The sequence below is a fragment of the Rhizobium sp. NZLR8 genome, from assembly GCF_019685025.1.
GTDB lineage: Bacteria > Pseudomonadota > Alphaproteobacteria > Rhizobiales > Rhizobiaceae > Rhizobium.
This window is the reverse complement of the sequence record NZ_JABDVY010000002.1, coordinates 1-57,671: the sequence shown is the minus strand read 5'-3', so window position 1 is coordinate 57,671 and position 57,671 is coordinate 1. Positions and strand designations below refer to the sequence as shown.

The 57,671-nt window shown below is 60.6% G+C and carries 48 protein-coding genes and 4 pseudogenes (1 of these 52 running past the window's edge); 25 read left to right on the top strand and 27 right to left on the bottom strand.

What is annotated here, in order from left to right:
- The 9 genes and pseudogenes from HJB89_RS04320 to HJB89_RS04280 form a co-directional block, all read left to right on the top strand.
- Positions 1–5,319, top strand: the 3' portion of a protein-coding gene (locus HJB89_RS04320) for a DUF4082 domain-containing protein (protein ID WP_221149055.1). It extends 30 nt beyond the left edge of the window; the window shows 5,319 of its 5,349 coding nt (coding positions 31–5,349); its start codon lies beyond the left edge, outside the window; it ends in the stop codon at positions 5,317–5,319.
- Positions 5,320–5,368: 49 nt separating this feature from the next.
- A complete protein-coding gene (locus HJB89_RS04315) occupies positions 5,369–6,601 on the top strand; it encodes a GTP-binding protein (protein ID WP_207584411.1) in 1,233 nt (410 codons plus the stop codon).
- Between the two features lie 68 nt (positions 6,602–6,669).
- Positions 6,670–6,978: a hypothetical protein gene (locus HJB89_RS04310; protein WP_207584412.1), complete on the top strand. Its 309-nt coding sequence runs from the start codon at positions 6,670–6,672 to the stop codon at positions 6,976–6,978.
- Positions 6,979–7,021: 43 nt separating this feature from the next.
- Positions 7,022–9,166, top strand: coding sequence for a peptidase domain-containing ABC transporter (locus tag HJB89_RS04305; RefSeq protein ID WP_221117634.1), 2,145 nt, complete (start codon positions 7,022–7,024; stop codon positions 9,164–9,166).
- Entirely contained in the window at positions 9,163–10,620 is a 1,458-nt protein-coding gene (locus HJB89_RS04300; protein ID WP_221117635.1) for an HlyD family type I secretion periplasmic adaptor subunit, read from the top strand. Before HJB89_RS04305 ends, HJB89_RS04300 begins: the two co-directional genes overlap by 4 nt.
- A 429-nt stretch (positions 10,621–11,049) precedes the next feature.
- On the top strand, positions 11,050–11,316 hold the full coding sequence (locus HJB89_RS04295; protein WP_207585179.1) for a PepSY domain-containing protein: 267 nt from the start codon (positions 11,050–11,052) through the stop codon (positions 11,314–11,316).
- 2 nt (positions 11,317–11,318) lie between these two features.
- Positions 11,319–11,884: pseudogene (locus HJB89_RS04290) on the top strand (cytochrome b/b6 domain-containing protein).
- Entirely contained in the window at positions 11,881–12,558 is a 678-nt protein-coding gene (locus HJB89_RS04285; RefSeq protein ID WP_207584415.1) for a response regulator transcription factor, read from the top strand. Before HJB89_RS04290 ends, HJB89_RS04285 begins: the two are co-directional and overlap by 4 nt.
- Complete coding sequence (locus tag HJB89_RS04280; protein WP_221149054.1) at positions 12,555–13,871, top strand: HAMP domain-containing sensor histidine kinase; 1,317 nt, start codon at positions 12,555–12,557, stop codon at positions 13,869–13,871. Before HJB89_RS04285 ends, HJB89_RS04280 begins: the two co-directional genes overlap by 4 nt.
- 391 nt (positions 13,872–14,262) lie before the next feature.
- Here the strand turns inward: HJB89_RS04280 and HJB89_RS04275 are convergent, their stop codons facing one another.
- Entirely contained in the window at positions 14,263–15,084 is an 822-nt protein-coding gene (locus HJB89_RS04275) for a universal stress protein (protein WP_221149047.1), read from the bottom strand.
- Between the two features lie 214 nt (positions 15,085–15,298).
- On the opposite strand from HJB89_RS04275, the gene HJB89_RS33090 reads away from it, so the two are divergent.
- From HJB89_RS33090 to HJB89_RS04265, 3 genes are all read left to right on the top strand, one after another.
- Positions 15,299–15,892 carry an MgtC/SapB family protein gene (locus HJB89_RS33090; protein ID WP_259671981.1) on the top strand — a complete coding sequence of 198 codons (594 nt, stop codon included), beginning with the start codon at positions 15,299–15,301 and terminating at the stop codon, positions 15,890–15,892.
- Positions 15,893–15,904: 12 nt separating this feature from the next.
- Complete coding sequence (locus HJB89_RS33085) at positions 15,905–16,540, top strand: DUF4010 domain-containing protein (RefSeq protein ID WP_259671974.1); 636 nt, start codon at positions 15,905–15,907, stop codon at positions 16,538–16,540.
- Between the two features lie 551 nt (positions 16,541–17,091).
- Entirely contained in the window at positions 17,092–17,952 is an 861-nt protein-coding gene (locus HJB89_RS04265; protein ID WP_405049008.1) for a DUF6030 family protein, read from the top strand.
- A 253-nt stretch (positions 17,953–18,205) separates the two neighbouring features.
- Here the strand turns inward: HJB89_RS04265 and HJB89_RS04260 are convergent, their stop codons facing one another.
- Positions 18,206–19,513: a DUF3604 domain-containing protein gene (locus tag HJB89_RS04260; RefSeq protein WP_259671588.1), complete on the bottom strand. Its 1,308-nt coding sequence runs from the start codon at positions 19,511–19,513 to the stop codon at positions 18,206–18,208.
- Between the two features lie 25 nt (positions 19,514–19,538).
- On the opposite strand from HJB89_RS04260, the gene HJB89_RS04255 reads away from it, so the two are divergent.
- Positions 19,539–19,976, top strand: a complete 438-nt coding sequence (locus HJB89_RS04255) for a UTRA domain-containing protein (protein WP_311044367.1) — start codon at positions 19,539–19,541, stop codon at positions 19,974–19,976.
- A 177-nt stretch (positions 19,977–20,153) separates the two neighbouring features.
- On the opposite strand, the gene HJB89_RS04250 is transcribed toward HJB89_RS04255, so the two are convergent.
- The gene (locus tag HJB89_RS04250) at positions 20,154–22,100 is read right to left on the bottom strand and encodes a bifunctional diguanylate cyclase/phosphodiesterase (RefSeq protein ID WP_221149046.1); all 1,947 of its coding nucleotides are present in this window, start codon (positions 22,098–22,100) and stop codon (positions 20,154–20,156) included.
- A 230-nt stretch (positions 22,101–22,330) separates the two neighbouring features.
- Between HJB89_RS04250 and HJB89_RS04245 the strand changes: the two genes are divergently transcribed.
- Positions 22,331–23,368 (top strand): class I SAM-dependent methyltransferase, encoded by a 1,038-nt coding sequence (locus HJB89_RS04245; RefSeq protein ID WP_221149045.1) that lies wholly within the window; start codon positions 22,331–22,333, stop codon positions 23,366–23,368.
- A gap of 12 nt (positions 23,369–23,380) precedes the next feature.
- On the opposite strand, the gene HJB89_RS04240 is transcribed toward HJB89_RS04245, so the two are convergent.
- Complete coding sequence (locus HJB89_RS04240) at positions 23,381–23,569, bottom strand: hypothetical protein (protein WP_207584419.1); 189 nt, start codon at positions 23,567–23,569, stop codon at positions 23,381–23,383.
- Positions 23,570–23,735: 166 nt separating this feature from the next.
- Here HJB89_RS04240 and HJB89_RS04235 point away from each other — a divergent pair, with 166 nt between their 5' ends.
- Positions 23,736–25,163, top strand: a complete 1,428-nt coding sequence (locus HJB89_RS04235; protein WP_221131302.1) for an ISNCY family transposase — start codon at positions 23,736–23,738, stop codon at positions 25,161–25,163.
- Between the two features lie 218 nt (positions 25,164–25,381).
- Here the strand turns inward: HJB89_RS04235 and rsgA are convergent.
- Positions 25,382–26,164, bottom strand: a pseudogene (gene rsgA / locus HJB89_RS04230) (ribosome small subunit-dependent GTPase A); the annotation flags it as partial.
- 206 nt (positions 26,165–26,370) lie between these two features.
- On the bottom strand, positions 26,371–27,237 hold the full coding sequence (locus HJB89_RS04225; RefSeq protein WP_221117640.1) for an AraC family transcriptional regulator: 867 nt from the start codon (positions 27,235–27,237) through the stop codon (positions 26,371–26,373).
- Positions 27,238–27,428: 191 nt separating this feature from the next.
- Here HJB89_RS04225 and HJB89_RS04220 point away from each other — a divergent pair, with 191 nt between their 5' ends.
- The 5 genes from HJB89_RS04220 to hpaR all read left to right on the top strand — a co-directional run bounded on the left by HJB89_RS04220 (position 27,429) and on the right by hpaR (position 33,335).
- Complete coding sequence (locus HJB89_RS04220) at positions 27,429–28,598, top strand: substrate-binding domain-containing protein (protein ID WP_207584421.1); 1,170 nt, start codon at positions 27,429–27,431, stop codon at positions 28,596–28,598.
- Between the two features lie 29 nt (positions 28,599–28,627).
- Positions 28,628–30,190, top strand: coding sequence for a sugar ABC transporter ATP-binding protein (locus tag HJB89_RS04215; protein WP_259671973.1), 1,563 nt, complete (start codon positions 28,628–28,630; stop codon positions 30,188–30,190).
- Positions 30,187–31,191 carry an ABC transporter permease gene (locus HJB89_RS04210; protein ID WP_221149042.1) on the top strand — a complete coding sequence of 335 codons (1,005 nt, stop codon included), beginning with the start codon at positions 30,187–30,189 and terminating at the stop codon, positions 31,189–31,191. Before HJB89_RS04215 ends, HJB89_RS04210 begins: the two co-directional genes overlap by 4 nt.
- Before the next feature lie 31 nt (positions 31,192–31,222).
- Positions 31,223–32,650, top strand: a complete 1,428-nt coding sequence (locus HJB89_RS04205) for an arabinose isomerase (protein ID WP_207584424.1) — start codon at positions 31,223–31,225, stop codon at positions 32,648–32,650.
- A gap of 175 nt (positions 32,651–32,825) precedes the next feature.
- Positions 32,826–33,335 (top strand): homoprotocatechuate degradation operon regulator HpaR, encoded by a 510-nt coding sequence (hpaR, locus tag HJB89_RS04200; RefSeq protein ID WP_207584425.1) that lies wholly within the window; start codon positions 32,826–32,828, stop codon positions 33,333–33,335.
- A 116-nt stretch (positions 33,336–33,451) separates the two neighbouring features.
- Here hpaR and HJB89_RS33685 read toward each other — a convergent pair.
- The 15 genes and pseudogenes from HJB89_RS33685 to HJB89_RS04125 all read right to left on the bottom strand — a co-directional run.
- A pseudogene (locus HJB89_RS33685) lies at positions 33,452–33,616 on the bottom strand (IS5/IS1182 family transposase); the annotation flags it as partial.
- Positions 33,600–33,932, bottom strand: a pseudogene (locus HJB89_RS04190) (SDR family NAD(P)-dependent oxidoreductase); the annotation flags it as partial. The pseudogenes HJB89_RS04190 and HJB89_RS33685, both read right to left, overlap by 17 nt.
- Before the next feature lie 127 nt (positions 33,933–34,059).
- Positions 34,060–34,866 (bottom strand): 4-hydroxy-2-oxoheptanedioate aldolase, encoded by an 807-nt coding sequence (hpaI, locus tag HJB89_RS04185; protein WP_221131299.1) that lies wholly within the window; start codon positions 34,864–34,866, stop codon positions 34,060–34,062.
- An 11-nt stretch (positions 34,867–34,877) separates the two neighbouring features.
- Positions 34,878–35,681, bottom strand: coding sequence for a 2-oxo-hept-4-ene-1,7-dioate hydratase (hpaH, locus tag HJB89_RS04180; RefSeq protein ID WP_207584427.1), 804 nt, complete (start codon positions 35,679–35,681; stop codon positions 34,878–34,880).
- A gap of 1 nt (position 35,682) precedes the next feature.
- Positions 35,683–36,552 (bottom strand): fumarylacetoacetate hydrolase family protein, encoded by an 870-nt coding sequence (locus HJB89_RS04175; RefSeq protein ID WP_207584428.1) that lies wholly within the window; start codon positions 36,550–36,552, stop codon positions 35,683–35,685.
- 27 nt (positions 36,553–36,579) lie between these two features.
- Positions 36,580–38,034: an NADP-dependent succinate-semialdehyde dehydrogenase gene (gabD, locus tag HJB89_RS04170; protein ID WP_221149040.1), complete on the bottom strand. Its 1,455-nt coding sequence runs from the start codon at positions 38,032–38,034 to the stop codon at positions 36,580–36,582.
- A gap of 70 nt (positions 38,035–38,104) precedes the next feature.
- Positions 38,105–39,085 carry a 3,4-dihydroxyphenylacetate 2,3-dioxygenase gene (gene hpaD, locus HJB89_RS04165; RefSeq protein ID WP_221117645.1) on the bottom strand — a complete coding sequence of 327 codons (981 nt, stop codon included), beginning with the start codon at positions 39,083–39,085 and terminating at the stop codon, positions 38,105–38,107.
- A gap of 34 nt (positions 39,086–39,119) precedes the next feature.
- The gene (gene hpaE, locus HJB89_RS04160) at positions 39,120–40,637 is read right to left on the bottom strand and encodes a 5-carboxymethyl-2-hydroxymuconate semialdehyde dehydrogenase (protein WP_221117646.1); all 1,518 of its coding nucleotides are present in this window, start codon (positions 40,635–40,637) and stop codon (positions 39,120–39,122) included.
- A gap of 44 nt (positions 40,638–40,681) precedes the next feature.
- On the bottom strand, positions 40,682–41,068 hold the full coding sequence (locus HJB89_RS04155) for a 5-carboxymethyl-2-hydroxymuconate Delta-isomerase (protein ID WP_221149038.1): 387 nt from the start codon (positions 41,066–41,068) through the stop codon (positions 40,682–40,684).
- Positions 41,069–41,121: 53 nt separating this feature from the next.
- Positions 41,122–42,141, bottom strand: a complete 1,020-nt coding sequence (locus tag HJB89_RS04150; protein ID WP_207584433.1) for a homoserine kinase — start codon at positions 42,139–42,141, stop codon at positions 41,122–41,124.
- A 7-nt stretch (positions 42,142–42,148) separates the two neighbouring features.
- Positions 42,149–43,432: an aspartate aminotransferase family protein gene (locus HJB89_RS04145; protein ID WP_221131296.1), complete on the bottom strand. Its 1,284-nt coding sequence runs from the start codon at positions 43,430–43,432 to the stop codon at positions 42,149–42,151.
- Between the two features lie 2 nt (positions 43,433–43,434).
- Entirely contained in the window at positions 43,435–44,790 is a 1,356-nt protein-coding gene (locus tag HJB89_RS04140) for an aspartate aminotransferase family protein (protein ID WP_221117650.1), read from the bottom strand.
- A gap of 16 nt (positions 44,791–44,806) precedes the next feature.
- Positions 44,807–45,457, bottom strand: coding sequence for an HAD family hydrolase (locus HJB89_RS04135; protein WP_221149036.1), 651 nt, complete (start codon positions 45,455–45,457; stop codon positions 44,807–44,809).
- Positions 45,454–46,707, bottom strand: a complete 1,254-nt coding sequence (locus tag HJB89_RS04130; protein WP_221131293.1) for a Tm-1-like ATP-binding domain-containing protein — start codon at positions 46,705–46,707, stop codon at positions 45,454–45,456. The genes HJB89_RS04135 and HJB89_RS04130 overlap by 4 nt, the downstream gene beginning before the upstream one ends.
- Complete coding sequence (locus HJB89_RS04125) at positions 46,704–47,492, bottom strand: IclR family transcriptional regulator (RefSeq protein WP_221117653.1); 789 nt, start codon at positions 47,490–47,492, stop codon at positions 46,704–46,706. Before HJB89_RS04125 ends, HJB89_RS04130 begins: the two co-directional genes overlap by 4 nt.
- Positions 47,493–47,811: 319 nt before the next feature.
- On the opposite strand from HJB89_RS04125, the gene HJB89_RS04120 reads away from it, so the two are divergent.
- The 3 genes from HJB89_RS04120 to HJB89_RS04110 all read left to right on the top strand — a co-directional run bounded on the left by HJB89_RS04120 (position 47,812) and on the right by HJB89_RS04110 (position 51,506).
- Complete coding sequence (locus HJB89_RS04120) at positions 47,812–49,263, top strand: APC family permease (RefSeq protein ID WP_221117654.1); 1,452 nt, start codon at positions 47,812–47,814, stop codon at positions 49,261–49,263.
- 105 nt (positions 49,264–49,368) lie between these two features.
- Positions 49,369–50,847, top strand: a complete 1,479-nt coding sequence (locus tag HJB89_RS04115) for an aldehyde dehydrogenase (RefSeq protein ID WP_221149035.1) — start codon at positions 49,369–49,371, stop codon at positions 50,845–50,847.
- Between the two features lie 38 nt (positions 50,848–50,885).
- Positions 50,886–51,506: a cytochrome P450 gene (locus HJB89_RS04110; RefSeq protein WP_221149032.1), complete on the top strand. Its 621-nt coding sequence runs from the start codon at positions 50,886–50,888 to the stop codon at positions 51,504–51,506.
- Between the two features lie 65 nt (positions 51,507–51,571).
- Here HJB89_RS04110 and HJB89_RS04105 read toward each other — a convergent pair whose 3' ends face one another.
- Together HJB89_RS04105 and HJB89_RS04100 are read right to left on the bottom strand one after the other, a co-directional pair.
- Positions 51,572–52,084, bottom strand: a complete 513-nt coding sequence (locus HJB89_RS04105; protein ID WP_207584442.1) for a flavin reductase — start codon at positions 52,082–52,084, stop codon at positions 51,572–51,574.
- Positions 52,085–52,094: 10 nt separating this feature from the next.
- Positions 52,095–53,657: a 4-hydroxyphenylacetate 3-hydroxylase family protein gene (locus tag HJB89_RS04100; RefSeq protein ID WP_221149031.1), complete on the bottom strand. Its 1,563-nt coding sequence runs from the start codon at positions 53,655–53,657 to the stop codon at positions 52,095–52,097.
- 95 nt (positions 53,658–53,752) lie between these two features.
- Between HJB89_RS04100 and HJB89_RS04095 the strand changes: the two genes are divergently transcribed.
- The gene (locus HJB89_RS04095; protein ID WP_207584444.1) at positions 53,753–54,640 is read left to right on the top strand and encodes a helix-turn-helix domain-containing protein; all 888 of its coding nucleotides are present in this window, start codon (positions 53,753–53,755) and stop codon (positions 54,638–54,640) included.
- Between the two features lie 177 nt (positions 54,641–54,817).
- Here HJB89_RS04095 and HJB89_RS04090 read toward each other — a convergent pair whose 3' ends face one another.
- The 3 genes from HJB89_RS04090 to HJB89_RS04080 form a co-directional block, all read right to left on the bottom strand.
- Positions 54,818–55,216, bottom strand: a complete 399-nt coding sequence (locus HJB89_RS04090; RefSeq protein ID WP_221166554.1) for an NmrA family NAD(P)-binding protein — start codon at positions 55,214–55,216, stop codon at positions 54,818–54,820.
- Positions 55,213–55,416, bottom strand: coding sequence for an NmrA family NAD(P)-binding protein (locus tag HJB89_RS04085; protein WP_207584446.1), 204 nt, complete (start codon positions 55,414–55,416; stop codon positions 55,213–55,215). The genes HJB89_RS04090 and HJB89_RS04085 overlap by 4 nt, the downstream gene beginning before the upstream one ends.
- Before the next feature lie 107 nt (positions 55,417–55,523).
- Complete coding sequence (locus HJB89_RS04080; protein ID WP_259671972.1) at positions 55,524–56,396, bottom strand: SDR family oxidoreductase; 873 nt, start codon at positions 56,394–56,396, stop codon at positions 55,524–55,526.
- Between the two features lie 259 nt (positions 56,397–56,655).
- Here HJB89_RS04080 and HJB89_RS04075 point away from each other — a divergent pair, with 259 nt between their 5' ends.
- The gene (locus HJB89_RS04075; RefSeq protein WP_221132988.1) at positions 56,656–57,339 is read left to right on the top strand and encodes an IS6 family transposase; all 684 of its coding nucleotides are present in this window, start codon (positions 56,656–56,658) and stop codon (positions 57,337–57,339) included.
- Here HJB89_RS04075 and HJB89_RS04070 read toward each other — a convergent pair.
- A partial coding sequence (locus HJB89_RS04070) for a transposase (RefSeq protein WP_259671971.1) occupies positions 57,312–57,671 on the bottom strand: 360 nt, incomplete at its 5' end. The genes HJB89_RS04075 and HJB89_RS04070 overlap by 28 nt on opposite strands.

The window sequence follows — 57,671 nt, the reverse complement described above, 5'->3', positions numbered from 1 at the left end:
CGGCCGATGCGGAAGGGGACGCCGCTGATGCGGAGAATTCATGTGAGTAATCGTGAGTACCTGAGTACATTTGGTGGAGCGTTGAGTATCTTTCGTGCATCCTCCGCCTGGAGCGCAGTACTTGCATCCGCGACGGTCGTATCGTCGAGAAGTACCGATGGCTCCCTAAGCTTTGCCAATCAGGGCAGCGCAACCGTCCAATCCTCCTTCACCGGCACGGTCACATCTTTCCTGATATCATCAGGCGACATGCAATCGTCCCCTGCGTCGTCGACGGCGATGCCTGCGCCTGCTGCCGATGGCGGCGCGCAGGATACGTCCACGAAGACGGCGTCGGCTGCGACGGTCTTCCAGACGCCTTCCTCGACATTGCAACGCACTGTGCTTGGCCCGGATCCGGCCGAGGAGGCTGCGACACTGCCTGCTGCTCCCGCGCTTACGGGTGTTACCAGCGATGCCGATACCGGCAGCGCCAAAACGGCGGCGCCGGTCAGTTCTTCCAGCAGTCTCGGCACGGCTTCGTTGCGCCTTCAGGCCTCGATAGCATCCATCTCGGTGGAGCCGAGCCAGGACGTTTCTGCTGAGACGACCGCGGCCCCGACGGCACTGATGGCATCGATACCGGCAGCTTCGGCTGCGGCGACGCCCAACAAGATCGCGCTCGAAAACCTGAAGCAGGGCAACCCGATCAGCGAGTGGGGTCTGGAGGGTGACGGCGGCGGCACCATTCAGGGCTTCGCCACCGAAATCAGCACGAATATCGGCCAGACGGTCGATTTCAAGATCGCCACCGATTCCACCCATTACCGCATCGATATCTACCGCATGGGCTATTATGGCGGGGCCGGGGCGCGCAAGGTCGACTCGATCGAGCAATCGCTGACCACGGCGCAGATCCAGCCGCATCCGATCGTCGATATGTCACTCGGCCTCATCGACTGCGGCAACTGGTCGGTCTCGGCGAGCTGGCAGATTCCGACGGACGCGGTCTCCGGCGTCTATTTCGCCAAGCTGGTGCGCGAGGACGGCACCGCAGACGCCAGCATCATTCCTTTCGTTGTGCGCGACGACGCCTCCACCAGCAATATCGTCTTCCAGACGTCCGACACGACATGGCAGGCCTATAATGCCTGGGGCGGCGCCAGCCTCTACTATGGCGAAGTGCCCGTCGATCCCGCAAGCATGATCGGCTACCTGCCACCGAACTGCAGCTGCGGCCTGCAGGCCATCGGCCGGGCCTCGGCGGTCAGCTATAACAGACCGATCATTACCAATACGAGCCCGATCGGCGGTTCGCACGACTACATCTTCGGCGCCGAATCCTCTGCCATCTCGTGGCTGGAGCAGAACGGCTATGACGTATCTTATATTTCGGGCGTCGATGCAGCGCGTAGCGGCAGCCTGCTGCTCAACCACGACGCCTATCTCTCCGTCGGGCATGACGAATACTGGTCTGCCGAACAGCGCGCCAATGTCGAGGCGGCGCGCGATGCCGGCGTCAACCTCGCCTTCTGGAGCGGCAACGAGTGCTACTGGAAGGTCCGCTGGGAAAGCAGCATCGACGGCAGCGGCCAGGCCTACCGCACCATGGTCTGCTACAAGGAAACCTGGGGCACGAGCACGGATCCGAGCAATGTCGGCACCGGCACCTGGCGCGATCCGCGTTATGCCGATGCGGGACAGGAGCCGGAGAATTCGCTGACGGGCACGATGTTCCAGGTGGACAGCTACCGCTCCGATACGATCTCCATTCCCTACGACTATTCGAACCTGCGCTTCTGGCGCAACACCGATGTTGCTGAGCTGCAGCAGGGCGAGAGCTACAATCTCGTGCAGAACCTGCTCGGCTACGAATGGGATTCCGATGTCGAGAACGGCTTCCGTCCGGATGGGCTGATCGACCTGTCACTCTCCTCGGTCTCGGTAAGCACCTATCTGCGCGATTACGGCACGACGGTCGGCGATGCGGTGGCGACCCACAGCCTGACCATGTATCGGGCGGCAAGCGGCGCGCTGGTCTTCGGCGCCGGCACAGTCTTCTGGTCCTGGGGGCTGAGTGACAACCATCAGGGCGCGGCGACGTCAACCGATCGCAATGTGCAACAGGCGATGGTCAACATGTTCGCGGACATGGGCATTCAGCCGACGACGCTGGATGCGAGCCTGATCCTTGCGACACAATCGACCGACACGCTGAAGCCCACCTCGTCGGTCACGTCGCCGATCGTCGGCGCAAGCTTCCTCGAAGGGCAACATGTGACGATCACGGGCACGGCGCAGGATTTCGGCGGCGGCATCATTGCCGGCGTGGAAGTCTCGACCGATGGCGGCCAGCACTGGTTCAAGGCCACCGGCCGCGAGAGCTGGAGCTATAACTGGGTCGTCCAGGCGAGCGGAACCTACACGATCATGTCACGGGCCGTCGACGACAGCGTCAATATGGAGGCGTCATCGGCCGGCAAGCAGGTCACCGTCACCTTGCCGGGAACGACAGGCCTCTGGACGCTTGCGGAAAAGCCGGCGGTCGAAGTGGCGATCGATCGCGATTCCGTCGAGCTCGGCCTGCGCTTCCAGACGACGACAGCAGGCTCCGTGGAGGGCATCCGCTTCTACAAGGGCTTCTCCAATATCGGCGACCATGTCGTCAGCCTCTGGAGCGCCAACGGAACGCTGCTGGCATCAGGCGTGTCCGTCGACGAACCGCTCTCCGGCTGGCAGACGGTGATGTTCTCTTCGCCGATCCAGATTGCCGCCGGCACGACCTACGTGGCCTCCTATCACAGCGGCGGTTTCTTCTCGCTGACAAACAATTATTTCACCGGCGGCACCTATGCCAGCGGCGCGGTGAAGGCCGTCGATGGCGGCGGCGTCTTCGCCTACGGCACCACTGCCGGCACGTTCCCCGGCCAAAGCCCCGGCACCGGCACCAATTACTGGGTCGACGTAGTCTTCGATGCCGGGCCCAACAGCGCCCCGGTTGTGACCGACGATACGGGGCTGACCATCACCCGCAACGACAGCGTCGTCATCTCGATCGCCTCGCTCATCGGAAACGATACGGATCCGAATGGCGATGCGATGACGATTTCGGCCGTCGGCAATGCCGTCAACGGCACGGTGACGCTCAACAAGCAGAACGGCGCCGTCATCTTCACGCCGACCAACAATTATTCGGGGCCTGCAAGCTTCACCTATACGCTGTCGGACGGGCGCGGCGGCACGGATCAGGGCAACGTCAGCCTCACCGTAAACCAGGGCCCTGCCGGGGAAGCACTGTTTACCTCAAGCGAAGGGCCGACGGGCGCAAGCTTCAACGACGGTCAGTCGCTGGAACTCGGGATGAGGTTCGTCGCTTCGTCCAGCGGCATGATTTCCGGCATCCGCTACTACAAGGCGGCCGGCGATACCGGCGCCCATACCGGCTCCCTCTGGACGGCCGACGGCACGCTGGTCGCGACCGTCACTTTCGCCGACAGCGGATCGGTGAGCGGCTGGCAGACCGCGACATTCACCAAGCCGGTGCATATCGCAGCCGGCACAACCTATGTCGCCTCCTACCACACGACAGGCTCCTATGTGGCGACATCAGACTATTTCACCTCAGCGCATACCAACGGCGCGCTGACGGCGCTTGCCGGCAGTAACGGCGTCTTCGGCAATGGCACGGATTTCCCGACTTCCAGCTACCAGTCGTCGAACTACTGGGTGGATGTCGTCTTCAACCAGACAACCAATGCGGTGCCGGTCGCCGCCAATGACAATGGCTACACGACCTATTCCAACACCGCACTTTCGATTGCCGCAGCCAGCCTGCTTGCAAACGACCATGACGCCGATGGCGATCCGCTTAGCATCACCGGCGCGAATGGTGCGGTCAACGGAACCGTGTCGTTCAACAGCCAGACCAAAACGGTGATCTTCACGCCGAACTCTGGCTATACGGGTTCAGCAAGCTTCTCCTATTCGATCTCGGATGGATATGGCGGCACGTCGTCGGCCACTGTGAGCCTCGCGGTCAATTCGCAGCCTGGCGGCGGCACGACCGCAAGCCTGTTCACCGGCGCCGACACGTCGGGCGTTACCGCTGCCAATGACGCCAACTCGGTCGAACTCGGCGTCAAGTTCATCGCTTCCGCCAGCGGCCAGATCACCGGGCTCACCTATTACAGGAGCGCCCAGGATACCGGCACGCATGCCGGCTCGCTCTGGACAGCGAGCGGCCAGCTTCTGGCTCAGGCGACCTTCATCAACGAGACGGCGAGCGGCTGGCAGACGGTTTCCTTCATCCAGCCGATCAATGTGACGGCCGGCGCCACCTATGTGGCGAGCTACCATTCGAACGGCTTCTATTCCGCAACGGCGAACTACTTCACGACGGATCATACGAACGGTGCGCTGACGGCGCCGTCGAGTGCGGCGAGCGGCGGCAACGGCCTTTATGCCTATGGCTCGGGCAACCTGTTCCCGACCGCTTCCTACAATGCCAGCAATTATTGGGTCGACGTGCTCTATCAGCAGGGCGGCGCGCAGAATGCGGTTCCGGTCGCCGCCAATGACAGCGGCTTCTCGACCAATACCGGCACGCCGATCACCATCCAGGCCTCCGTGCTCCTGGCAAACGACGCCGATGCCGATGGCGATCCGCTTGTCATCACCGGCGTCAGCGGCGGGGTCAACGGCTCGGTCGCCTACGATGCCCAGGCCCAGACGGTGACCTTCACGCCGACGGCAGGCTATTCGGGACCGGCAAGCTTCAGCTACGCGATAGCAGACGGCAAGGGCGGCACGGCGTCGGCGCAGGTTGCCCTCACCATCAACGGCGGCCAGACGGGAGGGCCGGAGCAGAACCTCTTTGCCGCCGGTGCCACGCCGTCGATCGTCTCCATCAACGACAACCAGCAAATCAATCTCGGCATGAAATTCCAGGCCGATACGTCAGGCTGGATCACCGGCGTCCGCTTCTACAAGGGGGCCGACAACACCGGCCCGCATAGCGGCTATCTCTGGACCGCCTCGGGCACGCTGCTCGGCAGCGTCACCTTCAACAACGAGACGGCCAGCGGCTGGCAGACTGCGCAGCTCACCCAGCAGATCGCGGTCCAGGCGGATACGAGCTATGTCGTTTCTTATTCGAGCAACGGCAATTACTCGGCGACCGGCAATTACTTTGCCAGCGATGTGACGAACGGCGATCTCAAGGCGCCCGGCGGCAGCAACGGCGTCTATGCCTACGGGGCGGGCGGGTTGTTCCCGACAGCCAGCTACAACAGCACGAACTACTATGTGGATGTAGCGTTCAAACCGCAGCTCGCGGCGTAAAGCCCGCGAGGATGCAAGGCCAAGCATGCTGTAAAGAGTGAGAGTTTCGATGATGAGTGCAGACAACAGATTGCCCGTAACGGTTCTCGCCGGGTTTCTCGGCGCCGGCAAGACGACTGTGCTCAATCATGTCCTGAGTAATCGGGAGGGTCGCCGGGTTGCTGTCATCGTCAACGATATGAGCGAGGTCAATATCGATGCGGATCTCGTGCGCGAGGGCGGTGCAGACCTCTCGCGCACCGACGAGACGCTGGTAGAGCTTACCAACGGGTGCATCTGCTGCACCCTGCGCGACGATCTTCTGAGCGAAGTGCGCCGGCTCGCAGCCGCCGGCCGTTTCGACTATCTGCTGATCGAGGGAACCGGCATTGCCGAGCCGCTGCCGGTCGCAGCCACCTTCTCCTTCCGCGACGAGAGCGGGGCTGCCCTCTGCGACGTGGCGCGTCTCGACGCGATGGTCTGCGTCGTCGATGCGGTCAATCTTCTCACCGATTACCAGAGCGCCGAATTCCTTGCCGATCGCGGCGAAAGGCGTGACGGGGACGATGAGCGCAAGCTCGTGGACCTGCTCGTCGAGCAGATCGAATTTTCCGATGTCGTCATCATCAACAAAGCAGGCGATGTGCCGTGCGCCGACCTTGCCGAGGTTCGCCGGGTCGTCGCGGCGCTCAATCCGGATGCCCAGGTCGTCGAGGCGGTTTTTGGCCAGGTGCCGCTTGGCGCGATCCTGGATACCGGCCTCTTCAGCGAAGCGAAGGCCGCCCGCCATCCGCTCTGGCACAAGGAACTTTTCGGTTGGGGCGATCATGTGCCGGAGACCGAGGAATACGGCATAACAAGCTTCGTCTATCGCAGTCGCCGGCCCTTCGATCCCCTGAGGCTCAAGGATTTCCTCGACCGGAAATGGGCGGGCCTCATCCGCGCAAAGGGCCATTTCTGGCTGGCGACGAGGCCGGACGAGATCGGCCTTCTGTCAATTGCCGGCACCCAGTGCCGCATCGAGACCAGGGGGTACTGGTGGGCCTCGGTGCCGCGGGTGCAATGGCCGCGCTTTCCGCAGTTCCGCCAGCTCATCGACCGGCATTGGGACGATGTCTGGGGCGATCGCCGCCAGGAGCTCGTCTTCATCGGTTCCGGCTTCGACGAGGAAGCGATCCGTGCTGCGCTCGGCGATTGCCTGACCGGCGAGGAGACGGGTTTCGATCCGCAAACCGCCGTCGGCCTCCGCGATCCGTTTCCGGCATGGCAGCACGGACATATCCTCGCACATTCAAATAGTTAGAAGTGTCATGATGGGCGTAAGACGGCCTAGTGTGAAGACGTTTTGATTACCAACCAGAGGAGAGAACAATGAGTGACGAACTTTATGCAGATGGCATCGGCGAAATCACCATTACCGGAACGATCGTGCGCATCGACCTGATGTCGCTTTCGGCAACCGATCGTGACGCCAACAACAACCCGAAGCCGGTCTTCCGTCAGCGCATCATCATGCCTGTCGATGCCTTCGCCAATGCGGTCGACCTCATGCAAAAGGCGCTCGGCGGGTTGGTCGAGGCGGGCGCGGTCCGTCGTATCGGCGATATGTCAGCTGCGGCGGCTGCCGATATCCAGTCGGTACAGCCCGGCGCTTCGAACGCTTCGCCGAACTTCAACTGATAAAACAAATAGTGACTGGGTCTCGTATTGTTTCGGGTGGGCCATGAGTGGTTTTCTGCATACCAACCTGCACTGTCTAGCGCTCGTCGCGCGTCATCACGGCGTCGATCTCGCGCCTGAGCGATTGCAGCACGACTATGCCGTCGGCAACGATCCCGTTGCCGTGCGGCAGCTGCTGCGCATGGCCAAGGATGCCGGCCTCAGAGCCCGGCATCTGACGCTCGGCTGGCGATCCCTGTTTCAGCTCGGCGAAGCCTTTCCGGTGATCGCGGAACTGACGAACGGCAACTGGGTGGTCATCGCCGGCGCCGTCGGGGAGGGTGAGGAGGAGAGAATTCGCGTTCTTGACCCGCTCGCGTCACGCGCCGAAGTGATGATGCTCAGCGAAGAGCAGTTCGCCAAGGCCTGGCTCGGATCGGTGATCCTACTGAAGCGCAACTATCGCATGTCCGACGAGGACCGGCCCTTCGGATTTCGCTGGTTCGTGCCCGAGATCATCAAGCAGCGTAGCTTCTTCCGCGATGTCGCGCTCGCTGCCTTCGTGCTCTACGGGCTGGGCCTGACGACGCCGATCTTCTTCCAGCTTGTCATCGACAAGGTGCTGGTGCACCAGAGCTATGCGACGCTGACGGTTCTGACTATCGGTATTGCTATCGCGCTCGTCTTCGACGCGACCTTCAGCTTCCTGCGCCGCTATCTGCTGCTCTACGCGACGAACAGGATCGACATCCGCGTCGCGACACGCACCTTCGGCCATCTGCTCAACCTGCCGATCGCACTTTTCGAGCAGGCCTCGGCCGGCGTTCTCGTCAAGCATATGCAGCAGACGGGGCGCATCCGCGAATTCCTGACGGGGCGCCTGTTCCTGACGCTTCTCGACGGCGTTTCGCTCTTCGTCTTCGTGCCGATCCTGCTTCTCTATAGCGTCAAGCTGACGCTTGTGGTGCTCGGTTTCGCAGCGCTCGTCGGCCTCGTGGTGATGATGCTCGTCGGGCCGTTCCAGCGCCGGTTGCAGGCGCTTTACCAGGCCGAAGGCGACCGGCAGGCATTACTGGTGGAAACCGTGCACGGCATGCGCACCGTCAAATCGCTGGCACTGGAGCCGCGCCAGCGCAAGGTGTGGGACGATTATTCGGCCCAGTCGATCTCCGTGCGTTTCCGGGTCGACAAGATTTCGACCATCGCCCAGTCGCTGACCGGGCTTCTGGAGAAGCTGATGAGTGTCGCGATCATCGGCCTCGGCGCGCTCGATGTGTTTAACGGCTCGATGACCATCGGTGCGCTGGTCGCCTTCAACATGCTCGCCGGCCGGGTCTCCGGACCGCTGGTGCAGATCGTCACCATGGTGCACGAATATCAGGAAGTGGCGCTCTCCGTGCGCATGCTCGGCGAGATCATGAACCAGCGGCCGGAGCAGGCGGGCCGCGGGCGAGGTGTTCGGCCGCATCTGAAGGGCCGCATCGAATTCGACAGGGTCACCTTCCGCTATGCGCCTGATAGTGCGCCTGCGCTCGACAATGTCTCATTCGCCATTCCGGCGGGCTGCGTCTTCGGCGTGGTCGGCAAGAGCGGGTCGGGCAAGACGACGATCACAAGGCTCATCCAGGGGCTTTATCAGAGCCAGGAAGGCCTCGTGCGCATGGATGGCTATGACAGCCGCGAGATCGACCTGGTGCACTTAAGAACCAGCATCGGCGTGGTGCTCCAGGATAGTTTCCTGTTTCGCGGCTCGGTTCGCGAGAATATCGCCGCCGCCAAGCCCGATGCCAGCATCGAGGAGATCATGGAAGCCGCCCGCATCGCCGGCGCCGAGGAGTTCATCGAGCGTCTGCCGCGCGGTTTCGACACCATGCTGGAAGAAAACGCCGCCAACCTGTCGGGCGGCCAGAAGCAGCGCCTGGCGATTGCCCGCGCGCTGATCACCGATCCGAAGCTGTTGATCTTCGATGAGGCGACGAGCGCGCTCGACCCTGACAGCGAGGCGATCATCCGCGACAACCTCAGCCGCATCGCCGCCGGCCGGACCGTGGTCATCGTCTCGCACCGGCTTTCGACGCTCGTCGATGCCGATGCCATTCTCGTCATCGATCGCGGCAAGGTCGCCGATATCGGCCGGCACGATCAGCTCGTGTCGCGCTGCATGACCTACCGCCACCTGTGGTCCCAACAAATGAGGCAGGTCGCATGAACGCGCACGCCAGAAAATCCAGCGAAAACCTGCCGGTTCCTTCAGACAAAGGCTCCACAGGCCAAGGCCTCTCAGACAAGGGCCCCTCAGACACGGGAAGGCAACTGACTGCCCGGCCGCCGCTGCCGCCGGCAATAGCGGAATTTCAGTCCGATGCCGTCGAGCTCGAGGAGCGCGCGCCGCCGCGGGTGGCGCGCATGACGCTCTACTGCGTGACGGCGCTGCTTGCCTCAGCGATCATCTGGGCCTCGGTTTCCTCCATCGACGAGGTGGTGATTGCGCCCGGCAAGCTCGTCACCACCCAGCCGACCATCGTCGTCCAGCCGCTCGAAACATCGATCATTCGCACGATCGAGGTGAAGGCCGGCGAGGTGGTGCATGCCGGGCAGACGCTGGCGACCCTCGATGCCACTTTCAGCCAGGCCGATGTCGACCAGCAGCAGGCGAAATTCTCCGCACTCGACGCCCAGGTGAGACGCATCGAGGCCGAGCTTGCCGGCGTCGACTATACGAAGATGGCGGGAGATACGCCCGACCAGATACTGCAGTCGCAGCTCTTCGGCCAGCGACAGGCCTTCTACGCGGCGCAGCTGCAGAATTTCGAGCAGCAAATCGCCGGCCAGTCGGCGTCGCTCACCGCCAGCAAGAACCAGGAAGCGGTGTTGACCCAAAGGCGCGATGGGCTCTCGCAGATCGAGGCAGCGCGGGAGCGGCTTTATAACACACAGAGCGGCTCGCTGATCACGCTGCTCGGCTCCCGCGACGCCCGCCTCGACGTCGAATCCGATCTGACCGCCGTCCGCGGCCGGGCCGACGAGGCCGCCCACTCGTATGCCAAGCTCCGAGCCGACCGCCAGGCCTTCATCGAGGATTTCCGCCGCGCTGCAATGGAGCAGCTGGTGGAGCTGCGCGGCCAGCGCGACATGGCTGACGAGGAACTGAAAAAGATGGAGCTGCGCCGCAACATGGTGGCGCTGACCGCACCCGCCGATGCCGTCGTGCTCGACCTGGCGCAACGCTCGGTCGGCTCCGTCGTGCGCGAGGCCGAACCGGTGGTGACGCTGGTGCCGATCAACGTGCCGCTCGAAGCCGAAGTCTCGATCAACACCCGCGACATCGGCCGTGTCGCCGTCGGCAAGGAAGCGCGTATCAAGCTCGACGCCTATCCCTTCCAGAAATACGGCACCGCCTCGGGCGAGGTGAGAACCATCAGCCAGGACACGTTCCTCACCGGCCAACAGGAACAGAGCGCCACCCCCGGCCAGCCGGCAGCCCCCTTCTTCAAGGCCCGGATACTGCTTGCCGATACAAGGCTGAATGCCGCAGATGTGCCGGTGCGGCTGCTTCCCGGCATGACCGTATCCACGGAAATCAAGGTCGGCAACCGCACGGTGATCTCCTATTTTCTGTATCCGTTGCTGCGTGGCCTCGATAACGCAATACGCGAACCGTAGGACGCGATGGATCAGTTCGCCCCGAACGAGATCCCGAGTGACTTCGCAGGTCCTCGATCCGGGTGACTTCATGCCCACGCCCGCCCCAGGGAGACCATATGCATCGAAACCGCGGTCACGAACCACGCGTCGCAGTATGGCCAGACGATTTCCGACGATATCGCGTCGAAGGAGCCGGTCAGCGGGAAAAGAGGGGACTATTCTGGATTTGCCGTCGCCGGGGTGATTCTGGTTGCGGACTTCGTGTACGCCAGACGTAGGGCTAAGAAAGCACTTGGATGAGCGGTACCCGATGTGGCCTTCACATATTGACGAAATGATTCCGATCTCAATCCCCGAGAGCGTTTCGAAAGTCCTGACAGTAAACCGACAGCTAGTGACCTCTATTGATCGGAGGTCGCCCGGACGGGTTACTCAAAGGATAAAAACATCATGTTGAAACTGATCGCCGCTGTCGCAATCATCGCCGCCACGCCGATATTGGCATCGGCTAGCCCAAGTTGCACCAAGGAGCCGAAATCAAAGTGGATGTCCGAAGACGCCATGAAGGCCAAGGTCGATACGCTTGGCTACAAGGTGAAGACATTTGAAATCACTGGCAATTGCTATGAAATCTACGGCAAGGACAAGGACGGCAAGCGAGCCGAGGTCTATTTCAATCCGGTATCCGGTGATATTGTCCAGAAGGGCGAATGAGGATGACGGTGATCTCGCTAAGGAAGGAGGGCGCATCGCCCTCCGACGTCGCTCCGAAAAGCGTCAAGGTCTGGTATCCGGTTGTCCGGGTATTCCACTGGACCATCGTCGTTGCCAGCACCCTCAATCTTTTCATTTTGGAAGAGGGCAAATACTGGCATCGCATTACGGGCTACGTGGTGGCCGCTGCGATCGGCATTCGCTTGAATGGGGTTTCGTTGGCACGAAGCACGCGCTCTTTAGCGACTTCTTTCCGACGCCGCGTAAGGTCATGGATCAAATCCGTGGCATTGTCGGTCGGAACGAGAAGCGCCATCTCGGCCACAGTCCCCTGGCATCTGTGATGATGCTGTTGCTGATCGTGCTTCTTGTGGCAACTGCCACGACTGGTTGCATGACGACACTGGATGCCTTCTGGGGCGAAAAATGGTTGGAGCGATTGCACGGCACGATTGCCAACAGCATTATAGTGCTTGCTTTCATCCATGGCGGCGCTGCTATTTTGGAAAGCTGGCGGCATCGGGAAAATCTCGTCTGGTCGATGGTTACAGGTCGAAAGAAGGCATGAGAGTTCTGCTCATCGAGGACAGCGCCCGGCTTCGCGATCTTCTTTGCGAGGCGATCAGGGACGAAGGTTGGAAGATCGACGCCTTCGGGACAGCGCAGGAAGGCCGGCTTGCGCTCCGTGAGGGCGAGTACGATCTCCTGCTCCTCGATCTCGGTCTGCCTGACGAAGATGGCATCGACGTCTTGAAGTCTCTTCGGGCCGCTGGCATGCAGACACCGGTGCTTCTTTTGACGGCGCGTGGTGCGATCGACGAGCGGATAGTCGGGCTTGATGCAGGCGCCGACGACTATCTGGCCAAGCCGTTTCACAATGGCGAACTGGTTGCCCGGATACGCGCAATCATGCGCCGGGCGCCCCTCACTTCCATGCCAGTGCTGGAATATGCAGCAATTCAATTCGATGTCGCTTCACGACAGGTAATGTGCGCCGGCACAGAGATTGCGCTTGCCCCATCGGAGAAAGGATTGCTCGAGCTTCTGATGCGTAACGGTGGCAAGGTGGTCGCAAAATCAAGGATCGAGCACACGTTCTCGGAATTTGGCGCTGAAAGAAGTAGCAACGCCGTCGAGCTGGCAATCTCCCGTTTGCGCAAGAAGTTGGAAGGTCATGGGACCTACTCATCGATCGAAACAATCAGAGGGGTTGGCTATATGATGCGCGAGGTACGCGATTGAGCCGATCCCGCCCGACGCTCGGAGCCATTCTGGCGCGCCGAATTGCATTCTTCGCGATCCTGGCCATGCTCTTGCAGCTCGCCGTCGTCTTCTCGGACTACTACTGGAATGTAGGGGAGCTTTCTCGACTGTTCGTCGAGCAGGAAACGGAGCGGCTCGCATCTGGGATCGTGGTCGATGGTGCAAGCGTTCGATACCGAATTCCTGAAAATGTGCAGCAGCGTTACAGTCAGGGTAGCACCGGCTACGTGGCCCGTGTTCGTCAAGCAAGCGGCGCGCTCCTGTTCGAGTCTTGCGATGCCGCCTGCGAGGAGCGCTTCCTTCCGGCCGATGTCAACCCGCCGGATTTCTGGTTGCGATCCTTGACGCCCGGCAAGCCGTTGTCGCTTGTTGGCGGCAGGGCATTTTTCATTGGAAATCAGCGTTTCCTTGTCGATATCGCAACGATCGATGATCCTTCCGACGTCATGTCCGATGTCCTTTGGAACGAGGTGATAGAACACCTGATCGTGCCGATGAGCATTCTCCTGATCCTCGTCCTCGGTGGAACCTTGTTGTCCGTCCGGCAGGCATTGCGTCCGGTGCGGGCCGCGGCAGAAGCGGCCGATCGCATCGACCCAATGGATTCCCGTTCGCATTTGGGTTTCGACGAAATGCCGCGGGAAGTCGCGCATCTCGCGGTCGCGGTCAACCGCGCCTTCAAGCGGGTCGGCGAGCTAATGAAGTCGCAAAAGATCCTGACATCTGGGATCGCCCATGAAGTCCGAACGCCGCTTGCGGCTTTGAAGCTGGAACTCGGGCATATCGACCATCCTCGTGCGAGGCAGGCGGAGGCCGACGTCGATGATCTCGTCCGTTTCGTTGGCCAGCTCACCGCTCTCGCGCGGCTCGACAGCGTTGACCACAGCATGTTCGAGGAGATCGACCTTGTCGAGCTATCGTCATCAATCGTGACCCAACTCGCCCCGTGGGTCTACGAAAACAATCATTCGCTGGAGTTCGTTTGTCAGGTCCAAGCCGCTGGGCTGCAGGGTGCCCCCACGCTGTTGAGAGACGCGCTGCGCAATTTGATCGAGAATGCTGTCCGGCACACTCCCAATCATACCATTATAATCGTTCGTGTCGGTGGCGGCACTATTGCGGTCGAGGATCAGTATCCTCAAGGGACGCTGCAAAATACGATGGACGAGAGAAGATCAGATAGCCTCGGGATCGGGCTGAAGATTGTCGAACGCATCGCAGAGATACATCAGGGGTCGCTCTCGAAATCAAGATCCGCGTCGGGACACATCTTTGAGCTGGACCTTCGGTGAAGGTTTACGCGAAGTGTTCGCTGACTTATTCGTCGGACGAGCTGCGCCCGTTTGTAGGACCTGCTGCACAAGGCCACGGCCATCAAATGGCCCTGGCCGATGATGACGCCTATGAACTTTGCGCGACCGTCAAAGGTAATCTGTTAAAGCGAGTTCCAATCAATGCGACAGGAATATCGGCGTCCTACCGTTTTCGATCATGCTGCGGGTCACGCCCCCGAAAAGCGTCTGCTGCCAGCGATGCCGAAGTTGATGTCTTTGATCTTGGTCACGGAAGGCCATCGTCTCAGGAGCGCCTGGCATCCATTCTGGGCACCGTTCCAATGCTGCTAATTCAACGCCGCAGCAGAGGTCTCTCCCGCCGCCTGAATCGGCACGCCCCTCGCGCCTTCTAGTGCGCGAGAAGGACCGGCATGTCAGCATTGCAAAGGAGTTCCCGAGTGACGCCGCCAAGGATAAACTCGCGAAGCCGGGAGTGGCCAAATCCGCCCGCCACCAGGAGATCCGCATTCCGTTCGAGCGCGGCCGCTTGAAGGGCGGCAGCCGGGGACTGCCCGCCGGCCTGAATCGATACGTCTTCTACCTCGAACCCGGAGTGCCTCAACGAGGATATCAGGAGCGAACGGTTCGCTTCGTCGACCTGCTTGTCGTCGATCACCGAGATGACCTGCATCTTCGTCAGCCGCTCGGCGAATATACGGGCGCAGGAGATCGCTCGTGCCGCGGTCACGCTGCCGTCCCAGGCGATCGCAACGGTATCGACGCGACCACAGACGCTACTGGCAGGAAACAGAATCAACGGACGGCCGCTCTCGAGCAACAGCGTCTCCGAAAGCTGGCGAGAGAGTTCCGATGCCTCCACTATGGACAGGTCGTGGCTCCTGGCGATTTTCGCGAAGCACTCAAAGACGAACGGCTCCCTGGCGTCGAAGCCATGAATTCGCACCTCGACGCCGCTCTCCGAGGCCGCGTCGGCAATGTATTTTCGAAGCGAGGCCCCACTGTCGCGGCTATACCCTTCCGCTTGCCCCCGCCATGAGTCTACATCGACCACCGTTGGAAACGGCGGGTGGATCGGTGGGATCCGCACCTGCGGGATACTGGCGAGGAGGTCGGCGCCAATCTGGCGGGCGAGGTCGATCGCGTTGCCAACGATGGTGAAGGAACTTGCATCGGGATAAGTTGACAAAGGGAGATGGAATTGTGGTTTCATGCTGACCTCCTGAGGTTATACCTCCGCCATGATGCATCCCGAGCCGAACTTCGCATTGCGCTTCGTCAAAGCACCGCCGTGTCCGGTCGGAGCGCAACCCGGACAAACTGACGTCGGACCGCAGACGACGATGTCTGCCAAACCAGTCCGGGCGGTACTGCGCGTGCCGACTGACTCGCAGCAACTTTGACATAGGGAGGCCCTTGTGAATTCCATGGTCGTTGCAAGATTTGCATTAGCGCTTTCCATCGGTCTCCTGGTCGGGCTGGAACGTGGCTGGCGGGAGCGGGATTCTCCTGCAGGGAGCAGAACCGGGGGCATCCGAACCTTTGGCATCTCGGGGTTGCTTGGAGGTGTAATTGCGGCCTTGGCCAACGCGACCGGGTCCTCGCTGCTCCTGGCTTCCGGCTTCATGAGTTTTGCCGCCGTATTCGGACTCTTCAAGCTGCGGGAGGCCTGGGACGACGAAGACTACAGCGTCACCTCGGTCATTGCCGCGCTATGCGTTTTCGGACTCGGCGCTCTTGCAGTCGATGGCGATCCCGTCGCCGCGGCGGCGGGCGGCACTGCCCTTGCAGCCATACTGGCGAGCCGCGACGTTCTTCACGCCTTCCTCAGGCGTTTGACTTGGGTCGAGCTGCGCTCGGCTCTGATGCTTGCGGTCATGACGGCCGTCATACTTCCTCTTTTACCAAACCGCGATGTAGGTCGGGCACTGACGGTGAACCCCTTTGAAGTATGGCTTTTCACCGTCTTGACCGCGACCATCTCTTTTGCAGGCTATATCACCGTACGCCTATTCGGCTAGAGGAAGGGCACTTTGATCGGCGCAGCCGCCGGCGCCTTGGTCTCGTCCACGGCCGTGACGCTAACGCTGGCTCGTTCCGCCAAGGATGGAGCGGAATTTTGGAGACTTGCCGGCGCCGCGTGTTTGGCGGCCACGGTGTCTATCCTGCGCGTGGCTGGGCTGACCTTGATCGTTGGTCCCGCAGTCTTGCCGAAGATAGCGCCTGTGGCAACGGTCGCGGCAGTGGTTTTCGCCTGCATGGCCGTGTTCTTGACGAGGTCTGAACACAAGCGGGCCGCCGTCGACGTCTCGGCCCGCAACCCCTTCGAGGTCCGCTCGCTTTTCCTTTTTGCGACGATATACGTACTGGCGCTTTCTGCGAGCGAAGTCCTGGTCGCATACCTGGGAAATTCTGCGGTCCTGTTGGCCTCGATCATCTCTGGCAGCTTCGACGTCGACGTCGCAGTGTTGACGGCGCTGCGCCGGACCGACCTCCAGGCTTCGGACATCGTCGTCCACGCGGTACTGGGCGCCATGGCTGCAAACGCAATTGGCCGCGTGATACTGGCAGCATCCGTCGGTCCCGCCCGGTTCACCATGCTTTACGCCGCCACCACGACAATGGCGATCGCTTTCGGCTTCATTGTTTTCATCTGGAATTCACAATGATCGCTCGCGCGGACGTGGCGATGACGCGACGGATCAGAGACGGGACGCCGCCAGCCAGTTAGAAATGCGACGCTGAGCATCTCCACTCAGGACTTGCGCAGTTGTCGCGACGCTAAAGCGTGTCGCGATCTTTCAGATTCGCTCGTCACGCTTTAGGTCTTTGTTTTTACGCATGTCTTTAACGCAAAACCGCAGCACACTTTTGCGAGACAGGCTCTAGCTGATGTGATTTTCTTGAGGGCCGCCGGTGCGTTCTTCCGCGCGAATTTTGGGGGCGAACGCCGTCCACCGGGGTTGCTGCTTGACGCTCCACACACGCGACCTCACACTCGCGGTGTCGAAGGTGAGTCGGACAGACTGTACCGTTGTTCACATCCGTTGCCCACCTCAGAAGGAGTCGCCAGCAGGAGCTTTGGCTCACGCGCCGACCGACGCCGGTTGGTCGCAAACAGGATCGAGGTTGATTGCGTTCGAACTCGCATCCGCTGCTATTTTTCTCGTGAGGTCGCGCCGTGGATAAGGTGTTATCAGCAGTCGATCCGCCTCGCGACATCCCGTTTTGGCACTGGAAATTCCTATTGCGGAGCGACCGCCGCTGGCTGCGTTGGCCAGTGCTTTTGATATCCGTTTTGCTTCTTGCAGGCGTTGTTTTTTACCGTGAAATCCACCGCGTCGAAGATCCGGTCGGGCTCTCCGAAAATCGAGCTCTCAATAACGCTGCCCGATCGGCGCCCATAGCCGTCCGTCCTGATACGGCGGCTCCCTCTCTTCTCCCGCCGATGTCTATATCGCCGCGGCTGATCGAGGTCCCGAAGCCGGAGTTGGCAAGTCAATTTCTGCGGACGTGGCGCGTCTCGGGGCCGGTTATTTGCGGTGCTCTTCGGGAGGCCGGCATCGAGATGAGCGAATGGAAAGCCGCATCGATGCGCAATCGCAATTATGAATGTTATTTTCAGCGCATCTACGAACGGGACGAGGTGCGTCCCCTCAGCTCCACCTTCCTCAAGGTTCGTGGCAATGAAACCGGCGATATTCTTGAGATCCGCGCCAAGATCGTTAAGCCGACGACAGACGCGAAGGGGCGTCTAGCCCCCGCCGTCCTGCACCTTTTCGCGATCATTGTGAAGCAGGCATGCTGGCGTGATTTCGAGGATACTCTTGAGGCGATCCAAAACCTTCGAAATGTCGAATATGAACGATTCGGGGCCTATCTCAGCTTCACGCGCGAAGCCGGCAGCGGAAACAATTTTGATTTTGTTCTTGGCCTTAAGGCGACTTCAGCTTCGCAGGTGAGGACTAAGGCGTATTTTTCGACAGAGCGCTGGCTGGCCACAAACCCGCGCAACGTTTCTGCGAATTTCATCCTGATGGACCCCTTGGGCACGCCCATATCAGCCAATTGCGCTCAATGACGGCGGGTGGCCTTTGAGATCGGCGCCGTCGATCCTCCTGTCTTCGACTATCGGCGGAACGGCTGCGTTCTTTGCCGAGTTGGCATGGCGCCTTCTGCATCAATCGCCTCCCGTTGCCCCAACCCGCCGACACTCGACAGGCTAAGGGCCGCCCAAGCTGCGACTCAATCGTCGCGCCTAACTCCTTGATGTAGAACAGGATTCAGATTTTAGGCCGATCCGGCCAAAAATCATCCTGTTGTAGGAGCATTAACTACCGAGGCTTCAAGAACAACGGAGACGTCCAAATTCGGGATTGGTCACGCTGGCGCGCCGTGATGAACAATGGATGTTCGCGTTCCGGATCGAGCTTCAGTTCGCGCAGCAATATCTCACCCGCAAGATCTCTCGGTAGCGGTTGGTCTGTCACCCTTTCCACGATAAGGCGCAGCTCGACGCCTGGTAGATCGAGTGTGACCGAGCCCTTCGCAAGGAGATCCTTCCCATTTACCTCTAGTCTTGCTTCCGGGGCATGCACATGCGGTGGCGGCTGCAGCGGGTCGCCGATCTTGCTGTAACCATGAAGGTCCGCGGCAATCGTGATGTGAGCATCGTTTAGGTCGGAAAGCTTGAGCTCGATCCCGTCGACATCGCCATGTGTTGCCGTTCTAAAGCGGAGTTTGCCGAGTCCGGTACGCCATACGCTTTGTTCAGGGTGGTCAAAGCCAACTCCGTGCGCATCAAGAAGCCCCGCGCCGATCACAGCAACCTCGCCGCTCCAATAGGCGGCCCGATAGCGGTCCTTGATCCGCGCACCGCCGAAACGGACCCGGACGCTGCGTTGGCTGAGACCCGCCTCCACATGCAGGTCGCGGCTCCACACGAGGCGATCGCCGTCATAAAGCGGAACCTCTTCCCAGCCGACCTGGCCGAGCAGGCGGTAGGCCAGCGGCTTTTCGGGTTCGGCATGGAACACCTCGCCCATGAAATGCCGTCCTTGCGACAGAACAGCAAAACTGCGTTCACCGGTCGTGGCGAAGGTGCGCCGTGCCCTGAGTGCGCTGCCGACGCCGGCACGGTCGAAGCGGTCGGCGATGACGCCGGTCAGACCGCCGCGCGACCCGAAGGTGCCGGTTGCCGGTGCGCCGCCACCCCATCGGCCCTGGTGCTCGTCACTCGCCGCGGAAGCTCCGACCCTGTATCCGCGCGCGAGCGCCTCGGTGTAGAGCCAATGGAATTGTCCCCAGGCGGACCCAATCTCGATCAGCCGCTCCAGCTCGGGATGGTTCCAATCCAGAATGCAGCGCCGGCCGCCCACATGTGGGATCAGCAAATGGCCCTTTGGATCGTCCTCATAGGCGGTATGGAGCCGCTCTACAGGCCAGATGCCGGGTCGGATTGTTCCGGCCGTCGTCTCATTCCATTCGAAAGAGCGAAGGGACCGCCCCTCTTGATCGAAGGGTTTGCCATCACGAAGGAAGACGACGTTGCGGTCGCCGCCGGCTGCCGAGTTGCCGCACCATTCGGTGCCCGGATAACAGACGAAGCGTCCGGGCTCGTTGAGGCTATGAATAGTCTCCACGGCAGCGTCCCACGAGTCGCTGAAAGTGCAGGGTTTCGATGCCACGATGCGGATCGTCGCACTGACGGCGATTGACACACCGTCGGCGTTTGTCCCGTTGTTCGGAGCAAAATGCGCGCTGTTGGAGCGTCTTCACATAGTGGATGACGAGCCCATTGCCTTGGGTCGGAGTCTCCTGCCCGCCGTCATGTCCGAGCTGACTTTGGAAACGGCCGAACAACGGCCGACCTATGCCCTCCTTAAAGAGAAAGCAGGCGCCGATATTGCCTCCGCCGAGATCGCGATAGGCGCGCGCGCCGTCCCGCCGCAAATATCGTCCTTGATCGGTACTGCTGCAGATGCGGTCTTGCTCGTCCTTGAACGAACCTCATATTTCGATCATGGCGCCTGCGCCGAGTGGTCGGAATTCTTCATCCGACCCGAGCGATACAAATTTTTCCTCGGTAATCGAATGTCCGTCTAAGTCGACCACCTCAAGAAACGAAGATCGCTTGCGAGCGCGGATCGGGAATTCAGGCGTTCAGTGCGCTTTCATCTAAAGAATTTCTAAGTGCCTCCGGCGCCGTGGGCCGGTTCAGGCCCAAGATCGCGGGCGACGTCGCGTCTGCAATCAACGTTCTTCTGGAAGCTTGAGATCCAGTTATGCCGCGCTCAGAAGTTCAGCGCTAACCGGCATCCCCATATGAAAGCCCTGGACGCGGTCAATGCGAAGATCCTTGAGCAGCGACAATTGTGCTGCAGTTTCGACGCCTTCCACCAGGATCGTATTCCCACGATTGCGGATGAGAGCAATCATGTCCTGAAGCATCGTCAACCCGCGCGGGTTGGAGCAGTCATGCAGGAAGGTGCGATCGACCTTGACCGTCTGAAACTCGATCGCCCTCAGCCAAGAGAGGCCCGCGAAGCCGGAGCCGAAATCGTCAAGCCAGATCTCGACGCCGAGAGCCCGCAGATCTGCAATGCATTTGAGCACCTCCGACTGCATATCCATGTCCAGGCCCTCGGTGACTTCTAAGGCCAGTCGCGACCCGCAGACCCCGCACCGGGCAAGAATATCAGCGACACTCGCAGCAAAGCCGGGGGAACGTAGTTGTATGGGCGACACGTTGACGCTGACGGTCGCCATGCGATCGGTCATCAGTATGTCACGGCATGCGGTCTCGATCGCCCACTTACCCAATTCGAGGATAGCGCCCGTCCGTTCTGCAACCGGAATGAAAGTCTTCGGCGAAACCGCGGTGCCGTCCGGCATCCTAAGGCGCATCAAAGCCTCGACAGCTCTTGCTTTCTCGTTGGTCACATCGAAGATCGGTTGGTAAACGAGCGAGACCAGTTTGCGATCAATGGCGGCCGTCAGCAGCGGGACGAGTTTACCAGCATTGTCGTCGGGGCGAGGCAACAACGGATCAAACCTGCGAATGCAATTTCGGCCACTTGCTTTGGCATTGTAGAGAGCAAGATCGGCCTCACGCACTATTCGTTCGACTTTCTCTCCAACTTTCTCGCGAGTGAACGCGACGCCAATGCTGACGGTTACGATCGGGCTATCATCTGGTCGCCCGTCGTGAGCAATCGCAAGAAACTCGACTTCCATTCTGATCTTTTCGGCCAGGCTCATCGCGATCTTAGGAGTTTCAACCGGCAAGACCACGATAAACTCCTCGCCGCCATACCTGCCGATCATGCCGCCGGACGACTCCACAACCGCCTTCAGCGCATTGGCGATGACAGTCAGGCATCGGTCTCCTTCCTGATGCCCGTAGCGGTCATTGAAGCGTTTGAAAAAATCGACGTCGATCAGGAAGACGACGAAGTCGCGGCGCTCGTCTTTCCAGATGGCCCAGCATTCGTTGAGTCGCCGATCCAGCGCGCGTCGGTTGCTTATGCCTGTCAGGTAATCGGTATTTGAAAGCTCGAGCAGTGATCTTCCACGCTCGGACGCTTCCCAGTGCTGGTAGCGAGCCTCTGCCGCGTTCAGCAACACGTTTCGACGCTCCACGTTCAATCGCCAATTGACGAAAGACGTGAAGACAAAGCACGAAATGTAGAACATCCCGAAGGCAAGCTTGTAGGTTTGGCCTGAAGGAAAGAACTCCTCGATGGTAACAAAAAATGCGCCGAGAACGAAGCTGGAGGTGATCACGGAGAGCCGAAACGGAAAACTGAAAAAGAGGTTGGCGCCCATCATGAAGATGGCGCCAAATATCATGTAGTATGACATGGCAGTGACATCGCGGGTGCCGATCGCCGGGTAAAGCCAGCCCACATAGCCCACAAGCAATGCAGAGGCGCATGTGATGTCCAGCCAGACGGTTTTCGCTTTTGCCAGTCGCAAGGCTTCGAAAGCCAGCAGCGCGATCGTCGCAACAACGAATCGCGCGGCGATCGTCACAGGCGCAACATCGGGGATGAGCCATCGGTCGGGAAGTGCGAAGGCCACATAAACGGCAACCGCGATCCAAAGGCCATGCCGTGAGCTTCGCCTTCGGACAGTATCATTCTCAATTTCCAGAGAGTTACGAGCCTCGGCGAATGAAAAGCTGGCGGTTGATTCGTCGCGCTGAACATTAGCGTAAGCCGCGATCATTCAACAACACCAGCCCGACAGCGAGCTAACGAGCGTAAAAAGTAAGCCATGCTTGGGCGCCCTCCAAAATTACGTTCGGCAACCTGCAACCGGTTTGTCTTATTACTTAACATTCGTAGAGGAGCAGGTTCCCACCCGCAACAGTAGAAATACCCTTATCCCGTGCAGATTCTAGTCGCATCTAATTTCGAGGGTGATTATGCTTAACGCGAGGTCAAGGGAGTCTCGAAATGGCACGAAGTCTTGTCTTGGACGGTGAAAGTCTTGTTGCGCCGGGTGAAATTCGTCAGGCAACAAGGAGGTTTGCTGCGCCAAATCCCTGCGACTTTACCGTTGCCAAAGCCGACCTTGCTGTCAGCCTTGACGTGTCGATCCGTCAGTTCAAATCCGGCGTCGAGGCAAGTGCGATAATCGAGCGTCTTACCGACGCCTTGCATCGGTTACGGCGTCGCGTTCATCCAGAGGTGTGGGATGTCATCGTTCCTATCGCGCAATCTCATCCAGTTGCTCACTATCTAAATCAGGATCCGTTGACCCGCTGGTCGTTTGAAAAACCCCGCGGCTATTCTGGCGACGCACGTCTTCTCGACTTCATCTACGGCAGGCCCGAGATCGAGGACGCCGTCGCATCATCGAGCACCTTGGGACGTTCAATCTATGCCTACACTCGAAATGCTTCGTCATCCGTCGCGGTAAGGGAGCGCCGGGACATTCTGGCGCGCCGTGTAGACGAAATCGCTTCGGCTCGGCCCGGTTCCGCCGAAGTCTTGGCCATCGCGTCGGGCCATCTTCGCGAGGGGCCTTTGTCGCGCGCTCTCGGCGCCGGCGCGATCAAACGCTGGGTGGCTTTGGATCAGGACCCGGTGAGCGTTGGAACCGTAGCCCGCGATTTCGCCGGCACGTCCGTCGAGTCAATCAACGGGTCGGTCAAATCCTTGCTCGGTGGAAGGCATGCGCTGGGAATGTTCGATTTCGTCTATGCCGCGGGTCTTTATGACTATTTGCCGGATGCCGTAGCCGTAAAGCTGACCAAGAAGTGCGTCAGCATGCTCAAGCCCGGCGGCACATTCCTGTTCGCCAACTTCTCCCCGGAGACGGACGTCGATGGCTATATGGAGACATTTATGAACTGGGAACTGCTGTTGCGGTCAGAACGCGAGATGGGCTTGATCGCCAGTGAAAGCGCGGCTGGGGCGGATCTGAAGGTGTCTGTTTGGCCCGGCTCGAATCGGAGCGTTGTCTATTGTGAAATTGAAAAGCAGCCCTAAACCGCACGCATGTCACCGCTCTGACGGGAGATGTGCATGAGCCTCGATGACGAGCGAGACAAACTCCCGGAGTTTTACGCCCTCCTCGGCAGTGCGCTCGATTGAGCTGCATGAGCGATTATCTTCTTTTTCTGGCGTGATGCCAATCATCCGGCCGAAGTAAACCCGCTCGTTCGCGCCTGCTGCATGTTCCAGTTCCATAAATACCTCTTACGCCACCGACACTTGAGCGGCTATTTAGTAATGCGACAGTTGGGCCAGTTAGAGATGCGACAATCTTGCCTCTTGGTGCACTGGTTAATGCCAACGTTGGGAGCAAGGATGACGATCTTCAGCCTGGTCGAGACCAGGAGCGGTCGGAGTCGTCATGTCCTTTATGATCACCATGTCGCAGAAAGAATTGCATCGCCTCGAAGTTGTCCAGAAGATCCGCGATCGGCGCCTTAGCGTTGTCCAGGCCGCCGAACTGCTGGGCCTTAGCCGAAGTCAGATGCACAGGCTGCTGCAGGCGTATGACCATGCCGGTGCGGCCGGCCTGGTTTCGAAGAAGCGATCGAGACCAAGCAATCGGCGCCATAGCGAGGAGTTTCGCAATGCGGCGCTGGATCTCATCCGCGAACGCTATCTGGATTTCGGTCCGACGCTGGCTCGCGAGAAGCTGATCGAACTGCATCATATTTCGGTCGCCAAGGAGACGCTGCGGCAATGGATGACAGAGGCCGGCATCTGGATCTCGCGGCGTGAGCGCAAGAAGCGGGTTTTCCAGCCGCGCGGCCGGCGCGATTGTTTCGGGGAGCTGGTTCAGATCGATGGATCGCATCACTGGTGGTTTGAGAACCGCGGTCCTAAATGCGCCCTGCTCGTCTACATCGATGATGCTACCGGCAAGCTGCTGCATCTGCGGTTCGCCGGATCAGAGAACACGTTCGACTATCTGCATGCGACGAAGGCGTATCTGCAGCAATGGGGTAAACCACTGGCGTTCTACAGCGACAAGCACAGCGTCTTTCGCTCGACTAATGCATCGGAGAAAGACCGGACGAGCGGGCTAACGCAGTTTGGACGTGCGCTCTATGAGCTGAACATCGACATCATCTGCGCCAACACTCCGCAAGCCAAAGGCCGCGTGGAACGCGCCAACCAGACGCTGCAGGATCGGCTGGTGAAGGAGTTGCGGCTTCGCAGTATCGACACGATCGAGGCTGCCAACGCCTATGCATCAGAATTCATTGCGGATTTCAATTCCCGCTTCGGCAAATCGCCGCGCAATCCGAAGGACATGCACCGGCCGCTTGCCGATCATGAGAACCTTGACGGCGCCATGTGTAGGAAAGAAGCTCGCACGCTGTCGCAATCCCTGACACTGCGCTATGACAAAGTCCTCTTCGTTCTCGAACCCAGTGCCGTCTCCAGGCCCTTGGCAGGCAAGAAGGTCGTGGTTTGCGACTATCCGGATGGACGCCTCGAGATCATGCATGAGAGTTACGTCCTACCTTATAGAACCTTTGACACCTTGCGCTCGGTTCATCGGTCAGTTGTTGTCGAGAACAAGCGTCTGGATGACGTGCTCTCGGTCATCATAGAACAGCAGGCAGGGCGGGACCAGCAGCGCAGCAAAAGCGGCCCTCGTCGCACTGGACAGACAGATCATATGTTTGGCATTCGCGACGGCAGCACGAGCAACGGATATCAGAAGCGCGGGCGCAAGCCGGGTAAAAGGAAGGATTTCATGAGCGATCCGGACGTGATTGCTAAGCGACAGAAAGCTCTGGCTCGTATGGAAGCTGCAGAATGAATGGTGGCGAGCATATCTCAAAGCTAAAGCCGAAGGCATCTCATCCGCCCCCGCTCCTCCCTAGCAACCCGGCCCAGCCGGTCGGATCGGGGGCTGATCCGAGGAACAAGTGTCGCGTTTCTAATTGGCTGGAACCGTCGCGGCTCTAACCAGCTTTGACAGACCGACGTCCAAAGATCGTGGTCGTTGGTTCGTATCGTTTGAAGCCGTGCAGACCTTCAATATTTCTTTTTGCGAACGATCTTGTTGCCGCGTGGTCCGCTGAGGACTGGTGTTCTATCGCCGTTTTCAGCCACAAGGCTTCGCCACCGTTCGAGGCGGTGGTCGGCCAAAGTGCCGCTTTTGACAGCGCCCTGAACTGCGCAGCCCGGTTCATGCGCATGGGTACAATCGCGAAATCGGCAAAGCAGTGCCAGTTCCGTTATGTCGGCAAAAAGCGTATCGATCCCGTCGGTCACATCACTGAGGTAAAGTGTTCTTATTCCTGGATTATCTATGACCCAGCCGCCGCCTGGAATAGCATGCAGCGATCGCGCCGTTGTGGTGTGACGGCCTTGGGCGTCATATTCGCGAATAGTCCCGGTTTTCTGCACTGAGTCAGATGCAGGTCCGGTCAGCGTGTTCACCAGCGTCGATTTTCCAACGCCGGAAGATCCCACGAGGGCAATCGTTTGGCCAACGCCGCACCAGGAACTCAAAAAAGAGCTTGCAACGGCAGGTAGGTCACGCTGCAAAGCCTCGGCTTTGGCCTGAAATAGGCTAACGTCGTCCACAGTGTCAGCCTTCGTCAACACGATCACCGCTTTGCTTCCTGCCTGGTTGGCCATGATCAGGTAACGTTCTAGCCGGTCAGTATTGAAGTCGGCGTTGCACGACGTCACGATCAACAGTGTATCGACGTTGGCAGCAACAAGTTGTTGGCCACGTCCGACTTCCGGGCGTCGCCGAAACACGGTTTTTCGCTCGAGCCTGGTGACAAGCATGTCGGACCGGGGATCGGAAAAACACCGAATACAAAATCACGTCTCTCGAATAGTGGCTGCCCGTGAAATCGACCATGACCGAGAACTCAACCCGCCGGTGCATCTTCACCCCGGGTCTATGCCATCATAAATCAGGTTGCAAATGACCGGAAAAATTTGCGACGAAACCCTTTGCTGTCCGGCTGAAGAAGATAACGGCATCGGAAACCCAAAGCGTGGCAAGCTTACCGGTGGCTCGTCGCCCTGAAATCCGTCGGACTTGCGCCCATCAGTTGACGAAACTGAGTCGAAAAGTGAAACGCCGAATGAAAACCGAGAATACCGGCGATCTCCTTGATCGATTTGTCGGTGTTTACTAAAAAATCTCCAGCCCGCTGAATGCGCACGGTCATTTGATATTGCTTGGCCGACATGCCGGTCTGCTCCCGGAACAGGCGCCGGAAGTAGGGATAGCTGACGCCTAGCTCCTCGGCGAGTTGCTCGACAGAAAGCGCATGGCCGCAACGCTCCATCAAGGTCATACGCGCGCGATCGACAAGCCTGCCTGATGCGTTGCTGCTGATGTCGGTGGGCCGGCATAAGAGAGCAAGCAGTTGGAGGCCTAAGGTCGAAATCAGCGGCTGATTGCGCAAGGTATCGTCCTGCGCCAGCGCGTGGATCGAGGCGAAAACATCGGAAACTTCCGCGCTGCTCTGATGAACTGGCCGCTCCGGTTGCAGCAGGCCTGCATCGCAGGCAAAGTCGAAAGCACTTCCCCGACATTCGATCCAGTGCTCGACCCACCCCGTGCGACGATCGGGGGCAAACCGGTGCCATACCCCTGGAAAGAGCAGGAAAATCGAGCCTCCGGCGATCGTGACCTGTCGACGTTCATGCCCAAATTCCAACCGTCCGCTTCCGGCGCTAATGTGCACCACCTGGTAGGCGTTCAGGATACGGCCGCGCGACCAACTGAAATGATGATCGTCCGGATGACGGCTCGGTGGGTAGTCGGAATGGGGCGCGATTTCTGTATAGCCGGTAGAAACGGCCGTGCATCCCCAGGCGGCGCAAAGACGATTGTCTGGCATGTAAACGAAATAGTTCTGCATGTTCCTTGCTGCGCCTGAGGATCATATTTTGTATGCAAAAGATCATTTTTGCGGAATATGCTGTCGTGTCAACGAGAATGCTTGGTGTTAACGTCAATAGGTAAGGTCAGTTTTCGGATGACCTGAACATCTGCGCTGAGATCATCAGCGCTGCCGTTGCCAGGGAGGGCAGGGGCCGGGAGGAGAGAGACATGAAACATCAAGCCAGACTGCTGGTGGTGGCCGCTTGCCTTGCGGCTTCTGCTGCCTATGCCGAGGATTTCCACGGGTTCGATCCGCTAAAATTCGGCGGCAACATGCTGTCGGCCGATAATCTGAAGGCGATGGCGGCAGATGCCGCCAAAATCACCCCGCCGAAAAACGGCAAGACCTACAGCATCGGTTTTGCCAATCTGCAGCGCGATATTTCCTTCGGCGTACTTGTCGAAAAAGGCATTCAGCAGAATGCGGATGCCGCAGGCGTCGAACTCCTGATCGCGGATAACCGTCTCGACGGGCCGACGGCGCTGGCCAATGCCAAATCGTTTGCCGAGCGCAAGGTTGACTACGTCATCGAATTCCAGACCGATGCCAATTTCGGCCAGACCGTAATGGACGTCTTCAAAGCGGACGGCACGAAGGTGACGGCAATCGACATTCCGATGCCGGGCGCGAGCTTCTTTGGCGTCAACAATCCGAAGTCCGGGTTTATGGGCGGGTCCTATCTGGCAACGGCGGCGCAGAAGAAATTTGGCGTCGATGCCGTCAAGACCGGCTATCTGGTCATCGGCGCCCTGCCGCAATCGGGCGTCATCCCGCGCATGCGCACGGAAGGCCAGCGGGCCGGTTTCCTGGCGCTGACCAAGGACTTCCCGGCCGATCACATCATCGAAATCGATACCAAGAACACGCTGCAGGAATCCTTTGCGCAGATGAACAACGTCATCGGCCGCATTCCGCCGGGCGTGCCAATTCTGCTCATCGCCATCAATGACCAAGCGACGATGGGGATGCTGCAGGCCGTGCGGGCTGCGGGCCGCGCCGATCAGGCGATTGCGGTCGGCAACGGGGCAGACGAGGCCGAGGCGCTTGCCACCGATCCGAACCTGGTTGCCGCTACCGGTTCGTTCCCCGGCAGCTACGGAAACTACCTGATCCCGATCGCGCTCTCGGCCCTTGCCGGAAAACCCGTCCCGGAGGCGACGTTCGTCACCCACCAGATGGTCACCAAGTCCAATATCTGCCAGTTCTACAAGGAATTTCAATGCGTCGGCGAGGCTGATGCGTACGTGTTTCCGGAAACGGAATTCGCAAGTTACCTCGCAGACCTGAAGAAGCAGGACTGGCTGAAAGGCTACGAGGCAATTCTCCCTCAGCAGTAAGAGGGATGCCGTCAAGGGAGCGTCACGTGATGGACGAGAGAACTGAAGGGAGCCGCAATCAGCGGCTCCAGATCGCCAATGTCACGAAAGCGTTTGCTGGCGTGACGGTTTTGAAGAACGTGTCCCTTGCGGCCCATGCGGGCGAAATCGTTGCACTTCTCGGTGCCAATGGGGCCGGCAAGTCGACGCTTATGAAAATTTTGTCAGGCGTCTACACGCTGGACAGCGGACAAATCCGAATCGACGACAAAATCACGACGATCGCCACCCCACAGGATGCGATTGCGGCTGGCATCCGGCTGATGCCGCAGGAGCTTTCGGTGCATCCGGACCTGTCTGTCGCTGAAAACATCGCGCTTGGCTCCATGCCGAAGCGGAGGTTTGCGGGCATTCCCATGATCGACCGGCCGGCAATGGACGGACAGGCGGAGACGCTGCTCAAGCGATTGCGGCTCGATCATGTCGCGACCGGCCGGCGCATGGGCTCGCTGCCTTTGTCCGAACAGCGAATTGTCGAAATCGCCCGCGCGCTTTCCGGCAAGGCGCAGATCCTTATCATGGACGAGCCGACGGCATCGCTGGGCGAGGCTGACGCCAACAATCTATTCGAGGTGATCGAGGCGCTGAAAGCCCAGGGTGTCACCATCATCTATATTTCGCATTATCTGGACGAGGTCTTCCGGCTCAGCGACCGTATCGTCGTGTTGCGCGACGGCGAGGTTCGTGGCGCGTTCAAGACGGCGGAGACCTGTCGCGACGAGGTGCTGACGGCAATGCTCGGCAGCGATCTCGGCGACCTCTATCCGGCCAAATCAGCAGCGCGTTCGGATGCCAAGATCGTCCTGTCCGTCGAGAGCCTGTCTCTTCCCGGGTGGCTTAACGGCGTGTCGCTTTCCGTGCAGCGCGGTGAGGTATTTGGTGTTTTCGGCCTGATCGGTTCCGGCGCCGAAAAGATCGGCCCTGCCATCTACGGCGCCGAGTCTGCCGCGCGCGCCAAAGCCGTCCGGCTGAACGATATCGACATCGGCCTGTCCGGGCCGCGAAAGAGCGTACGCGCGGGTATCGGCTTTGTCGCCGCCGAGCGCAAGCGTCAGGGGCTGATCGGCAATCTGTCGGTGCGCACCAACACCACGCTGCCCTATCTCAGCCTTTTCACGCAATCCGGCGTCGTCGATCAGAAGCGCGAAGACGCGAGTACCAGCGACTGGATCAAAACCTTGCGGGTCAAGACATCTGGCCCGGATCAGGAGATCCGCCTTTTGTCCGGCGGCAACCAGCAGAAGATCTGCCTGGCCCGCTGGTTGCTCGGAAGCCCCAGTTTCCTGATCCTCGAAGAGCCGACACGTGGCGTCGATCTTGGCGCCCGGCGCGAGATTTACGCGGAAATCCGCCGCCTGGCGGAAGCGGGACTTGCGATCCTGATCGTCTCCTCCGACGCGGAAGAGGTGGCGGGGCTCGCCGATCGCAGCCTCGTTCTGGAGGATGGAAAGGTCGTGGCCGAGCTTGGACAGGATGCGACCGCGACGGACCTGATGCGCGCAGCCGAGCTTCGGCCTGCCGTCCGCGATACGAATGAACCGGAGAAATCATGAGCAAGTCGTCCTCCATTCCCGCAGCGCCAGGTGTTTCGAAGAAGCAGCCAAGTTCGCTGACCGACTTTCTCGGCCGCCCGGCCGCCGGCATCGTGCTCCTCCTGGTGTTCTACATCCTGCTTCTGGCCGCGTTCTCGCTTCTCTCGCCCTATTTCCTGACGCTGAGCAACCTGTCCAACATCGGCACCAACATGGCCTTCATCGGCTTGATGTCTGCCGCCGGTACGCCGCTGATCATCGGCGGCGGACTCGACCTGTCGGTTGCCGCCGTTGCCGGTCTTGCCGGCGTCATCGTGGCGCTGATGCATGCCAACGGCATCAATATCTGGGCTGGCTGCCTCACGGCGCTTGTTATTGGCTGCGCGGTTGGCGTACTAAACGGATTTATCGTCACTCGGCTGAAGCTCAATCCCCTCATCGCCACGCTCGGGACGATGAGCATATTTTCCGGTCTCTCCATGGTCATGACCGGCGGCCTGTCGAAGCCCCTCTTCATTCCAGCCTTCAACTGGCTCGGATCCGGCCGCCTGTTCGGCATCCCGTTTCCGATCATCCTGATGCTGCTCGTGTTCGTCGCGCTGTGGCTAATCCTGTCGAAGACACCGTTCGGACGCTTCGTCTATGCGACCGGCGGCAATCCAGAGGCTAGCAGCTTGCTCGGCGTGCCCGTCGAGCGGACCCAGATGGTGCTCTATATCGTCTCCGGACTTTCAGGCGCTGCGGCCGGCATCATCCTTGCCGCAATGCTTGGCGCTGCAGCACCGAATGCCGCCGGACAGCATCTGCTGACCATCATTGCTGCCATCATCCTTGGAGGCACCAGCCTGTTTGGCGGACGCGGCAGCGTCTGGGGCACGCTGATCGCAGTCCTCATTCTCGGCACACTCAATAACGGTCTGACGCTGATGAACGTGTCCTCCTTCTGGCAGGATGTGACCCGCGGCGTCGTTCTCTTGATGGCTGTCGGCCTCGATCAGTTGCGCGTGCGCCTGCAAAGCTGACGCCATTCCATATTGCATCGGAGAAATACAAATGTCTGAACGCCCATTGAAGGCCGGCCTATTCGGCATCGGCCTGGAGGCCTACTGGCCGCAATTCAAAGGTCTTGAAACGCGTTTGCGCGGCTATGTCGATACCGTCGAGGAAAAGCTTGCGCGCCCCGGCGTCGAGGTCGTCAACCTTGGGCTGATCGATACGCCCGAAAAAGCGCTGGAAGCCGGCCATCAGTTTCGTCAGGCCGATGTCGACATAATCTTTCTCTACATCACCACCTATGCCCTCTCGTCGACCGTTCTGCCGGTGGTCCGTCGTGCAAAGGTTCCGGTGATCATTCTCAATCTGCAACCGACCGCAGCCATTGACTATGCCAGCTTCAACGCGCTCGGCGATCGCACCGCGATGACCGGCGACTGGCTGGCGCATTGCTCGGCCTGCCCCGTCCCGGAAATTGCCAATGTCTTCCACCGGGCGGGCATTAGCTTTCATCAGGTGACCGGCGTTCTCACCGGCGATCCGATCGTCGAGGAGGAGATCAACGACTGGATCGAGGCTGCGCGCGTCGCCCATGTAATGGCGCATAATCGGCTCGGCGTCATGGGCCGCTACTACAATGGCATGCTCGATATCTATTCGGATCTGACCGCGCAAGCGGCAGCCTTCGGAACACATATCGAAGTGCTGGAAATCGACGAGCTGGCGCGGCTCCGCAATGACGTAAGCGAGGCGGATGTCTTCGCCTGTCTGGCGACGATCAAAGCCGAATTCGATGTGCAGCCCGACTGCGACCCCAAGGAGCTGGCGCGTGCGGCAAAAACCGCAGTGGCGCTGCGAAGACTGGTGATCAAGAAATCGCTCGGGTCGCTGGCCTATTATTACGAATCTCAGCCCGGCAACGAATACGAGGACATTATCACCTCGGTCATCGTCGGCTGTTCGATGCTGACGGCCAATGGCGTGCCGGTTGCCGGTGAGTACGAGATCAAGAACGCTCAGGCCATGAAGATCATGGATAGCTTCGGTGTCGGCGGCTCGTTCACGGAATACTATGCCATGGATTTCGCCGCAGACGTCGTGCTGATGGGGCATGACGGGCCCGGGCATACCGGAATTGCCGAGGGGCGCACCAAGATCCGCCCGCTGCAGGTTTTCCACGGCAAGGTCGGCTTCGGCGTCAGCGTCGAGATGTCTGTCAAGCATGGACCGGTGACGCTGCTTTCGGTCGTCGAGAGCGCCGGCAAGATCAAGCTGCTCTGCGCAGAGGGCGCCTCAGTCGCAGGCCCGATCCTCGAAATCGGCAATACCAACAGCCGGTATCAGTTTCCGCTGGGAGCGCGGCGCTTTGTCGAAGCGTGGAATGCGCAAGGACCGGCCCATCACTGCGCCGTCGGCGTCGGGCATATTGCCGGGCGCATCGAAAAGCTGGGAAAGCTGTTGGGTCTTGAGTTCGTAGCGGTATGTTAGCGTGACGGTGAGATGAGCGAGGCCTCACGGCCGCCTTCAATGCAGGCCCTGCGGCAACAAATTCGTCCCAGGTTGGTGAAGCCCGTCATTCGGGTGGTTGAAAAGACGTTAGGACTTGTGTTTGGTCGTTACCATGTTAATGGAATCAGCATGTTGATGCGAGCGGATCGCCAAAATGCAGCAAAAAACAGCTGGTAGCCACACTCAACTTCCGTCTGAACCCTCGTCCGACGAGACGACTCAGCCGCAGCGCGCCCGCCGCTCTCTGGCAATTTCACTTTTGCGTGCTCGCGAAGGGGTGATGAGCCATTTTCGGCCGATCCTGGCAGCGCATGATGTGACAGAACAGCAGTGGCGCGTCATTCGTGTTCTGTACGAGGCGGACAAGTTGGATGCGAGCGAGGTGGCAGATAAGGCCTCAATTCTCGCCCCGAGCCTGACGCGGATGATCAGGTCGCTTGAGGAGCGCGGTTTCATTACCAAACATAGGGATGACGACGACGGCCGACGGGTGCTGTTACAGATTACTTCGGCAGGACAGGCTATCGTCGAAGAAGTTATGCCGGAAAGCTTGAAGGTGTATGCTGACATCGATAGGCGATTTGGAGCCGAGCGAATGGAGAGACTTCTCGACATGCTGGAAGAGCTCACCGCTTTAAGGCTCGAAGAAGCGCCTGATACCTGAACTAATTAATATGTTAAATAAAATTGACGATCCGTATGAACTGTAGCAGTCTCCAATTATGCTAACGCTGTTTGGGAGGCAGAGTTGGATCTATTGCAGAATCGCAGCCTCGTCGATCGGGCACAATTGCTGTCGAAAGCCTTGTCTGCCAGCAACCCGCCAAATTCGATGCCGTCAATGAGGGGCGCGACACCAACTGTGTCGTGTCGGTTGCCGGGCAGGAGTTCGAAGCGAACCAGATTTCCTAGGGCGTCTGTCAGAGCCAGTATTTTGGTGGTCAATCACGTCGAGATCCCAGGTCTCATCCATCATGCTGACCGTCGGCCTGACCCCGTGGCCACCGGCATTGGCAATCAGGATACCGAGCCCGCCGAAAGTCTCGTTGACCTTCTCGACGGCAGCCTTCATCGCCGCACCATCGGCCGCGTCGGCGGCAACGACGGTCGCGCCGATTTCATCGGCGACGGCCCGAAGCGGCTCGGGACGTCGCCCGACGAGCGTGACATTGCCGCCTTCCTGCCGGATGCGGCGGGCAACCGCCGCGCCGATGCCCGTGCCGCCGCCGGTGATTATGGCTGTTTTGTTCTTGAAACGCATGCTGCCTCCTCTTGACCTTCGCAATCATGATCGAAGCATGCCGAGGCGTAGCGTCTATTTGTGCAGTTGGTTTTGACTGAGCGTGCAAAATGATGCAGGCCGTGCAAAACAATACAGGCGGAAAGTGTCAGTAGACCTTCGCATCGGTTGCGGGTCTAGAAGGTTCCGCTTTCTTGAAGTCGTCGAGGAGCCTGGTCGTCGCATTGGTGAGCAGCGTGACATCGTTGCCGATGGCGACGAAGGTGGCGCCGAGCTCGAGATAGCGCTTGGCCAGAGAGAGATCGCCGATGAGAATACCGGCGGCTTTGCCGTGCGACTGGATCCTGGCAAGTGCCTTTTCAACCTCCGCCTGCACCGCGCGCGCGCCCGGCTTGCCGAGATGCCCCATATCGGCGGCAAGATCGGCCGGGCCGATGAAGACGCCGTCGACGCCGTCGGTCGAAGCGATCGCATCGAGTGCGGCAAGCCCTGCACGGCTCTCCACCTGCAGCAGCAGGCAGATCTCGTCATTGGCGGTTTGCAGGTAGTCGGGAATGCGGTTGAAAGCCGACGCCCGGGCAAGGGCGGCGCCGACGCCGCGCACACCCTGCGGCGGATAACGCATGGCGCGGACCATGGCCTCCGCCATCTCCTTGCTGTCGACCATCGGAATGAGCAGCGTCTGCGCGCCGATATCGAGCATCTGCTTGATGATCCAGGTCTCGCCGACCGGCGGGCGGATCACCGCATGGCTCGCCGCGCCTTTCATAGCCTGCAACTGCGAGACCAGAAGCGGTACGTCGTTCGGCGCATGTTCGGCGTCGAGCAGCAGCCAGTCATAACCGGCGCCGGCTGAGATTTCGACCGTGTAGGGGTTGGCGAGCGCCTGCCAGAGGCCGATCTGGGCGCGGCCTTCCTTCAGAGCCTGCTTGAAGAGGTTTTTGGGCGCGGGCATGGTGCTGATCCTTAGGCAAAGAAGAGGCTGACGGAGCCATAGGGGCCGAAGTCTGCGACGATGGTATCGCCGTGCCGCGCCTCGATCGGACGAATGAAGGAACCCGCCAGCACGATCTGGCCGGCGTCGATGCCGTCACCATATTGCGCCAGGCGATTGGCAAGCCAGGCGACGCCGCGGGAGGGCTGATTGAGAACGCCGGCCCCGAGCCCCGTCTCTTCGACCTCGGCATTGCGGCTGACGATCGCGCCCATCCAGCGCATGTCGATCTGGTCGGGCTTTACGGCGCGGCCACCGGTGACGATGCCGGCATTGGCGGCGTTGTCGGAAATGGTGTCGACGATGGTGCGCGCCTTTTTTGTCCCAGGATCGGCGCGCAGGATGCGGGTGTCGAGGATTTCGAGCGCAGGCGTCACGTAATCGGTGGCGTTCAGCACATCGAAGATCGAGATCCCAGGCCCCTTCAGCGGCGCCTTCATGACGAAGGCGATTTCGGCTTCGATGCGCGGCTGGATGAAGCGGTCGGCGGGCACTGTCGCGCCGTCCTCGAATAGCATGTCGTCGAAGAGCACGCCGGAGTCCGGCGTGTCGATGTTCAATGCATACTGCATCGCCTTCGAGGTCAGTCCGATCTTCCAGCCGATCGGCTTGCGGCCGGCGGCGATCTTCTTCTTCACCCAGGCGGCTTGTACGCCGTAGGCATCGTCCATCGTCATGTGCGGATACTTCAGCGACAGAAGCTCCGTCTGGACGCGCGTCCGTTCTGCTATATCGAGCCGCTCGGCGGCCTGCCTGATCTCGTCTGACGTCAGCATCTCACACCTCGTCGGCGATCGTGTTCGTGAGGACGCCCATGTCGTTCGCCTCGACTTCGACGACGTCGCCGGGCTTTAGCCAGATCGGCGGATCGAAGCGGGCGCCGGCGCCCGTCGGCGTGCCGGTGACGATCACGTCGCCGGGAACCAGGGTGGTGAAGGTCGAGACGTAGTTGATGATTCTGGCAAAGGAAAAGATCATCCGACTGGTGCGGTCGCTTTGGCGCACTTCGCCGTTGACCCGCGTCTCAAGCTTGATATTGGCGAGTTGGCTCTCATCCGTGAACGGGATCAGCCACGGACCGATCGAGCCGGTCCGATCGAAGTTCTTGCCCTGGGTGACGTTGAATTTCGCATGCCGCACCCAGTCTCGGATCGTGCCCTCGTTGCAAAGCGACAGGGCGGCGATGTGGGAAAATGCATCCGCTTCGGCAATCCGCCGGCCGCCTTTGCCGATGACGATAACGATCTCGCCTTCATAGTCGAGCTGCGGGCTTTCCGGCGGCCGGATCAGCGGCTGGCCGTGGCCGGTAAACGACCGGGGAAAACGGATGAACAGGGAGGGATTGGAGGGGGCCGCCTGGCCGTCCTTATATTCCTCGTTGCGGTCGGGGAAGTTGACCCCGACGCAGATGATCTTTTCCGGCGACGGAATGGGGATCTCGAAGCGGATCTCATCCAACGTATAATCCGGCTTCAATGTCTTGCCTTCGTTGGCGAGCTGAGCGAGGCGGCCTGCCTCGATGACCTCGCGCAGGCTCGGCCAGGTCGCGCCGTGGCGGGCCGACAGGTCGACGACACCGCCGTCGATGGCAAGCCCGTAGCCATGACGGCCGTTTCTGGAGAAGGACAGGAATCTTGGATGGGTCATGCTTTTCTCTCGGGCCTTGCTTTGGCCTCAGGCGATGCCGCCGAGGCAGACATATTTGATTTCGGTGAATTCCTCGATGCCGTATTTCGAGCCTTCGCGGCCGAGGCCGGAGAGCTTGACGCCGCCGAAGGGGGCTTCGGCCGTCGAGATCAGCCCGGTATTGACGCCGACCATGCCGTATTCCAGCGCCTCGGCGACCCGGAAGACGCGGGCGAGATCCTTGGCATAGAAATAGGAGGCGAGACCGAACTCGGTGTCGTTGGCCTGGGCGATCACGTCGGCTTCGTCCTTGAAGCGGAAGAGCGGTGCCAGCGGACCGAAGGTCTCCTCGCGGGCAACCGCCATCTCCCTGGTGACATCGGCGAGGATGGTCGCTTCGTAAAAAGTGCCCCCGAGCGCGTGTTTCTTGCCGCCCTGAACGATGCGGGCGCCCTTGCCGACGGCATCGGCCACGTGCTCCTCGACCTTATCAAGCGCTGCCTTGTCGATCAGCGGCCCGAGGATCACGCCCTCGTCGTAGCCGTTGCCGGTCTTGAGCTTGGATACGGCGGCAGCGAGTTTCTCGGCAAAGGCGTCGTAGACCTTTTCCTGCACATAGATGCGGTTGGCGCAGACACAGGTCTGACCATTGTTGCGAAACTTCGCGATCAGGGCGCCCTCTACCGCCGCATCGAGATCGGCATCGTCGAAGACGATGAACGGCGCATTGCCGCCGAGCTCCAGGCCGAGCTTCTTGATGGTCGGCGCGCTCTGCTTGTAAAGCTCGGCGCCGACCTCGGTCGAGCCGGTGAAGGTCAGCTTGCGCACGACGGGATTGGCGGTCATTTCGCCGCCGATCTCCCGTGCGGAGCCGGTGATCACACTGAAGAGGCCCTTGGGAAGTCCGGCGCGTTCGGCAAGGATGGCGATGGCGATCGCCGAAAACGGCGTCTGGCTGGCCGGCTTCAGCACCATGGCGCAGCCAGCGGCCAGGGCGGGCCCGGCCTTGCGGGTGATCATGGCGTTCGGAAAGTTCCACGGCGTAACCGCGGCCACCACGCCGATCGGCTGCTTCATCACCATGATGCGCTTGTCGGGCTGATGGCCGGGGATCAGGTCGCCGTAAATCCGGCGGCCTTCCTCGGCGAACCATTCGATGAAGCTCGCGCCATAGACGATCTCACCGGTGGCCTCCGCCAGCGGCTTGCCTTGCTCCAGCGTCAGGATGCGGCCGAGATCGTCCTTGTTCTCGATCATCAGCTCATACCATTTGCGCAGGATGCCGCAGCGCTCCTTGGCGGTCCTGGCAGCCCAGCCCTTCTGCGCGATCCGCGCGGCCTCGATCGCGGCCCGGGTCTCGGCGGCCCCGAGCTTCGGGACGTAGCCGATGGTCTCGCCCGTGGCCGGATTGGTGACCGCGATACCCGTCTCCCGGTCAGCCTCAATCCAGTGATCGCCGACGAGGGCTGCCTGGCAGAACAGACTGATATCTTTGAGCTGCATGGTGACGGTCCTTTATCGATGGAGTTGATGCGAAGCCGACGCGCGGCGTCGCATCATGGGCTGATGCCGATCATGGGGCAACGATCGGCTGCGCTTTGAGATCGGCTTCCCGTATCGGCGTCCCGGCAAACAGGCTGCCATGCTCGAACCAGGATTTCGGCGCCGTGGCGCCCCAGAGCGTCTGGCGCTGCGGATCTTTCAGATCCCACTTGATCGGCTCGAGGTCGGGATCGACCGTTTGATAATCCGAGCAGTAGATCTCGATGCGGTGGCCGTCCGGATCGAGGATATAGAGGAAGAAGGCGTTGGAGATGCCATGGCGGCCGGGGCCGCGCTCGATGTTGGACACCCAGCCGGTCGTCGCCATCAGGTCGAGCAGGTCGATGATGTTGAGTGGTGTCGGCACCCAGAAGGCGGTGTGGTGCAGCCGCGGACCCTTGCCATTGGTAAAAGCAATGTCGTGCACGCCGCCTTTGCGATGCGTCCAGGCGGCCCAGAGCCGGCCGGTTTCCTCGTCGGCGGTGTATTCGGTGACGCGGAAACCGATCTCGTTGTAGAAGGCCACCGATTCATCGACATTGGGCGAGAAGCAGTTGAAGTGGTCGATCCTGAGCGGCTTGACGCCCTTGTAGAGCGCATATTTCTGGTGGATCGGCGGCAGGCGGTCCATCTTCGAATAGAATTCGAGCGGAATGCCGAGCGGATCGCGGGTGCGGAAGGTGCGCGCCTTGTAGGGCCGCTCGACCCATTCCACCGGCAGGCCCTTGCCCTTGAAGAAGTGCGCAGCCTTGTCGAGATCCTCGTCGCCAAAGACCTTGAAGCCGAGGTCGCGGGCCTCCGATATCTCCGACTTCCTCAGGACGATACAGTGGTGGCCGCGCTCTTCCATGGCGCGCAGATAAATGGTGTCGGCCGTCTCGTCGGTCACCTGAAGGCCGAGCGTATCGACATAGAAGGCGCGCGATTTGGCAAGATCCTTGACGCCGTATTCGACATGGCTGAGGCGCACGATGTTGAAGGGCGGGTAGAGATTGGGTTGCGGCAAGGGCATGGGGGTTCCTCCTCTTTATACCTGCTGCTGTCGTTCAGCCGCCGAGCTTCTGGATGGCGTGCGGCTTGGTGGCAAAGGCGACGTTCTTGGTTTCCATGTAAAAGTCGAAAGACCAATCGCCGCCGTCGCGGCCGATGCCCGAGTTCTTCACTCCACCGAAGGGGGTGGGCAGGTGGCGGACGTTTTCCGAGTTCACCCAGATCATGCCGGCCTCGAGATGATCGGTGAAACGGAAGGCGCGGGTGACGTCCGATGTCCAGAGATAGCCGGTCAGGCCGTACTGGACGTCGTTGGCAAGGGCGAGCGCCTCGGCTTCGTCCTTGAACGGAATGGCGGTCAGCACCGGCCCGAAGATCTCTTCTTGGGCTATGCGCATTCCGTTGTCGGCGCCGATAAACAGGGTCGGCGAGACATAGCAGCCGCCGCCCGGACCGTCATATTTGGCACCGCCGGCCGCGACCGTTGCGCCTTCCGACTTGCCGATCGCGATATATTCCAGCACCTTCTTCTCGTGTACCGGATGGATCAGCGGTCCGATGACCGTCTCGGGATCGAGGGGATGGCCGACGTTGATGCGGCTCGCCTTTTCGGCGACGAGCGCAGTGAACCTGTCATAGACGCTGTCCTCGACCAACAGGCGCGAGGACGAGGTGCAGCGCTCGCCGTTCAGCGAGTAGATCATGAAGACGGCGGCATCGGCGGCGCGCTCCAGATCGGCATCAGCGAAGACGACGACCGGGTTCTTGCCGCCAAGCTCGAAATGCACCCGCTTCAGCGTGTCGGCGCCCTGCTTCATGATCATCGAGCCGGTGCGGCTCTCGCCGACGAAGCCGATCGCCTTGATTAGCGGATGTTCGGTCAGCGCCTTGCCGGCATCCTCGCCGAAGCCGTTGACGAGGTTCCAGACCCCCTTCGGCAGGCCGGCCTCTTCGGCGATTTCGACGAGCAGGCGTGCCGTCAGCGGCGAGAACTCGGCCGGCTTGTGGACGATGGTGCAGCCGGCGGCGAGTGCCGGCGCAATCTTCCAGGTCGACAGCATGAACGGCGTGTTCCAGGGCGTGATGATGCCGACGGGGCCGATCGGATTGCGGGTCGTGATGTTGACCTGGCCGTCGGCGCGAATCGATTTGCCGTCGCGGGCTTCAGGGGCGCGATCGGCGAAGAAACGGAAGTTCTCCGCACCGCGCAGCGCCGCCTTGGCCATGAACTTCAGCGACTGCCCCGTGTCCATGCATTCGACAAAAGCGATCTCTTCGGCCCGCGCGACGATCGCGTCGGCGATCCTGTGCAGCAGCTTCTTGCGGGCATCGCCCGGCATGGCGGCCCACTCGGCAAAGGCTGATTTGGCGGCCGTGGCGGCCCGGTCGATGTCGGCGGCCTTGCCGCGCGCGACGGTGGCGAGCGGCTGCAGATCGACCGGCGAAATCGTCTCGAAGGTCGAGCCGTCATCGGCCGTCACATCCTCGCCGCCGATCCGGTTCAGGACACCGCGTTCCTTCAGCCGCGCAAGATAGGTTTCGGCCTTTGCGATGTTTTCCTGCAGTTTGGACATCGTCTATTTCCTCGATGTTGTCTCATCCCGCGACGCGGGCGTTGTCACTTGCCGCGAAGCCGCGGATGGATGGCGTTCTTCTTCCAGCTCAGCTCCGCATCGATCTCGCGGATCTCCAGCGACAGCGCGAAATGCGGCGTCTCGAAGAGCGGGCCGAGAACGTCCGCCGCCGCCGCAAAGATCGCTTCGCCCGTGCCCTTCTTCTCCTCAGCCGTGCGGCCCTTGCCGATGCGGAAGTTCAGGTCGACGAAAGCGTTTTCCGGGAGCTGGTCGGCAATCGCATAATGATCGGCGCGAAGGGCGCGGACGCGCACCGCGCCGAGTTCGAAGAGGCCCGTCTCCAGCACGGTCTTCAGCAGCGTCTCGCAGAGCGCGCCGATATCAGCGCGATCGTCGAGATTGGCCGAATATTCGATGGTGAGATGTGGCATCGATCCTCCCCGATCTCTATTTACTTAACATGTTAATAAATTGACCGTGGATGTCAAGCTCCGGTATCGAGCTTTCTTGCGAGTTCCAGACTTTCGGCGACATAACGCGACAGGCGCTCGGCGGCGTTCGGGATTTCGGGCCGCTCGGCAAGCCAGCCGATATAGGTGAGGCTCCTCAACACCATGAACAACGGCAGGCATTCCAGCGCCGCATCGGAAAGACCGCGCCGGCTGCGATAGCCTGTGATCAAGGCATTCTCGATGGCGGGGTAGGCTGGCTCTTGGCGGTTCTTCAGCAGTGCCGTGGCGAGATCGAACAAGAGGAAGCCATATCCCGCATCGTCGAAGTCGATAAAGGCGACACGATCTTCATCTCCCGTCAGGAAGATGTTTTCGCGTACAAGATCGGCATGGATCAGGCCGTAGTCGAGGCCGTGTCGCTGCGCATTGGCGAGGCGGTGCCGCAAGTCGTCGCGCAATGCCGAGAGCGCCGAGGCCTCGTCGCGTGAAAGTCCCGGGCAATCCCAGAAGCGGCCCCAGAGGGGTTTTTCTCCGAGCAGGCCTTCGGCGTCCCATGCCGGACGGCGGAAATCTGCCGGCAGAGCCCACGCGTCGGCCAGATCATGCATGGTCGCCATGGCATGGCCGATGCAGAAGAAGATATCTGCCTGCGTTTCAGCCGGTTGCGACAGCGGCGTACCGCTCTGCCCAAGGGCCGCGCCGTCGACCCAGCTGACGACGTCGGCATATTGCTCGGGAAACCGGCAGCTCTCCGGAAGGCAAATGAGGTTTTGCCCGTTTCCGGTCGGCACGGGGCACGGCACATCGAGGCCGCCGAACCGCAGCGCTGCCATAAGGTCCAGTTCCGAGCGCAGGCTCGTCTCGTCATGATAGCCCGGCCGATGCAGCCGCAGGGCGGCAGATCGGCCATCGGCAAGCGTGATACGGAAGACGGCGTTTTCCCGGTATTTCAGCAGAACCGGGTCGTCCGCCAAGGCCGACCAGTGGCCGAGCGCTTCCAGCGCCCGTTCCTGCAGGGCATCCCGGATGGTTTGCGGCAGTTGATCGCCCATCCCTGCCTCACAAGCTGCCAAGGACGTCGTCGAAGACCGACAGCATCAGGTCGGCATGATCCCTGGAGAACGGCATCGGCGGGCGGATCTTGGTGGCGCATTGATGGATGCCGATCTTGCCCATCAGCACGCCACGCTCGCGCATCGCATTGACGATCCGGGTCGCCTGCGTGACGGCCGGTTCCCTGGTCGTCTGGTCCAGCACGAATTCCATGCCCATGAACAGGCCGCTGCCGCGCACGTCGCCGATGATCGCATGTTTTTCCGCAAGCCGCTTGAAGGCGCCGCGTGTATATTCGCCGACATGGCGGGCGTTCTCGACGAGCTTCTCATCCTCGATCACATCGAGGACCGCCATGGCGGCGGCGCAGGAGACCGGATTGCCGCCGAACGTATTGAAATAGCGGAACGCCTTGCGGAAAGCGTTCAGCGTATCGGCATTGGCGACGACGCCGCCGACGGGATGACCATTGGCCATCGGCTTGCCGAGCGTCACGATGTCGGGAACGATGCCGGCGCGCTGATGGCCCCACATATGCGAGCCGGTGCGGCCGAAACCCGGCTGCACCTCGTCGGTGATGACAAGGCCGCCGGCCTTGCGCACGGCAGCCACCGTCTTGACGAGGAAGCCCGGCGGCAGATCCGGAAAACCTTCATTGGCAAAGAACGGATCGATGATCAGCGCCGAAAACCCGTGCGGGCCGTCCTGAAGCGAGGCGATCGCCTTCTCGACCTCGGCAGCGAAGGCCGCGGCAAAGGCATCGCCGCCTTCGCCGCCGAGCGGACGGTAGCTATCGGGCGCCGGCACGTGCCTGACATGACCGCCGAAGCCGCCGACCGGCGGCATGCGGGTCGACAGCTGCGACACGGCAGCTGTGTTGCCGTGATAGGTATGGTCGGTGGCGATCACGCCGGTCTTGCCGGTGACGGCCTGCGCCATGCGCAGCGCGATGTCGTTCGCCTCGCTGCCGGTGCAGGTGAGGATCGCGGCGTCAAGGCTCCTATCGAAGGTCGCCGTCAGGCGTTCGACATAGTCGAGAATGCCTTCATGCAGATAGCGCGTATGGGTATTGAGCGTCGAGGCCTGTCGTGTGATCGCCTCGACCACGCGCGGATGGCAATGGCCGACATGCGGCACGTTGTTGTAGCAGTCGAGAAATTTGCGGCCGTCGGCATCCCAAAGCCAGACGCCCTCGCCACGGACAAGGTGGACCGGCTCCTCGTAGAAGAGCGACATGTTCCGGCCGAGAAGGCGCTCGCGACGGGCGATGAGGGCAGCATTGTTGGACATGATCAGGCTCCCGCGGCGGTGAGACCGGCGTCAAGCGCCGTCAATATCGTCTGCACGTCCCCGGCCGTGATGACGAGCGGCGGCGACATGATGACATTGGCTCCCGAGGTGCGGACGAGGGCGCCGGCATCATAGGCAGCATCCTGCACCTTTTGCAGGACATCCTTCGACGCCGCGCTCTTCTTGCCTCGATCGCTGACGAGTTCGAGCGCGCACATCAGGCCCTTGCCGCGCACGTCGCCGATCAGCTCGTGCTTCTCCTGCAGTTTTTTCAGGCCGGCCAGCAGTTCGTCGCCGCGGGCGGCGGCATTGGCGGCGACATCCAGCCGCTTGGTCTCCTTCAGCGTCGCAAGTGCGGCGGCGGCGCCGACCGGATGGCCGGAATAGGTATAGCCGTGGCCGATCGTGCCGACCCCGTTCTTGTTGCTTTCGAAAACTTCGGCGACGTTGTCGGCGATCATGACGGCGCCGAAGGGGAAGTAGCCGTTGGTGATCGCCTTGGCGGTGGACATGAGATCGGGTTTGACGCCCCAAAGGCGCGATCCCGTCCAGGCGCCGGCACGACCGAAGGCGGTGATGACTTCGTCGGCGATCAGCAGAATGCCGTGGCGGTCACAGATCTCGCGCATCAGCGGCAGGAATGTCTCATGCGGGACGATGACGCCGCCGGCGCCGAGCACCGGTTCGACGATCAGGGCGGCGATGGTGTCCGCCCCCTGGAAGGCGATCTCGTCTTCGAACAGCCGGCCGATGGCCGCCGCGATCTCTGCGCCGTCGCTCATACCGAACGGATTGCGATAGGCAAAGGGTGCGGGCAGGTGAAAGACGCCCGGCAGCAGCGGCTCGTAGTTGCGGCGGAAATTCTGGTTGCCGTTGACGGATGCCCCGCCGAAATGGGTGCCGTGATATCCCTTCTTCAGCGCAACGAATTTGGTGCGCTCGGGCTGGCCGTTGATCTTGTGATATTGCCGCGCGAGCCGGAGGCAGGTTTCGACCGAATCCGAGCCGCCCGACGTGAAGAAGGAGCGGTTGAGCCCGTCTTCCCGGAACCATTCGGCAAGCTCGTAGGACAGTTCGATCAGCGGCGAATTCGTCGTGCCGCGGAACGTCGAATAGTAGGGCAGCTCGTCGAGCTGGTCGCGGATCGCCTTCTTCACCGGTTCGCAGGAATAGCCGAGATTGACGTTCCAGAGGCCGCCGACCGCATCCAGCACCTTCTTGCCCTGGATATCGACGATCTCCACGCCCTCGCCGGCGCTGATGATGCGCGGCGGATGCGCTTGCATTTCGGCCGGGTGGGCCATCGGGTGCCACATGTGACGGGCATTGTTTTCGGCTATGAAATTGGTTTCACGCATCTCTATTCCCTTCGGTTCAGAGCCCCAGCATCGCAAGTGCGCGGGCATAGCTTTCGGCAGGCCGGGTGACGTCGAAATGCACATGCGGCAATCCGACGGCTTCAGCGCCTTCGATGTTCTTCTTCTGGTCGTCCACGAAAACGCAGGCTTCGCGCGGCAGGCCGAGCTCGGAAAGCACCTGTTCGTAAGCGCGCGGATCGGGTTTCAGGATCTTGGTGTAGGTGGCATCGACGATGACGTCGAAGAGTTCGATCAGCGGGAAGCGCTTGCGGAACTCGACGCCGTAGAAAAGATCGAGCTCGTTCGACAGGATCGCAAGCTTCAGCCCTGCGTCCTTGACGCGCAGGATGGCGTCGCGGGCTTCCGGACGCAGCACGAGTTCGGGCTCGGCGCCACGGGCCCGGCGCACGAAAGTCTGCATATCCGTCCAGGTTTCGCCGAGCAGGGCGCCGACTTCACTGGTGCGACTCAGCCAGTAATCGCGCTCGGTGATCTCGCGGTTCTGCATCGCCACCCACAGCGGATCGGTTGTGGTGTCGAAAGGCCCGAGCCAGCCGAGCGAGCCTTTCGCAAGCCCGAGCGTGCGTTCTGTGATGTCATGCGTCTCGAACAGGGTGCGGGTGACCACGCCGCCGAAGTCGAGGATGAGGGCGCGGTTTGCAGTCATGGCCGTCCTTTCGGGATCACGCCTTCGGCGACCCAATTGTCGAAAATGGCGAGCGCGGCGGCCGAGAAGGACGGCGCATTGATATGGGCATCGACCTCGTGAAGGGCGACGGAGGCTGGGAGGGCCCGGCGCATCTCGTCGAGGAAGGCGGTCAGCCCTTCCGGATCATGCAGCGGCTCGTCGGCTTTGTCCCATTCCTGCAGCCCTTCGGTCGGCAGCAGGAAGGCGACCTTCGCATCGGCGCGCTCGAGCTTTCGCCCGATCAGCCGGGCGACTTCCCGCCGTCCCTCGGGCGATGTCGTCACCGATCCGATCAGCCGGTTGTGAGCGTGATACGGACGGTCAGTAAAGATGTCGGGCAGGGGCTGCCAGGCCTGCAGATCGACCATATCGATGGCTCCCGGAGCGACGATCTGAGGGATGCCGGCGCGGCCGGCATTTTCAAGCCTGTCCGGTCCCGAGGTGACCACCGTGCCGTAATGATGGTTGCTGACCTCCTGGATGCAGAAATCGAAGACGGCGGCAAAGCCGCGCTGGGAGGCAATGGCTTCGAAGGCGCGCCCGCCCATGCCGGTGGAATGGAACACGGCGACGTCGTAGCCGCGCTTTTCTAACTCGGGCCTCAGATGCTTCATGTATTTCAGGCAGGAGGAGCCGAGCGAAGTCATGCCGATGAGCGGGCGTTCGCAGTCGGGCTTGCTTCCGTGCTTGGCGGCCCCGACAACGGCGCCGCAGGCCTGTGACAGGACTGAGCGGCAGATACCGTTGAGGCCGTAGAGGCCGCCGGCCCAGAGGATCATCATCAGATCGGGCGCGATGCGCTCGGGCGGGATCAGATGGGAGTAGGCGATGGTCGAAACCACGAATTTCGGCACGCCGAGCGGCAGGACGGCTGCGACGTCAAGCGCCAGATCCGTGCCCATGGAGCCGCCGAGCACGATGATGCCGTCCACCAATCCTTGATCGTAGAGCTTACGGACAAGTGCAGTCGCCCCCTTCGCCATGGCGGCCATGGCACTGTTTTCGTTACCGCTTTCGGTGATCGCCGCAATCGAGGTCGCGGCGGCTTGCGCGATGTCATGTTTGGAATAATCGGGTAGGTAGGGCGGGTCGCCGAGAACACTGACATCGACCATGACCGGTCGGCCGCCGGCTTCTTCTATGACGGACGCCATGAATTGCAGTTCGTCGCATTTGGTGTCACCGGTTCCGATGACGAGTATTCTTGGCGAAGGAGCCACAGGGCTCATCGATCCGTCCTCCTGATTTTTACACTGGTTCCCATGGGCCTTTCCGATCCGTAGTATTTTTCTGAAATCGCATCGGCGGCCGTGATGGCCTGAGCCCCGAATTCGTCGATCGCCGCCTTTGTGATGCGGGCCAGCGGGGCGGCGATGGCGACGCAGCCGACCGGATGACCGCCGGGTGCGCGGATCGGCGCAGCCGTGCTGACGACACCGGCTTCGAGACCTTGATGGCTGATGGAAAAGCCTCGCGCAGCCGTCTCCTGGAGCAGATCGCGCACCCGTGCGGGATCGACGACGGTGTGGTCTGTGAACTTTTCGAGTGGCTTTTCAAGCGCTTCGTCGATCTCCGTCGGCGGGCAGAAGGCGAGGAAGGCCAGGCCGGATGCGGTGGCGTGAAAGGGCAGGGGGATGCCGACTTCGACGATGACGCGGTGAGCCCGCGGCGAATCCTCCACGTGGATGGTCGAAAGCTGGCCACCGGAGAACTCGGAGAAATGCACCGTTTCCATCGATGTTTCGGCGAGCGCCTTGATGAAGGGAATGGCAACGCGCAGGAACGGATAGCGGGCCTCGCGAATGCGTGCGAGACGAACCGGCGCCGATCCGATCCGATAGCGGCGGGTATCGGGATCCTGCTCGACGAAACCGTGTTTTTCCAATTCCACCAGAAAGCGGCGGGTCGTCGCCTTGTCGAGCGCGCACAGGCGGGCGATGTCCGTCAGACCCGCCTCCTTATCCAGTCGCGACAGCGTATCCAGCAATGAAAGCGCCTTTCCGATCGTGCTCATCGTTCCTCCTCTTGGGTCGGGTCATGCCCAGGTTTCCCCGCGTCGGCTCGGCGCCATCGGTCAAATCAGGCCGCAGACCCTGCGCCGCGGCACGATGGCGGCGACCCAAGATACTTAACATGCGAAATAACTTGACAGACGCAGGGATTGTTTGCAAGTCTATATTTGAAGCTGCGGTTCAAATAATGAACCATAAGCGCTGACGGCGGTAAAATCAACAAAAGCATAAGCGCCCGTTTGTCAGTCCGGTTCTGGTGGAGGTCGCCTGCGCGCAATCGCAGGGATTATCGGATGTTCTTAACAAGGGGAACGAAGGCAGATGAATACGCAAAACTCGCAAGGCACGGCTGAGAACCAGCTGCGCAAGAACAGCCTCGGCGTCGGTGCCGTGACCTTCCTGGTGGTTTCGGCCGCAGCCCCTCTGACGGCGGTTGCCGGCGGCGTGCCGCTGTCGATGATGCTTGGCAATGGACCGGGCATTCCGCTCACTTTTCTGCTGGTCACGCTGATCCTGCTGCTCTTTGCCGTCGGCTACGTCGCCATGGCCCGGCACATCCGCAATGCCGGCGCATTCTATGCCTACACGGCCCAAGGTCTGGGCGGCATGATGGGAGGAGCAGCGGCGTTGATCGCCATCCTGGCCTATAATGCGATGCAGATCGGCGTCTTCGGCCTGTTCGGCGCAGCAACCTCGGGCCTCTTCGCCGGCCTCGGCCTGCAATTGCCCTGGTGGGTCTGGACCTTTATCGGTATCGCGATCGTGGCCGTCTTCGGCTATCGCCGTGTCGATCTCTCGGCCAAAGTTCTGACCGTTCTCGTCATTCTCGAATATCTGGTCGTCCTGGTCATCGATGCGGCGATCTTCTTGAAGGGCGGCGACAGCGGCCTTTCGGCCACCCCCTTCACGCCAGCTGCGTTCATGAGCGGCACGCCGGCAATCGGCATCCTTTTCTGCTTTGCCGCCTTCATCGGCTTCGAAGCTACCACTATCTACAGCGAGGAAGCCCGCGAGCCGCACAAGACCGTGCCGCGTGCGACCTATATTTCCGTGCTGATCATCGGCCTCTTCTACATGCTGACCTCCTGGCTGATGGTGGCCGGCAGCGGCGCCGACAAGCTTGTTCCCGAACTGCAGGGCCTTGCCGATCCGACGACGTTCCTGTTCGGCCTCGCCGAGCGCTATGTCGGCCACTGGATTGTCGTGGTCATGAACATCCTGTTTGTCACCAGCCTGTTTGCCGGCGTGCTTGCCTTCCACAACGGCGTTGCCCGTTACATGTATGTCGCCGGCCGCGAAGGCTTGCTGCCGAAGTCTGTCGGCGTCACCCATCCGGTCTTCCAGAGCCCGCATGTCGGCTCAGTGATCCAGACAGTCATTGCGGCTGTCGTCGTCGCTCTCTTTGCCTTCACCGGGCAGGATCCGGTGCTGGCGCTGTTTTCCTGGCTCACCAATGTCGGCACGCTGGCAATCATCCTGCTGATGGCGTTTACCGCATTTGCGATCGTTGCCTTCTTCGGCCGCAATCCAGGTCTCGAAAACAATATGCTGGTGACCAAGGTGCTCCCGGTTGTGACAGGCGTAATCCTGATGGCGCTGGTGGTCTATATCACCATCTATTTCGGCAGCATTGCCGGAGCGAGCGGCGTTCTGGCCGTCTTCCTTCCGGGTCTCGTGCTGATCGCAGCGATCATCGGCTTCATGGCTGCCGCGCGGTTGAGATCGGCGGATTCAGTGAGCTTCGGACGTCTCGGCGCGGGCCAGGAAGCCTGATGAAACTGGTTAGATTGGCGGGCGGGGCGCATCGCCCGCCGATCTAACGCGCGCAAAATCGCTGCACAGTTTTGCGCGACATGCTTTAATTTTGCGAGGATTGAGATGCAGGACAAGATCAATCAACTCCGGATGCTCGACATTGCACCTCGGTCGCTGTTCATCGGCGGCGCATGGCGACCGCCTGTCAGCGGTGCTGCGATGGATGTCATCTCGCCGATCGACGGAACCCGGTTGACGACGATCGCCGATGCCGGCGCCGACGATGTCGATCTCGCCGTCAAGGCAGCGCGGCGTGCCTTCGAAAAGGGCAGTTGGTCGAAGGCAGCACCTGCTGAGCGCAAGAAAGTGCTGCTGAAGATTGCCGAATTGATCGAGAAGAGCGCGCTCGAACTCGCCGTGCTCGGCGTGCGCGACAACGGCACGGAAATCTCCATGGCGCTGAAGGCCGAGCCGGGCAGTGCCGCCGGCACCTTCCGCTACTATGCCGAGGCGATCGACAAGGTCTATGGCGAGATCGCTCCGACGGTCGACAATATTCTCGGTCTCGTTCACCGCGTGCCGGTGGGCGTCGTCGCCGCCATCGTGCCGTGGAATTTCCCGATGATGATCGGCGCCTGGAAAATTGCACCGGCACTAGTGGCCGGCAATTCCGTGGTGCTGAAACCGGCCGAGGGCGCGTCGCTGACGCTGCTGCGGCTCGCCGAACTTTGCGCAGAGGCGGGATTGCCGGATGGCGTGCTCAACGTCGTCACCGGGCGCGGCGCCGTCAGCGGCGAAGCACTCGGGCTGCACATGGATATCGATGTGCTGGCCTTTACCGGTTCAGGCCCGGTCGGGCGCCGGCTGCTGAAATATTCGGCGCGCTCCAATCTGAAGCGCGTCTATCTCGAACTCGGGGGCAAATCTCCGAACATCGTCTTTGCAGATGCGCCGGATCTCGATCAGGCGGCCACGGTGTCGGCTTACGGCATCTTCCGCAATTCCGGCCAGGTCTGCGTCGCGGGCTCCCGCCTGCTTGTGGAAAAATCGATCCACGAGGAATTTTCGGAAAAGGTCGCCGGCATTGCCGCCTCCATGAGGGTCGGAGACCCGCTGCAGCTTTCCACCGAAGCGGGCGCTATCTCAAGCGAGATCCAGTTGCAGAAAGACCTCGGCCATGTCGCCCAGGCCGTGTCGGAGGGCGCTCTGCTGCGCACCGGCGGCGCCCGCATCCTGGAGGAGACGGGCGGCTATTACATGCGGCCGGCGGTCTTCGACGTGACGCCATCGATGGCGCTTGCCCGTGAGGAGGTCTTCGGGCCGATCCTGTCGGTCATTCCGTTCGAGACGGAGGCGCAAGCCCTGCAGATCGCCAACGCCACGGAATACGGCCTGGCCTCCGCCGTCTGGACGTCGAACCTGTCGCGCGCCCACCGGATGGTGCGCGGAATCCGCGCCGGCGTCGTGCATGTCAATACCTATGGCGGGTCAGACAACAGCGTTCCGCTCGGCGGCGTCAAGCAATCGGGCAATGGTCATGACAAATCGTTGCATGCGCTGGACAAATATGTCGATCTGAAAACCGCGTGGATCCAGCTCTAAAACAGGAATTTCGGCCAGCAGTCAGCACCGAAATCACCGTGACGCCCGTAATGCAGAAGCTCATCGAAGAGCCGGACGATTCCGCCTTGTCGCTTATGCTGCATGACCGCATGCCCGAGGACCAGACTCGCACCATAGAATTCGTGCTGCCGACACTCAAAATCGTGCAGCTCGGCGGCATGCAGGAGCCTGGCCACGGAGCGGGTTCGATCATGGCAGGCCCTTTGCAGAACCCGGATCAGTTCGCGGAAGTGAAGGGCGATCTCGATGCGCTTCTTCCGCGCTCCGTCGACGAAGCCTTGCGCTGGATCACGCCGATCGCTACGCAGACGCGACAGACGACACAGGCCGTCGAAATCGGTGGCGTGACGATCCCGCCAATCAACCGGTCGCCGCCGTGCTCGCCTCGGCCTCGTATTGCGAGAGCGGTTCACGGATCCGGGACGCTTCGACATTCACCGTACGAGGGAAGTCACGCGGCCTTCGGCTTCGGCCATCACTTTTGTGCAGGGCGCTGGTTTGCCCGGCAGCAGATCAATTCGGCGTCCACCTATCTGATCGACAAACCGCCGGAGATCGCGCTCCGTGATGACGGCCCGGTGCAGATTCGCGGCTGGGAATTCAGCGCTCCCTCGACATCGAACGTCACGCTGCGATAGGTGGTACAGCGCAGGAGTTTTTTCAGGCGCTGTACCACTTTGACGCCAGGCATCGGCCCGATGCACTAGCCACCGAAACTGCCCACCTGCGTCGGCACGTTGATATAGTTGCGGTCGAAGTAAAGCAGTGCATTGCCATCCGCCCGCGAGCGAATGCCAATGACCTGGCCGATGAAGATATGGTGCGTGCCGACCAGGCGCGCCTCGGCGAGCCGGCAGTCGAAGGAGACCATGGCGCCGGCCAGTGCCTGGGTTCCCGATGGCATATCGACCCATTCCGCCGCGGCATACCGGGCCGCCATATCCGCCTGGCGGCCGGCGAAATAGCCGGCCAACTCCTGGTGATCATCTGCGAGTACGTTGACGCAAAAGCGGTGGTTTTCGAGAAAGACGCCGCATTGGGCTGAGCGACCGTTCATGCAAACGAGCAGTGTCGGCGGTTCGTCGGTGACGCTGCACATGGCGGTGGCGGTGAATCCGCCGCGCCCGGCGGGTCCGTTGGTGGTGATGACGTTGACCGGGGCGCAGACCCTGGCCATCGCATTGCGGAACTCGGTTTTCGAGACTTGCTCCTCCATGGTCGTCGCCTCATTCGGCCGCGTTACGCACGGGAGACGCTGCATCGAGCGGCGGCAGCCAGGTGTCACTGGTCCAGCCATTTTCGTCGTAGTCGCTCATGCATTGGTCGACGAGCGCTTCCATCTCCTTCAGCCGTCCGCCGCGCTCGGCGCCCTTCAGCACCTGCAGCCGGACTTCCTCAGGCGCGCCGGCATAGTTGAGTTCGTAGAGCGCGTGACGCCCGCCGAATTCGGTGCCGGTCGCATCCCAAAGCAGTTTCATGATCTTGATGCGCTCGATATGGCCCATGTCGTTGGAGCCGCGCACATATTGGGCGAGATAGCGGTCGATCTCGGGATTGCCGAAATCCTTGGTGGAGGAGGGGAGATAGATCAGCCCCGAGGCTACGACTTTGCGCACCGTCTCGATGACGCGCGGATAGGCCTCCGACATGAAGGTGCGGTAGGAAAGCGCCGCTTCCATGTTGGGCAGCACGGCGCCGTTCGCCCATGGTTGCGGATTGTGGGCCATGGCGTTGGAAAAGGACCAGAACATGTGGCGCAGCGCAATGACCTCGCCGAGCGCCGCCTGATTGCCGCGGAAGGCATCACCGCCGGTGGCCCGCAGTGCCTTTGCAAGCAGCCCCGCCATAAAGTCAAGCTTGACGGCAAAGCGCGTGCAGCCTTGGAAGCAATAGCCGTGCATGAAGCCGGAGGCCGGATGGAAGGACAGGATCTTGGCCGCATCGCGCAGGACCAGCACGTCCTCCCAGGGGACGAAGACGTTGTCGAGCACCAGGATTGCATCGTTCTCGTCAAAGCGGGAGGACAAGGGATAGTCGAAGGGCTGGCCGATCGTGTTGGCGGTCTGCTCGTAGGAGACGCGGCAGAACATCTTGATCCCGGGCGCATTCATCGGAACGATGAACATGACCGAGAGCGAGGGGTCTTCCGTCACCGTCGCCGAGCTTTGGGCGAGAAAGTTGTAATGCGTCAGCGCCGAGGACGTGGCGACCACCTTGGCGCCGGACACGTAGATGCCGGCATCGGTTTCCTTGGTGATGTGGACGAAGACATCCTTGACGGCATCGGCCTGCTTGTGCCGGTCGATCGGCGGATTGACGATCGCGTGGTTCATGAACAGCGCTGCTTCCTGCGCGCGTTTGTGCCAGGCGAGTGCATTGTCCTTGAACGGCCCATACCAGTCGGCATTGGCACCGAGCGTGTTCATCAGCGCCGCCTTGTAATCGGCGGTGCGGCCCATCCAGCCATAGGACATGCGAGCCCAATCGGCGATGGCGCCCTGCTGGGCGACGAGCTCAGCTGAAGATTTCGCCACCCGGAAATATTTGTGGGTATAGCCGCCATTGCCGGTATCGGTCGGCGATGTCAGCCGGTCTTTGGTCTTTTCGTTATGCAGCGCATCATACATCCGCGCGATCGAACGCGCGGAATTACGCATCGACGGATGGCTGGTGACGTCGGCGATGCGCTCGCCGTTGATATAGACCTCGCGACCGTCGCGCAGGCTGGCGAGATATTCGGCGCCGGTAAACGGACGGGTCTTGTCGCCGCGGTGGTCTTCAACTCGCATCTCAGGTTCCTCCCTTGGAATATTGTCAGAAGCTAAAACGGGAGCCGCGGATAGACCATGGACAAAGAAGGGAATTCGCTGGTACTTTTTCCGGCATGGCGACACGAAGCGACGTTCCGATTTTTTTCGTCTATGGCGAGCCGAGCCGCTCGCTCGATGTGGGATTCCTGCATGTCGAAACAGTGATGGAGCGAAAAACCCTGCATTTCGGACATGTTTCGCCGCACAAACATCCGCTGATGGGGCAGATCACTTACTGGTTTCAAGGTGGCGGAGCCTATCGGATCGAAGAGGAGACTTGGAATTTTTCCGCTCCCGCCGTGAGCTTCGTGCCGAGCAACGTGGTGCATGGTTTCGATGTCGACGAACAGTCCGACGCGATTGTCGTGTCGATCTCGGACGACATGCTGAAGGCGATCGTGCCGCAGGTCGCGCTCAATCTCGACGTGCCGACCTTCCTGGCCGGCCAGCCGTCGGACCCGGTATGGTCGAAGCTCGGCACACTCCTCGATATGATTGCCGAAGATTATCGTGATCGCGGTACGGAAGACGAGAAGGTGCTGTGTGGTCTGATCGGCGTCGTGCTGTCACTGATGGGCCGCATCGGCGGTCGCGTGGCATTGCCGTCCACCTCGACGACGGTCTCACTCGGTCTTGCGCTACGCCGTGTCATCGACCTTCACTACAAGGAGGATTGGCCTGTCAGGGCCTACGTGAATGAGCTTGCGACCACGCCACATCTGCTCGACAAGGCGGCCCGCGAAGTCTTCGGATTGTCCGTCAAGGAGTTGCTGCTGGAACGGCGGCTGCTGGAGGCGAAGCGTCTTCTGATGTTCACCGTCCGATCGGTGGAAGACATTGGGCGCGAAATCGGTGTCGAGGATCCGGCCTATTTCACTCGCTTCTTCCGCAAGCGTACCGGCGAGGCGCCCGCTGCCTGGCGCAGGCGCCATCTGCAGGAGACGGCCTCGTCGACGACCTGAACATGAAGCGCGAACTATTGCCGCGTTACCGGCTCAGGTCGTTCGGTTGATTTCCATCCGGAACTGAGCCGGTTCAGTTTCGGGGTGGAATTCTTTGCCCGATCGACCGTTGCGACCCTGATCTTCCTTCTCATAACTTGACCAATGAGCGCCGCCACATCGTTGCGGTTCATGCTATCAGGCGCACACAGCTCGAAAAGTTCCATAGGCCAGGCGATCTTCGGTGAGCGCGATGGCGGCAACCTCCGCGACGTCCCGGTAATCCACGCGGCTGAAACGGGTCTCGGCTGACCACGGCTCAGCCAGGCAACTGGTCTCGACGATCCGTTCCCATGAAGGGGCGCGTAGTTCTGAAACTACACGCATGGGAAGTATCGTGTAATCGAGATCCGAGTTGATCAGTTCGTTCTCGACCGGCGTCTTAGCCGCATGGTTGGGCAGGCTAAGGATCGGGTGGATCACCGACGAGAACACGAACTTGCGCACGCCAGCGCGCTGAGCCGCCGCGATCATGTTTAGTCCAAATTGGACTTCATTCGGCTCGAACACAGGGCCGATGTAGAAGACACCGCTCACGCCTTGCAAAGCCGCATCAAGGCTTTTTGGGTTAGAGAGATCCCTGCGGCCACCTCATGAGCGCCGCGATCTTTTGCGGTTTGAACCTGCTCCGGTTTGCGAACCAGGCCGCGAACCAGTGCACCGCGATCGACGAGCGCGGGGATCACGAGCCCCGCCAGGTCGCCGGCCGCTCCGACTGCCAGAATAGTCACACTCATCACCTCCCCGACGTGCGCGTGCTGCCTTCTATCCGAATGCGATATCGACCCGAAAGGCATGTGCACTCGGCATTGCCGCGATTGATCGCGACAATCCGCATCATGTATCAGGAGCGGCTGTTCATGCGCTCGAACATGGCTTCACCCAATTTGCGCGTCTGAACAGAAACCCCGACAAGAACCTCGTCATTGCCAGCCTCCAGTTGGGCCAGCGCTTCGGTTGCGAACGCTTCGGGAGTGACCATCATATTGTTAGCCGTCCCCTCGCTGCGCTTGTCGCCGCCAAGACCGGTATCGACGATCGGTGGGGCGACTTCCACCACACGTATCCCCGTCGCCTTCAACTGGTGGCGCAGGCTGAGCGTGAAAGAGTGGATCCCTGCCTTGGTGGCACAATAGACGGGGACATCAGCCATCGGCGAAAAAGCGAGACCGGAACTTACGTTGACGATCAACGCGTGGCTTTTTTCCTTTAGCATTGGCAGGAGTTCGGCGATCAGGTGGATCGGTGCCGTAAGATTGGTGGCCACTTCCTGGTCGAGTGTCTGCATACCGGGATCGGAGGTGAAGTCGCGGTGGTTCTGAACACCGGCGTTGTTGATGACTGCGTTGAGATCGCGATGTTCCGCCTTCAGCCATTCGACCATCGAACGGCGGCTCCCGGCATCGGCAACGTCGCAAACCCGCGTGACCAGCGCCGGCAAGTCCGCCTGTGCCTTGGCCAGCGCATCGCCACTTCGCCCGCAGATGATGAGTTTGTTGCCCCTCTCGGCAAGGCCCCGCGCAAGCGCCAGACCGATGCCGGTCGCGCCACCGGTGATAAGAATTGTGTTTCCTGTAATAGTCAAAGTCGTGCGTCCTTCCATCGAGTTTGAAAGGTGAGCCGACAATGACCTCAGGGTTATCAGCGGACACACCTCGACGACCGACCAGCCGGTCCAGGTGTCGCGGATACCCAAATGGGAGGAGTTGCCGTCCAAGGGGACGGCGACCGGGCTACCATCCGGCCAGCACTCTTTCGACAGCGATTTCCTAGCAAAGTCGGAGACAAAAGGCAATCCGTGGGCGCAGTTAAGGTCAATGCGGGGTAGACTGCAGTTCCGCCTTGCGACTTCCGATTAGATCTCGGCAAAGAGTGGAAATAGCGGTTCTGTCGCAAATTTCTCAGCACATTTGCCGCCAGGTTGGTGATGCCATAGATCTGGGTTGAAGATGAGCAGGCAGGTTGAGTTCCAGATCATGGTCGATTTCAAAGGCAGCCATTACCCGAAAGAGGTTATTCTATACGCGGTGTTTTTCTACGTCCGATATGCAGTCTCCTATCGTGATCTGGAAGAGATCATGGCCGAGCGCGGCGTTACCGTTGACCACGCGACGCTGAACAGATGGGTGGTGAAGTATTCGCCGCTTCTCGCCTGCCGGGCTCGTCGCCGGAAATCCGCAACCAGCAGCTCCTGGCGGATGGACGAGACCTATATTCAGGTCAAAGGCAAGTGGACCTATTTCTATCGGGCTGTCGATAAATTCGGCAGAACCCTTGATTTCATGCTGTCTGAGCATCGCGATGAGGCTGCGGCCAGCGCTTTCTTCGCCCGCACGATCAAGAACAATGGCTGGCCTGAAAAGGTCGTCATCGATAAGAGCGGTGCCAACCTGGCAGGATTGCAAAACATCAACTGGCTACTGCTGTTGCAGGGATGGTTCTGGCTGATCGAGATCCTGCAGGTCAAATACCTCAACAACATGATTGAGCAGGACCACCGGTTCATCAAGAAGCTGACCGGCCCGATGAAAGGCTTCAAATCCTTTCAGTCTGCGTCAGCGACACTGGATGGTATCGAAGTGGCGCACATGATCCGCAAGGGCCAATTTTCACCCAGTGGCCAATCGCCATTTCAGCAATTCGCTTCACTCGCTGCGTAGGTGTGTCCAGCGTCAGCTGGTTCTGCGACCTTGCTAAAAATTTGCGACAGAACCAGCGCGATCACCTCGTTGAGGCTTGCCACGCTCTGATGATCGCGGGCCGCACTGCGGCGCTGCCTCTGGACGGTCAGGTCACTCGTGACCTGGGACAGCCGCGCCATCAGCGCCGACAGCCGCATCTGCGCGGCTTTCGGCGGCGGCAGGGCAGCCAGCCGCTTGGTTTCGGCATAATGGGCGATCATCGCCGCATCGATGCGGTCGGTCTTTTCCAGAAAGCCCATGGCTTCGGCAAACCGGCGCACATGGCGCGGATTAGCCAAGGCGCAGGCGAT

Bases quoted from the DNA above. Each gene is read 5' to 3' on its own strand.
- HJB89_RS04305 (WP_221117634.1), top strand. From the start codon at position 7,022: ATGAGTGGTTTTCTGCATACCAACCTGCACTGTCTAGCGCTCGTCGCG.
- HJB89_RS04315 (WP_207584411.1), top strand. From the start codon at position 5,369: ATGATGAGTGCAGACAACAGATTGCCCGTAACGGTTCTCGCCGGGTTT.
- HJB89_RS04085 (WP_207584446.1), bottom strand. From the start codon at position 55,416: ATGAGTGTGACTATTCTGGCAGTCGGAGCGGCCGGCGACCTGGCGGGG.
- HJB89_RS04245 (WP_221149045.1), top strand. From the start codon at position 22,331: ATGGCACGAAGTCTTGTCTTGGACGGTGAAAGTCTTGTTGCGCCGGGT.
- HJB89_RS04275 (WP_221149047.1), bottom strand. From the start codon at position 15,084: ATGAAACCACAATTCCATCTCCCTTTGTCAACTTATCCCGATGCAAGT.
- HJB89_RS04120 (WP_221117654.1), top strand. From the start codon at position 47,812: ATGAATACGCAAAACTCGCAAGGCACGGCTGAGAACCAGCTGCGCAAG.
- HJB89_RS04215 (WP_259671973.1), top strand. From the start codon at position 28,628: ATGGACGAGAGAACTGAAGGGAGCCGCAATCAGCGGCTCCAGATCGCC.
- HJB89_RS04155 (WP_221149038.1), bottom strand. From the start codon at position 41,068: ATGCCACATCTCACCATCGAATATTCGGCCAATCTCGACGATCGCGCT.
- hpaE (WP_221117646.1), bottom strand. From the start codon at position 40,637: ATGTCCAAACTGCAGGAAAACATCGCAAAGGCCGAAACCTATCTTGCG.
- HJB89_RS04105 (WP_207584442.1), bottom strand. From the start codon at position 52,084: ATGGAGGAGCAAGTCTCGAAAACCGAGTTCCGCAATGCGATGGCCAGG.
- HJB89_RS04240 (WP_207584419.1), bottom strand. From the start codon at position 23,569: ATGGAACTGGAACATGCAGCAGGCGCGAACGAGCGGGTTTACTTCGGC.
- HJB89_RS04145 (WP_221131296.1), bottom strand. From the start codon at position 43,432: ATGTCCAACAATGCTGCCCTCATCGCCCGTCGCGAGCGCCTTCTCGGC.
- HJB89_RS04150 (WP_207584433.1), bottom strand. From the start codon at position 42,141: ATGGGCGATCAACTGCCGCAAACCATCCGGGATGCCCTGCAGGAACGG.
- HJB89_RS04175 (WP_207584428.1), bottom strand. From the start codon at position 36,552: ATGACCCATCCAAGATTCCTGTCCTTCTCCAGAAACGGCCGTCATGGC.
- HJB89_RS33090 (WP_259671981.1), top strand. From the start codon at position 15,299: ATGGTCGTTGCAAGATTTGCATTAGCGCTTTCCATCGGTCTCCTGGTC.
- HJB89_RS04205 (WP_207584424.1), top strand. From the start codon at position 31,223: ATGTCTGAACGCCCATTGAAGGCCGGCCTATTCGGCATCGGCCTGGAG.
- hpaR (WP_207584425.1), top strand. From the start codon at position 32,826: ATGCAGCAAAAAACAGCTGGTAGCCACACTCAACTTCCGTCTGAACCC.
- HJB89_RS04095 (WP_207584444.1), top strand. From the start codon at position 53,753: ATGGCGACACGAAGCGACGTTCCGATTTTTTTCGTCTATGGCGAGCCG.
- HJB89_RS04220 (WP_207584421.1), top strand. From the start codon at position 27,429: ATGAAACATCAAGCCAGACTGCTGGTGGTGGCCGCTTGCCTTGCGGCT.
- HJB89_RS04130 (WP_221131293.1), bottom strand. From the start codon at position 46,707: ATGAGCCCTGTGGCTCCTTCGCCAAGAATACTCGTCATCGGAACCGGT.
- HJB89_RS04225 (WP_221117640.1), bottom strand. From the start codon at position 27,237: ATGCAGAACTATTTCGTTTACATGCCAGACAATCGTCTTTGCGCCGCC.
- HJB89_RS04135 (WP_221149036.1), bottom strand. From the start codon at position 45,457: ATGACTGCAAACCGCGCCCTCATCCTCGACTTCGGCGGCGTGGTCACC.
- HJB89_RS04310 (WP_207584412.1), top strand. From the start codon at position 6,670: ATGAGTGACGAACTTTATGCAGATGGCATCGGCGAAATCACCATTACC.
- HJB89_RS04115 (WP_221149035.1), top strand. From the start codon at position 49,369: ATGCAGGACAAGATCAATCAACTCCGGATGCTCGACATTGCACCTCGG.
- HJB89_RS04140 (WP_221117650.1), bottom strand. From the start codon at position 44,790: ATGCGTGAAACCAATTTCATAGCCGAAAACAATGCCCGTCACATGTGG.
- HJB89_RS04235 (WP_221131302.1), top strand. From the start codon at position 23,736: ATGTCCTTTATGATCACCATGTCGCAGAAAGAATTGCATCGCCTCGAA.
- gabD (WP_221149040.1), bottom strand. From the start codon at position 38,034: ATGCAGCTCAAAGATATCAGTCTGTTCTGCCAGGCAGCCCTCGTCGGC.
- hpaH (WP_207584427.1), bottom strand. From the start codon at position 35,681: ATGCTGACGTCAGACGAGATCAGGCAGGCCGCCGAGCGGCTCGATATA.
- hpaI (WP_221131299.1), bottom strand. From the start codon at position 34,866: ATGCCCGCGCCCAAAAACCTCTTCAAGCAGGCTCTGAAGGAAGGCCGC.
- HJB89_RS04285 (WP_207584415.1), top strand. From the start codon at position 11,881: ATGAGAGTTCTGCTCATCGAGGACAGCGCCCGGCTTCGCGATCTTCTT.
- HJB89_RS04100 (WP_221149031.1), bottom strand. From the start codon at position 53,657: ATGCGAGTTGAAGACCACCGCGGCGACAAGACCCGTCCGTTTACCGGC.
- HJB89_RS04125 (WP_221117653.1), bottom strand. From the start codon at position 47,492: ATGAGCACGATCGGAAAGGCGCTTTCATTGCTGGATACGCTGTCGCGA.
- HJB89_RS04300 (WP_221117635.1), top strand. From the start codon at position 9,163: ATGAACGCGCACGCCAGAAAATCCAGCGAAAACCTGCCGGTTCCTTCA.
- HJB89_RS04075 (WP_221132988.1), top strand. From the start codon at position 56,656: ATGGTCGATTTCAAAGGCAGCCATTACCCGAAAGAGGTTATTCTATAC.
- HJB89_RS04250 (WP_221149046.1), bottom strand. From the start codon at position 22,100: ATGATCGCGGCTTACGCTAATGTTCAGCGCGACGAATCAACCGCCAGC.
- HJB89_RS04210 (WP_221149042.1), top strand. From the start codon at position 30,187: ATGAGCAAGTCGTCCTCCATTCCCGCAGCGCCAGGTGTTTCGAAGAAG.
- hpaD (WP_221117645.1), bottom strand. From the start codon at position 39,085: ATGCCCTTGCCGCAACCCAATCTCTACCCGCCCTTCAACATCGTGCGC.